This is a genomic window from Propioniciclava coleopterorum (genome assembly GCF_011393335.1).
GTDB lineage: Bacteria > Actinomycetota > Actinomycetes > Propionibacteriales > Propionibacteriaceae > Propioniciclava > Propioniciclava coleopterorum.
The window spans coordinates 2,773,142-2,829,910 of the sequence record NZ_CP049865.1; the positions used below are offsets into that span (position 1 = coordinate 2,773,142).

The 56,769-nt window shown below is 71.8% G+C and carries 54 protein-coding genes and 1 pseudogene (2 of these 55 only partly in view); 36 read left to right on the forward strand and 19 right to left on the reverse strand.

What is annotated here, in order from left to right; genetic code table 11:
* Positions 1-1,027: the 5' portion of an AMP-binding protein gene (locus tag G7070_RS13205; RefSeq protein WP_284690940.1), read on the reverse strand. 206 nt of this gene lie to the left of the window's left edge; the window shows 1,027 of its 1,233 coding nt (coding positions 1-1,027); it begins with the start codon at positions 1,025-1,027; its stop codon lies beyond the left edge, outside the window.
* Between the two features lie 102 nt (positions 1,028-1,129).
* On the opposite strand from G7070_RS13205, the gene dhaK reads away from it, so the two are divergent.
* From dhaK to G7070_RS13225, 4 genes are read left to right on the forward strand one after another with little or no spacing between them, the layout of a single operon-like run.
* On the forward strand, positions 1,130-2,131 hold the full coding sequence (gene dhaK / locus G7070_RS13210; protein ID WP_166234121.1) for a dihydroxyacetone kinase subunit DhaK: 1,002 nt from the start codon (positions 1,130-1,132) through the stop codon (positions 2,129-2,131).
* Positions 2,119-2,757 carry a dihydroxyacetone kinase subunit DhaL gene (gene dhaL / locus G7070_RS13215; protein ID WP_431977897.1) on the forward strand — a complete coding sequence of 213 codons (639 nt, stop codon included), beginning with the start codon at positions 2,119-2,121 and terminating at the stop codon, positions 2,755-2,757. Before dhaK ends, dhaL begins: the two co-directional genes overlap by 13 nt.
* Positions 2,754-3,233 carry a dihydroxyacetone kinase phosphoryl donor subunit DhaM gene (gene dhaM, locus G7070_RS13220; protein ID WP_166234123.1) on the forward strand — a complete coding sequence of 160 codons (480 nt, stop codon included), beginning with the start codon at positions 2,754-2,756 and terminating at the stop codon, positions 3,231-3,233. The genes dhaL and dhaM overlap by 4 nt, the downstream gene beginning before the upstream one ends.
* The gene (locus G7070_RS13225) at positions 3,230-4,192 is read left to right on the forward strand and encodes an HPr family phosphocarrier protein (RefSeq protein ID WP_166234124.1); all 963 of its coding nucleotides are present in this window, start codon (positions 3,230-3,232) and stop codon (positions 4,190-4,192) included. The genes dhaM and G7070_RS13225 overlap by 4 nt, the downstream gene beginning before the upstream one ends.
* A gap of 57 nt (positions 4,193-4,249) precedes the next feature.
* On the opposite strand, the gene G7070_RS13230 is transcribed toward G7070_RS13225, so the two are convergent.
* Complete coding sequence (locus tag G7070_RS13230) at positions 4,250-5,239, reverse strand: malate dehydrogenase (RefSeq protein ID WP_166234125.1); 990 nt, start codon at positions 5,237-5,239, stop codon at positions 4,250-4,252.
* A gap of 138 nt (positions 5,240-5,377) precedes the next feature.
* Here G7070_RS13230 and G7070_RS13235 point away from each other — a divergent pair, with 138 nt between their 5' ends.
* Both G7070_RS13235 and G7070_RS13240 read left to right on the forward strand, forming a co-directional pair.
* Positions 5,378-6,670: a histidine phosphatase family protein gene (locus tag G7070_RS13235; protein WP_166234126.1), complete on the forward strand. Its 1,293-nt coding sequence runs from the start codon at positions 5,378-5,380 to the stop codon at positions 6,668-6,670.
* A gap of 110 nt (positions 6,671-6,780) precedes the next feature.
* Entirely contained in the window at positions 6,781-7,413 is a 633-nt protein-coding gene (locus tag G7070_RS13240; RefSeq protein ID WP_166234127.1) for an ankyrin repeat domain-containing protein, read from the forward strand.
* Positions 7,414-7,568: 155 nt separating this feature from the next.
* On the opposite strand, the gene G7070_RS13245 is transcribed toward G7070_RS13240, so the two are convergent.
* From G7070_RS13245 to G7070_RS17980, 6 genes are all read right to left on the reverse strand, one after another.
* The gene (locus tag G7070_RS13245) at positions 7,569-7,907 is read right to left on the reverse strand and encodes a thiamine-binding protein (protein ID WP_166234128.1); all 339 of its coding nucleotides are present in this window, start codon (positions 7,905-7,907) and stop codon (positions 7,569-7,571) included.
* A 208-nt stretch (positions 7,908-8,115) separates the two neighbouring features.
* Positions 8,116-9,744, reverse strand: coding sequence for a solute symporter family protein (locus G7070_RS13250; protein ID WP_166234129.1), 1,629 nt, complete (start codon positions 9,742-9,744; stop codon positions 8,116-8,118).
* A complete protein-coding gene (locus tag G7070_RS13255) occupies positions 9,741-10,133 on the reverse strand; it encodes a DUF485 domain-containing protein (protein ID WP_166234130.1) in 393 nt (130 codons plus the stop codon). The genes G7070_RS13250 and G7070_RS13255 overlap by 4 nt, the downstream gene beginning before the upstream one ends.
* Before the next feature lie 203 nt (positions 10,134-10,336).
* Positions 10,337-11,188, reverse strand: a complete 852-nt coding sequence (gene purU / locus G7070_RS13260; RefSeq protein ID WP_166234131.1) for a formyltetrahydrofolate deformylase — start codon at positions 11,186-11,188, stop codon at positions 10,337-10,339.
* Positions 11,189-11,240: 52 nt separating this feature from the next.
* On the reverse strand, positions 11,241-11,966 hold the full coding sequence (locus G7070_RS13265) for a patatin-like phospholipase family protein (RefSeq protein ID WP_206079789.1): 726 nt from the start codon (positions 11,964-11,966) through the stop codon (positions 11,241-11,243).
* Positions 11,885-12,223: a patatin-like phospholipase family protein gene (locus G7070_RS17980; RefSeq protein ID WP_206079790.1), complete on the reverse strand. Its 339-nt coding sequence runs from the start codon at positions 12,221-12,223 to the stop codon at positions 11,885-11,887. The genes G7070_RS13265 and G7070_RS17980 overlap by 82 nt, the downstream gene beginning before the upstream one ends.
* 95 nt (positions 12,224-12,318) lie before the next feature.
* On the opposite strand from G7070_RS17980, the gene glf reads away from it, so the two are divergent.
* The 5 genes from glf to G7070_RS17985 all read left to right on the forward strand — a co-directional run bounded on the left by glf (position 12,319) and on the right by G7070_RS17985 (position 17,577).
* Positions 12,319-13,506, forward strand: coding sequence for a UDP-galactopyranose mutase (glf, locus tag G7070_RS13270; RefSeq protein ID WP_166234132.1), 1,188 nt, complete (start codon positions 12,319-12,321; stop codon positions 13,504-13,506).
* Positions 13,503-14,372 (forward strand): ABC transporter permease, encoded by an 870-nt coding sequence (locus G7070_RS13275; protein ID WP_166234133.1) that lies wholly within the window; start codon positions 13,503-13,505, stop codon positions 14,370-14,372. The genes glf and G7070_RS13275 overlap by 4 nt, the downstream gene beginning before the upstream one ends.
* A 1-nt stretch (position 14,373) precedes the next feature.
* Entirely contained in the window at positions 14,374-15,117 is a 744-nt protein-coding gene (locus G7070_RS13280; protein ID WP_166234134.1) for an ABC transporter ATP-binding protein, read from the forward strand.
* A gap of 70 nt (positions 15,118-15,187) precedes the next feature.
* Positions 15,188-16,264, forward strand: a complete 1,077-nt coding sequence (locus tag G7070_RS13285; protein ID WP_166234135.1) for a glycosyltransferase family 2 protein — start codon at positions 15,188-15,190, stop codon at positions 16,262-16,264.
* Entirely contained in the window at positions 16,264-17,577 is a 1,314-nt protein-coding gene (locus G7070_RS17985) for a glycosyltransferase family 2 protein (protein ID WP_206079791.1), read from the forward strand. The genes G7070_RS13285 and G7070_RS17985 overlap by 1 nt, the downstream gene beginning before the upstream one ends.
* A 58-nt stretch (positions 17,578-17,635) precedes the next feature.
* On the opposite strand, the gene G7070_RS13295 is transcribed toward G7070_RS17985, so the two are convergent.
* The 4 genes from G7070_RS13295 to G7070_RS13315 all read right to left on the reverse strand — a co-directional run bounded on the left by G7070_RS13295 (position 17,636) and on the right by G7070_RS13315 (position 21,530).
* Positions 17,636-18,175 (reverse strand): SGNH hydrolase domain-containing protein, encoded by a 540-nt coding sequence (locus tag G7070_RS13295; protein WP_246227114.1) that lies wholly within the window; start codon positions 18,173-18,175, stop codon positions 17,636-17,638.
* Positions 18,176-18,695: 520 nt separating this feature from the next.
* Positions 18,696-19,667 (reverse strand): acyltransferase family protein, encoded by a 972-nt coding sequence (locus tag G7070_RS13305; protein WP_166234138.1) that lies wholly within the window; start codon positions 19,665-19,667, stop codon positions 18,696-18,698.
* An 86-nt stretch (positions 19,668-19,753) separates the two neighbouring features.
* Positions 19,754-20,572: a glycosyltransferase gene (locus G7070_RS13310; protein WP_246227116.1), complete on the reverse strand. Its 819-nt coding sequence runs from the start codon at positions 20,570-20,572 to the stop codon at positions 19,754-19,756.
* The gene (locus tag G7070_RS13315) at positions 20,565-21,530 is read right to left on the reverse strand and encodes a glycosyltransferase (protein ID WP_166234139.1); all 966 of its coding nucleotides are present in this window, start codon (positions 21,528-21,530) and stop codon (positions 20,565-20,567) included. Before G7070_RS13315 ends, G7070_RS13310 begins: the two co-directional genes overlap by 8 nt.
* A gap of 90 nt (positions 21,531-21,620) precedes the next feature.
* Between G7070_RS13315 and G7070_RS13320 the strand changes: the two genes are divergently transcribed.
* From G7070_RS13320 to G7070_RS13350, 7 genes and pseudogenes are all read left to right on the forward strand, one after another.
* Positions 21,621-22,949, forward strand: a complete 1,329-nt coding sequence (locus G7070_RS13320; protein ID WP_166234140.1) for a hemolysin family protein — start codon at positions 21,621-21,623, stop codon at positions 22,947-22,949.
* A gap of 2 nt (positions 22,950-22,951) precedes the next feature.
* Positions 22,952-24,162: pseudogene (locus G7070_RS13325) on the forward strand (aminoglycoside phosphotransferase family protein).
* A 127-nt stretch (positions 24,163-24,289) separates the two neighbouring features.
* Positions 24,290-25,369: a BMP family ABC transporter substrate-binding protein gene (locus G7070_RS13330; protein WP_166234141.1), complete on the forward strand. Its 1,080-nt coding sequence runs from the start codon at positions 24,290-24,292 to the stop codon at positions 25,367-25,369.
* Positions 25,370-25,461: 92 nt separating this feature from the next.
* Entirely contained in the window at positions 25,462-27,021 is a 1,560-nt protein-coding gene (locus G7070_RS13335) for an ABC transporter ATP-binding protein (protein WP_206079792.1), read from the forward strand.
* Entirely contained in the window at positions 27,014-28,177 is a 1,164-nt protein-coding gene (locus tag G7070_RS13340; RefSeq protein ID WP_166234142.1) for an ABC transporter permease, read from the forward strand. Before G7070_RS13335 ends, G7070_RS13340 begins: the two co-directional genes overlap by 8 nt.
* Positions 28,174-29,472 carry an ABC transporter permease gene (locus G7070_RS13345; RefSeq protein WP_166234143.1) on the forward strand — a complete coding sequence of 433 codons (1,299 nt, stop codon included), beginning with the start codon at positions 28,174-28,176 and terminating at the stop codon, positions 29,470-29,472. The genes G7070_RS13340 and G7070_RS13345 overlap by 4 nt, the downstream gene beginning before the upstream one ends.
* A gap of 5 nt (positions 29,473-29,477) precedes the next feature.
* Positions 29,478-29,867 carry a cytidine deaminase gene (locus tag G7070_RS13350; protein WP_166234144.1) on the forward strand — a complete coding sequence of 130 codons (390 nt, stop codon included), beginning with the start codon at positions 29,478-29,480 and terminating at the stop codon, positions 29,865-29,867.
* 42 nt (positions 29,868-29,909) lie between these two features.
* On the opposite strand, the gene G7070_RS13355 is transcribed toward G7070_RS13350, so the two are convergent.
* Together G7070_RS13355 and G7070_RS13360 are read right to left on the reverse strand one after the other, a co-directional pair.
* Positions 29,910-30,128, reverse strand: coding sequence for a hypothetical protein (locus G7070_RS13355; protein ID WP_166234145.1), 219 nt, complete (start codon positions 30,126-30,128; stop codon positions 29,910-29,912).
* Positions 30,128-31,360 carry an inorganic phosphate transporter gene (locus G7070_RS13360; RefSeq protein WP_166234146.1) on the reverse strand — a complete coding sequence of 411 codons (1,233 nt, stop codon included), beginning with the start codon at positions 31,358-31,360 and terminating at the stop codon, positions 30,128-30,130. The genes G7070_RS13355 and G7070_RS13360 overlap by 1 nt, the downstream gene beginning before the upstream one ends.
* Before the next feature lie 109 nt (positions 31,361-31,469).
* Here G7070_RS13360 and metG point away from each other — a divergent pair, with 109 nt between their 5' ends.
* Positions 31,470-33,260: a methionine--tRNA ligase gene (gene metG, locus G7070_RS13365; protein WP_206079793.1), complete on the forward strand. Its 1,791-nt coding sequence runs from the start codon at positions 31,470-31,472 to the stop codon at positions 33,258-33,260.
* 96 nt (positions 33,261-33,356) lie between these two features.
* Here metG and G7070_RS13370 read toward each other — a convergent pair whose 3' ends face one another.
* Together G7070_RS13370 and G7070_RS13375 are read right to left on the reverse strand one after the other, a co-directional pair.
* Entirely contained in the window at positions 33,357-34,337 is a 981-nt protein-coding gene (locus G7070_RS13370) for a bile acid:sodium symporter family protein (RefSeq protein WP_166234147.1), read from the reverse strand.
* A gap of 9 nt (positions 34,338-34,346) precedes the next feature.
* On the reverse strand, positions 34,347-36,524 hold the full coding sequence (locus G7070_RS13375; RefSeq protein WP_166234148.1) for a DUF4185 domain-containing protein: 2,178 nt from the start codon (positions 36,522-36,524) through the stop codon (positions 34,347-34,349).
* 62 nt (positions 36,525-36,586) lie between these two features.
* Here G7070_RS13375 and G7070_RS13380 point away from each other — a divergent pair, with 62 nt between their 5' ends.
* From G7070_RS13380 to map, 3 genes are read left to right on the forward strand one after another with little or no spacing between them, the layout of a single operon-like run.
* On the forward strand, positions 36,587-37,351 hold the full coding sequence (locus tag G7070_RS13380) for a maleylpyruvate isomerase N-terminal domain-containing protein (protein ID WP_166234149.1): 765 nt from the start codon (positions 36,587-36,589) through the stop codon (positions 37,349-37,351).
* The gene (locus G7070_RS13385; RefSeq protein WP_166234150.1) at positions 37,351-38,148 is read left to right on the forward strand and encodes a TrmH family RNA methyltransferase; all 798 of its coding nucleotides are present in this window, start codon (positions 37,351-37,353) and stop codon (positions 38,146-38,148) included. Before G7070_RS13380 ends, G7070_RS13385 begins: the two co-directional genes overlap by 1 nt.
* Positions 38,149-38,188: 40 nt before the next feature.
* Positions 38,189-38,953, forward strand: coding sequence for a type I methionyl aminopeptidase (gene map, locus G7070_RS13390; protein WP_166234151.1), 765 nt, complete (start codon positions 38,189-38,191; stop codon positions 38,951-38,953).
* 20 nt (positions 38,954-38,973) lie between these two features.
* On the opposite strand, the gene def is transcribed toward map, so the two are convergent.
* Positions 38,974-39,564: a peptide deformylase gene (def, locus tag G7070_RS13395; RefSeq protein ID WP_166234152.1), complete on the reverse strand. Its 591-nt coding sequence runs from the start codon at positions 39,562-39,564 to the stop codon at positions 38,974-38,976.
* A 60-nt stretch (positions 39,565-39,624) separates the two neighbouring features.
* Between def and G7070_RS13400 the strand changes: the two genes are divergently transcribed.
* Together G7070_RS13400 and G7070_RS13405 are read left to right on the forward strand one after the other, a co-directional pair.
* Positions 39,625-40,662, forward strand: a complete 1,038-nt coding sequence (locus tag G7070_RS13400) for a tyrosine recombinase XerC (RefSeq protein ID WP_166234153.1) — start codon at positions 39,625-39,627, stop codon at positions 40,660-40,662.
* A gap of 147 nt (positions 40,663-40,809) precedes the next feature.
* Entirely contained in the window at positions 40,810-41,232 is a 423-nt protein-coding gene (locus tag G7070_RS13405; RefSeq protein WP_166234154.1) for a DUF1801 domain-containing protein, read from the forward strand.
* A gap of 1,034 nt (positions 41,233-42,266) precedes the next feature.
* On the opposite strand, the gene G7070_RS13415 is transcribed toward G7070_RS13405, so the two are convergent.
* Entirely contained in the window at positions 42,267-43,319 is a 1,053-nt protein-coding gene (locus G7070_RS13415) for a M23 family metallopeptidase (protein WP_166234156.1), read from the reverse strand.
* 1,308 nt (positions 43,320-44,627) lie between these two features.
* On the opposite strand from G7070_RS13415, the gene rpsB reads away from it, so the two are divergent.
* The 7 genes from rpsB to G7070_RS13450 all read left to right on the forward strand — a co-directional run bounded on the left by rpsB (position 44,628) and on the right by G7070_RS13450 (position 50,662).
* Positions 44,628-45,599, forward strand: a complete 972-nt coding sequence (rpsB, locus tag G7070_RS13420; protein WP_166234157.1) for a 30S ribosomal protein S2 — start codon at positions 44,628-44,630, stop codon at positions 45,597-45,599.
* A 33-nt stretch (positions 45,600-45,632) separates the two neighbouring features.
* Positions 45,633-46,445: a translation elongation factor Ts gene (tsf, locus tag G7070_RS13425; protein ID WP_166234158.1), complete on the forward strand. Its 813-nt coding sequence runs from the start codon at positions 45,633-45,635 to the stop codon at positions 46,443-46,445.
* A gap of 112 nt (positions 46,446-46,557) precedes the next feature.
* Positions 46,558-47,268, forward strand: a complete 711-nt coding sequence (pyrH, locus tag G7070_RS13430; protein WP_166234159.1) for a UMP kinase — start codon at positions 46,558-46,560, stop codon at positions 47,266-47,268.
* Positions 47,269-47,345: 77 nt separating this feature from the next.
* Positions 47,346-47,867, forward strand: coding sequence for a ribosome recycling factor (frr, locus tag G7070_RS13435; RefSeq protein ID WP_431977954.1), 522 nt, complete (start codon positions 47,346-47,348; stop codon positions 47,865-47,867).
* A complete protein-coding gene (locus G7070_RS13440; protein WP_166234160.1) occupies positions 47,867-48,745 on the forward strand; it encodes a phosphatidate cytidylyltransferase in 879 nt (292 codons plus the stop codon). Before frr ends, G7070_RS13440 begins: the two co-directional genes overlap by 1 nt.
* An 11-nt stretch (positions 48,746-48,756) precedes the next feature.
* Positions 48,757-49,929, forward strand: a complete 1,173-nt coding sequence (gene rlmN, locus G7070_RS13445; RefSeq protein ID WP_166234161.1) for a 23S rRNA (adenine(2503)-C(2))-methyltransferase RlmN — start codon at positions 48,757-48,759, stop codon at positions 49,927-49,929.
* Between the two features lie 4 nt (positions 49,930-49,933).
* Positions 49,934-50,662 (forward strand): YwaF family protein, encoded by a 729-nt coding sequence (locus G7070_RS13450; protein ID WP_166234162.1) that lies wholly within the window; start codon positions 49,934-49,936, stop codon positions 50,660-50,662.
* Here G7070_RS13450 and G7070_RS13455 read toward each other — a convergent pair.
* The gene (locus tag G7070_RS13455) at positions 50,659-51,735 is read right to left on the reverse strand and encodes an LOG family protein (RefSeq protein ID WP_166234163.1); all 1,077 of its coding nucleotides are present in this window, start codon (positions 51,733-51,735) and stop codon (positions 50,659-50,661) included. The two genes, G7070_RS13450 and G7070_RS13455, sit on opposite strands and share 4 nt — an antisense overlap.
* Before the next feature lie 17 nt (positions 51,736-51,752).
* Here G7070_RS13455 and dxr point away from each other — a divergent pair, with 17 nt between their 5' ends.
* The 5 genes from dxr to G7070_RS13480 form a co-directional block, all read left to right on the forward strand.
* Entirely contained in the window at positions 51,753-52,913 is a 1,161-nt protein-coding gene (dxr, locus tag G7070_RS13460; protein ID WP_166234164.1) for a 1-deoxy-D-xylulose-5-phosphate reductoisomerase, read from the forward strand.
* Positions 52,913-54,190, forward strand: coding sequence for a M50 family metallopeptidase (locus tag G7070_RS13465; protein ID WP_166234165.1), 1,278 nt, complete (start codon positions 52,913-52,915; stop codon positions 54,188-54,190). Before dxr ends, G7070_RS13465 begins: the two co-directional genes overlap by 1 nt.
* An 8-nt stretch (positions 54,191-54,198) precedes the next feature.
* Positions 54,199-55,344 carry a flavodoxin-dependent (E)-4-hydroxy-3-methylbut-2-enyl-diphosphate synthase gene (gene ispG, locus G7070_RS13470; RefSeq protein ID WP_166234166.1) on the forward strand — a complete coding sequence of 382 codons (1,146 nt, stop codon included), beginning with the start codon at positions 54,199-54,201 and terminating at the stop codon, positions 55,342-55,344.
* A 148-nt stretch (positions 55,345-55,492) separates the two neighbouring features.
* Positions 55,493-56,317 (forward strand): GNAT family N-acetyltransferase, encoded by an 825-nt coding sequence (locus G7070_RS13475; protein WP_166234167.1) that lies wholly within the window; start codon positions 55,493-55,495, stop codon positions 56,315-56,317.
* A 77-nt stretch (positions 56,318-56,394) separates the two neighbouring features.
* Positions 56,395-56,769, forward strand: the start of a protein-coding gene (locus tag G7070_RS13480) for a UxaA family hydrolase (protein WP_166234168.1). The gene runs 1,092 nt beyond the window's last position; only the first 375 of its 1,467 coding nucleotides appear in the window; its start codon is at positions 56,395-56,397; the stop codon falls past the right edge of the window.

A 56,769-nucleotide genomic window follows, 5' to 3' on the forward strand; every position in this document is an offset into this window, starting at 1 on the left:
TCCAGGCCGCCCGCACCTTGTTGATCACCTCGGGGTTGAGCGCCTCGCCGGCCCCCACGACCTCGCGCGGCGGCCGGGTGAGCTGGGTGAGGTCGGCCTGGATGAGCATGCGCCAGACCGTCGGCGGCGCGCAGAAGCTCGAGACCTGGTGGTGATCCATGATCTCGAGCAGGGCGCGGGCGTCGAAGCGCTCGTAGTTGACGATGAACACGGTGGCCTGGGCCAGGAACGGGGCGAAGAAGTTGCTCCACGCGTGCTTGCCCCACCCGGGCGAGGAGATGTTGAGGTGCACGTCGCCCGGCCGCACTCCGAGCCAGTACATGGTGGAGAGGTGTCCGATCGGGTAGCTCACCTGGGTGTGGCGGACGAGCTTGGGATGGGCGGTCGTCCCCGAGGTGAAGTAGAGCAGCGACGTGGCGTCGGCCGGGGTCGGCCCGTCGGGGACGAACGTGTCCGGGGCCGTCCGGCTGTCGTCCCACGGCGTCCAACCCTCGGGGAGATCGTCGCCGACGCCGATGACCCGGGTCTGCGGCCGCACGAGGGCGAACCGCTCGGCCAGCGCCGTGGGGGCGATCGCCCAGCGCGCGTCCACCGTGTCGATCCGCCAGGCCAGGTCGGTCTCGCTCAGCAGCGTGGAGGTGGGGATGGCGACGGCGCCCACCTTGAGCAGGCCCAGCAGGATCTCCCACAGGTCGATGGTGTTGTTCAGCATCACGATCATGAGGTCGCCCGGGCCGACCCCCAGCCCGCGCAGCCACGAGGCCACCTGGTCGGAGCGGCGCGCCAGCTCCCCGTACGTCCAGGAGGCGGGCTCGGCGCCGGGTTCGGCGATGGTCACGGCGGCCCGATCGGGGTGCTCGCCCGCGACGACGTCGAACCACTCCAGGGCGAAGTTGAAGGTCTCGGGGTGGGGCCAGCGGAACTCGGAGAAGGCCGTGGCGTAGTCGTGCGGGTGATCGAGCAGGAAGTCGCGCGCGGCCCGCACCGCGTCCGTCGCAGGGGTGGCCGGGCGTCCGGTGTGCGTCATGGCGTCACTGTACGCGTCCTGGCTACGGGATCGTAGGTACGGTCCGTGGACGCCCCGCCGCAACCGCTTCCGGTTCCCCGTCCACGGTGCTTACATTGAGCCATGAAGAAACTCATCAACGACCCTGGTCAGGTGGTCGTCGAGGCGCTCGAGGGACTTGCACTGGCGCATCCCGACAGCGTGCGTGTCGACCTGGAGAACCGGGTGGTGGTGCGGACCGACGCGCCACGCCCCGGCAAGGTGGGGGTGATCTCGGGCGGAGGTTCCGGCCACGAGCCCCTGCACTCGGGCTTCGTGGGCGTCGGCATGCTGGACGCCGCCGTCTGCGGTGAGGTGTTCACCTCGCCCGTGCCCGACCAACTGCTGGCGGCCACCCAGGCCGTGGACGGCGGCGCCGGGGTGCTGCACCTGGTGAAGAACTACACCGGCGACGTGATGAACTTCGAGATGGCGGCCGAACTCGCCGCCGAGATGCTCGGCACCCGCGTCGAGGCGGTCGTCATCGACGACGACGTGGCCGTGCAGGACTCGCTCTACACCGCCGGACGCCGCGGGGTGGGCGCCACGGTCTTCGTCGAGAAGATCGCCGGCGCGCTGGCCGAGTCGGGCGCCGACCTGGACGCCGTCGCCGCGATCGCGCGCAAGGTCGTCGCCGAGTCCCGCTCGATGGGCGTGGCGCTGACCTCGTGCACCGTGCCCGCCGCGGGCAAGCCCACGTTCGAGCTCGGCGAGGGCGAGATGGAGCTGGGCATCGGCATCCACGGCGAGCCCGGCCGGGAGCGGCTGCCGCTCGGCACCGCGGCCGAGGTCGCGGGCCGGCTGGTCGAGCCGATCCTCGCCGACCTCGACTTCACCGGTCGCGACGCCGTGGTCATGGTGAACGGCATGGGCGGCACGCCGCTCATCGAGCTGTACATCGTCTACCGCGAGGTCGCCCGCCTGCTCGAGGGCGCCGGCGTCCGGATCGCGCGCAGCCTGGTCGGCAACTACGTCACCAGCCTGGAGATGGCCGGGTGCTCGGTGTCGGTCCTCCGCGCCGACGACGAACTGCTGGCGCTGTGGGACGCGCCGGTCGACACGCTGTCGCTGCGGTGGGGCGCCTGATGGTGGGACGCGACGACGTCGCCCGCTGGCTGGCCGACTACGCCGCGGTCGTCCACGAGAACGCGGCCGAGCTCACCGAGCTCGACCGTGCCATCGGGGACGCCGACCACGGCTCGAACATGGACCGCGGGTTCGCCGCCGTCGCCGCCCTGGACCCGAGCGGGTTCGACGACGCCGCCGCGTACCTGAAGAAGGCCGGCATGACGCTGGTCAGCACCGTCGGCGGCGCGTCCGGCCCGCTGTTCGGGACGTTCTTCCTGCGGCTGGGCGGCGCCTGGCCCGCCGAGGACGGCGATGCCGCGGGGCTGGGCGCCGCGCTGCGCGCCGGGCTCGACGGGATCCTGGCGCGCGGCAAGGCGGAGGTCGGCGACAAGACGCTGGTCGACGCCCTGGCACCGGCCGTGGACGCCTTCGACGCTGCGGCCGGCGAGGGCCTCGGGGCGGCGCTGAGCGCGGCGGCCGCGGCGGGCGCCGCCGGCCGGGACGCCACCGTCCCGCTGGTCGCCCGCAAGGGGCGCGCGTCCTACCTGGGCGAGCGCAGCGCGGGCCACCAGGATCCCGGCGCGACGAGCATGGCGCTGCTCCTGGACTCGGCGGCGCGCGCGCTGCCCGGGAGCGGCGGATGATCGGACTCGTCGTCGTCTCCCATTCACCGGCGCTCGCGGACGCGGCGATCGCCCTGGCGCTCGAGATGGTCGGCCGGGGTGACCCGCCCGCCGTGATCGCGGCGGCGGGGACGCCCGACGGCGGGCTGGGCACCGACGCGGCCGCCATCGCCGAGGCGCTCGCCGCGGCCGACTCGGGTGACGGCGTCCTGGTGCTGCTCGACCTCGGCAGCGCCATCCTCTCGGCCGAGATGGCCCTGGAATTCGTCGACCCCGACCTCGCGGAGCGGGTCACCCTGTCGCCGGCCCCGCTGGTGGAGGGCCTGGTCGCCGCGGTGGTGACGGCCGCCGCGGGCGGCTCGGTCGCCGACTGCGCGGCCGAGGCCGAGCGGGGCCTGACGGCGAAGGTCCAGCACCTCGCCGTCGAGCCCGAGCCAGAACCCGACGCCGCACCCGCGTCGCACCAACCGGACGCCCCGAGGGGTCGGCCCCCGTGAACCAGCAGTGGGCCCGCGGGGACGCCGGCGGCGACGACACCCCGGGCGACGTGACGTTCGCGGCCGTCATCGACCTGCCGCACGGCCTGCACGCCCGGCCGGCGGCGGCGTTCACCACCGCGCTGGGCCCGTTCGACGTGGTCGGGCGGGCGCGCAACGCGTCCACGCACTCGCCGTGGGCGGACGCCCGGAGCGTGACCGGCCTGGCCGGGCTGGGGCTGGGACCCGGCGACGAGATCGAGGTCGCCCTCAGCGGCCCGGACGCCGACGCGGCCAGGGCGGCGCTCGAGGCGCTGATCGCGGACCACTTCGGGGAGGCCGTGACGCCGCCCGACGCCGAGGCGGGCGACAGCGGGCTCCCGATCGTCGGGCCCGTGCACCGGCTGGTGCCGCCCGACCTGAGCCGCTACGTCCCCGGCGAGGACGAGGAGTCCCGGCTGTCGGCGGCGGTCGACGTCGTGGGGGCGTTCTGGACGGCGCACGCGCGGGGCCCCTTCGACGCCATCGTGCGGGCGCAGCAGGCGCTGCTGCTCGACCGGCATTTCCTCGCGCCGGCCTACAACGCGGTCGCCGCGGGCGCGTCCGCCCCGGCCGGCGTCGCGCTGGCCGTCGGCCAGAACGCGCTGCGCTTCGAGCGGCTGCCCGCCTACCTGCGGGCCCGCGCCGAGGACGTCCGCGGCCTGGGCCGGCTGCTGGTGCTCGCGCTGCTGGAGGAGCCGCTGCGCCCCGCGCTGCCCACGACGCCGTACGTGCTCGTCGGCGCGGAGCTCGACATCGCGACCGCGCTGGGGCTGGACGCCGACCTGTGCGGCGGCGTCATCACGTGGATGGGCTCCAACCAGGGCCACGGCGCCCTGATGTGCGGCGAGCTCGGCATCCCGATCCGGACCCGCCAGATCGCCGCCCGCGACCTGGCCGAGGGCGAGCTGGTGGAACTGGCGGCCGACGCGACGCTGTGACACGGACGCGGAACGGCCCCGCCACCCATCCGGGTGGCGGGGCCGCTGCGTCGGGGCTCAGATGAGGCCGAGTTCCGTGACGGCCTGCTTCTCGTCGGCCAGCTCGGCGACGGAGGCGTCGATCTTGGCGCGGGAGAAGTCGTTGATCTCCAGGCCCTGCACGATCTCGTACTTCCCGTCCTTGACCACGCACGGGAACGAGGAGATGAGGCCCTCGGGGACGCCGTAGGAGCCGTCGGAGGGCACCGACATGGAGACCCAGTCGCCCTCGGGCGTGCCGAGCACCCAGTCGTGCATGTGGCCGATGGTGGCGTTCGCCGCCGACGCCGCCGAGGAGGAGCCGCGGGCCGCGATGATCGCCGCGCCGCGCTTGGCGACCGTCGGGATGAAGTCGTTCTCGATCCACCCCTGGTCGTTCACGGCCTCAGCCGCGTTGGCGCCGTTGACCTCGGCGTTGAACAGGTCGGGGTACTGCGTGGCGGAGTGGTTGCCCCAGATCGTCATCTTCTTGATCTCGGTGACCGGGACGCCCAGCCTGGCGGCCAGCTGCGAGATCGCGCGGTTGTGGTCCAGGCGGGTCAGCGCGTTGAAGCGCTCGGCGGGGATGTCGGGGGCGTTGCTCATCGCGATCAGCGCGTTGGTGTTGGCCGGGTTGCCGGTGACCAGGATCTTGACGTCGTCGGCGGCCACGTCGTTGAGCGCCTTGCCCTGGGCGGTGAAGATCGCGCCGTTGGCCGAGAGCAGGTCGCCGCGCTCCATGCCCGCGGTGCGCGGGCGGGCGCCGACGAGCATGGCCAGGTTCACGCCGTCGAACACCTTCGTGGCGTCGTCGCCGATGACGACCTTGCTCAGCAGCGGGAACGCGCAGTCGTCGAGCTCCATGACGACGCCCTCGAGCGCCTTCAGGGCCGGCGTGATCTCCAGCAGGTGCAGCTGGACCGGGGTGTCCGGGCCGAGCAGCTCGCCGCTGGCGATGCGGAAGAGAAGGCTGTAGCCGATCTGGCCGGCGGCGCCGGTGACAGCGACCTTGACGGGGGCTTGGGTCATGTTTCCTCCACTGTGAAGACGGCAGCGGGCATCCCGCCCGCACCCCTCGAACCTAGCACCGCGCGGCCCGCCCGAGGACGGACCGGATCACCTCGGGACACCCGACCGCGGGGTTTCCGAGCCGCCTAGGGTGGCGGCATGCGCTTGTTCCTCGTGCGGCACGGACGGACCTCCTCCAACGTCGATCGACTCCTCGACACCGCCTTCCCCGGCGCCGACCTGGACGCCGTCGGGCGCGCCCAGGCCGACACGCTGGTCGAGCGGCTCGCCGGCGTCGAGCTCGACGCCCTGTACGCCTCCGATCTGGTCCGGACGCAGCAGACCGCGGCGCCGCTGTCGCGGGAGCGCGGCCTCGAGCCCGCGATCCTGCCCGGGCTGCGGGAGATCGCCGCCGGCGACCAGGAGATGTGGCCGGTGTGGGACGCCTACGTCGGCGTCCTCACCTCCTGGGCGACCGGGGACCTGACCGCGAAGCGGCCCGGCGGGGAGTCGGGGGAGGAGTTCCTGGCGCGCTTCGACGGGGCGATCAGCGAGATCGCCGCGTCCGGCGCGAAGGCGGCCGCGCTGGTCAGCCACGGCGCCGCGCTGCGGATGTGGGTGGGCGGCCGCGTCTCCGGCATCGAGCCGGACGAGGTGGCGCACCGCTACCTCGGCAACACCGCGATCATCCAGGTCGAGGGCGACCCGGAGTCCGGGTGGCGCTTCGTCTCGTGGGACGAGGGCACCGAGATCCCGACCGCGGGCCCCGACGCGCCCGCCCCGCGCGGCGAGCCGGGTGCGTTCGTGCTCGGCCGCGCCGAGGCGTCCTCGGCGGCGCCAGGCTGGCGGCTCATCCTCGGTCGACTGCACCTGGTCACCCGGTGGCCCGACGCCGCGACGGCGCTGACGTTCGTGTCCCGCGTCGGGGAGATCGCGGTGGCGCTGGGTCACGACGTCGACCTCGACGTCCGGGGCGACCGCGTCGGCCTGGCGCTCAGCAGCGCGGACGCCGGCGGCGTCACGCACCGGGACACGGCGCTGGCCCACCAGATCACGACCCTGACCGAGGCGCTGGGCGGCGAGCCCGAGCCGACGCTCCCGGCCGCGTTCGAGCTGGGCATCGACACCGCCGACGCCGACGCGATCCGGCCGTTCTGGGCGGCGGTGCTCGCCGCGGTCGACACCGGCGACGAGGTCGTCGATCCGCTCGGGCGGGCGCCGCGGATCTGGTTCCAGGACATCGGGACGCCGCGGCCGCAGCGCAACCGGATCCACCTCGATGTCAACGTCGCCCACGACGCCGCGCCGGCCCGCATCGAGGCCGCTCTGGCGGCGGGCGGCAGGCTGCTCGACGACAGCGCCGCGCCCGCGTGGTGGGTGCTCGCCGACGCGGACGGCAACGAGGCCTGCGTCAGCACCTGGCAGGGCCGCGAGGATCCCGACGACCGGTGACGGCGCTCGCCGGGCCGACGCGCAGGCCGGTCGCGGCGGGGCGGATGCCCCCGCGCTCCGGTAGCTTGGCGGCCGGGGCGGCCGCCCCACCCCCGTTCTGAGAGGCCGCGATGCAAGCACTGTTCAAAGAGATCAAGGCCGGCGACATCGACGCCGTGCGCCGACGCCTGGAGAAGGACCCCGGTGCGGTGGCGCTGCGGGCCACCCCACCGCCCAAGACCCACGCCGGGCAGCAGCCGCTGATGGTGGCGCTCATGGTGGGCGAGTTCGAGATCGCCGACCTGCTGCTCGACTTCGGGGCGGACGCGAACGACGACGACTCCGCCGCCGGAGAGCCGCACTGGCGCCCCGTGCTGTTCGACGCCATCAGGGCGGCGGCGTACCGGACGCGGCCGCGTCACCCGACGATGCGCGGGCCGGTCGACACCGCGGCGCAGTCGCTGGCGGTGCTGCGCCGGATGCTCGACCTGGGCGCCGACCCCACGGCCGTGAGCTCCGGCGGCACGTCCGCCCTGATGAGCGCGGCGCTCGACGTGGAGCAGGTGCTGCCTCCCCGCCAACTGCGGAATCCAGACGCCGAACTCGACCCCGAGTTCGACGCCAACATCACCGCGCTGATGGACGCGCTGCTGGCCACCGATGTCGACCCGCACCGCATCGAGCCGATCTTCGACACCTCGGCCGCGGACTGGTTCAGCGGCCGACTGATGGGCCGCTACCTGCGCCTGCCGCGGGAGGCCTGACCGGCGGACGCGGCGGCCGCGGGTCGTCCCCGCGGTGGGCCGCCGTCACGCCGGTGGCCGGGCCTCGGCGAGCGCCAGGTCGGTGAGAGCCGCCGGGGGAGCCCTAGCCGGTCGCGAGGCATCGCGACCTCCGGGACGGGGTGGTCACGCGCGGCTCAGGCGGACGCGGCCCGGAGCGCGTCCTCGACGCGCTCCACCTTGCCGGTCAGTTCGCCAGTGTGACCCGGGCGGATGTCGGCCTTGAGGACGAGCGCGGTGCGCGAGCCGAAGCGTTCCATCGCCTCGCAGCAGCGCCGCACGACGTCCATGCACTCGTCCCAGCTGCCCTCCAGGGTGGTGAACATCGGCCCGGTCTCGTTGGGCAGCCCCGACGCGCGGACGATCCGGACGGCCTCGGCGACGGCCAGGTGGACCGACGCGTCGTCGCACGGCGTCCAGTCGTCGGCGGCGTCGGCGGGGCGTCCGGAGGGGGCGACGGAGAATGCGACCAGCATGGCGGTCTCCTTCCTGTGGTTGCCACCCACGGTAGCCCGGCGCGTCGGTCCGTCCTCCCTCGGTCCGGGGCGGCGGCGGTGTCGCGGTGGGGGTCGCGGGTGCGTGGTGATCCGGCGGACGCCGCCGCGTCGGACGCCCGCCGGCGGCTCGGGCGGAAACGACGGGGGCCCGCCCGACGCGTGGTCGAGCGGGCCCCCGGGGTGACGGTCAGTGCGCGAGCGCGCCCGCCGCCCCGGCGCCGGTCATGGAGCGGACCTCCATCTCGGCCGCCTTCTCCGGATCGGACTTCTCCTTGGACAGCACGGTCCCCAGCCAGCCGGCCAGGAAGCCGAGCGGAACCGAGATCAGCGCGGGGTTGTCGTAGGGGAACCAGGCGAAGCTGGCCCCCGGGAACATCGCGCTGGCCAGCGGCTTGGCCGCCCCGATCGGGGTCGAGACCGCGGGGGAGAAGATGATCAGCACCAGCGAGCTGATGAGGCCGGTGTAGATCGACCACAGCGAGCCCTGGGTGTTGAACCGCTTCCAGTAGAGCGAGAACAGGATGGAGGGCAGGTTCGCCGACGCCGCGACCGCGAAGGCCAGGGCGACGAGGAACGCGATGTTCATGCTCTTGGCGAAGATGCCGCCGAAGATCGCCAGCGCGCCGATGACCAGCACGGTGTTGCGGGCGATCTTGACCTCGACGGCCGGGTCGGCCTTGCCGTCCTTCATGACGTTGTTGTAGATGTCGTGCGCGAACGACGCCGAAGCGGTGATCGTCAGGCCCGCGACCACGGCGAGGATCGTGGCGAAGGCCACGCCCGCGATGATGGCGAGGAAGATCGTGCCGCCCGTCCCGCCGCCGGGCAGGAAGAACGCGAGCGCCGGGGCCGCCGCGTTCGCTTTGCCGGGCATGCCGTTGATCGCCTCTTGGCCGCCGGGGACCAGCGCGGCCGCGCCGTAGCCCAGCACCAGCGTGAACAGGTAGAACGCGCCGATGAGCGCGATCGCCCACGTCACCGACTGGCGGGCCGCCTTGGCGGTCGGCACGGTGTAGAAGCGCATCAGGACGTGGGGCAGGCCGGCGGTGCCCAGCACGAGGGCGATCGACAGCGAGATGAAGCCGATCGGGTCCTTGTACTTGTCGCCGGGCGCCAGCATCGCCGGGTGGTCGTTGGCCACGACGGCCTGGCCCATGAGGGCGTCGAAGTTGAAGCCGAACAGGGCCAGCACCCAGACCGTCATCAGGCCGGCGCCGGCGATCAGCAGGACGGCCTTGATCATCTGGACCCACGTGGTGCCCTTCATGCCGCCGATGAGGACGTACACGATCATCAGGACGCCGACGATCACGATGACGATGTTCTGGGCGAGCTCACCGCTGAGGCCCAGCAGCAGCGACACCAGGCCGCCGGCGCCGGCCATCTGGGCGAGCAGGTAGAAGAAGGAGATCGCCAGCGTGGACAGCGCGGCGGCGAGGCGGACGGGCTTCTGCCGCATCCGGAAGCTGAGGACGTCGGCCATCGTGTAGCGGCCGGTGTTGCGCAGCGGCTCGGCGACCAGCAGGAGCGCCACGAGCCAAGCCACGAGGAAGCCGATCGAGTAGAGCAGGCCGTCGTAGCCGTTGAACGCGATGGCGCCGGCGATGCCGAGGAACGACGCGGCGGACAGGTAGTCGCCCGCGATCGCGAAGCCGTTCTGCGTGCCCGAGAACTGGGCGCCGCCGGTGTAGAAGGAGCCGGCCGCCTTGGCCTGGTTCGACGTCACCTTGATGACGACCGTGAGGGTCGCCACCACGAAGACGGCGAAGATGACGATGTTGAGGATCGGGTTGCCGAGGGCTTCCAGGAGCATCATCGGGCGTCTCCTTCCAGCTTCTCGCGGATCTGAGTGGCGAGCGGATCGAGCCGCGTCTTGGCCTGGCGCAGGTACAGCCAGGTGATGAGGAACGTGGTGACGAACTGCAGCAGGCCCAGGAAATGGCCGACGTTGAAGTACTGCATCCCCAGGAACGACTGGGTCATGAAGTCCTTGGCGTAGACCGACATCAGGACGTAGGCGAAGTACCACACCAGGAATGCGGCGGTCATCGGGAATGCGAAGTTGCGGAACCGGCGCTGCAGTTCCTCGAACTCGGGGGACTGGGCCACCTCGACGAACGCGGCGGCGGGGATCTCCGAGGACGCTCCGTGCGCATCGGCGCGCTCGGGCGGATCCGTGGGCGGATTACTCGGGGGAGTCGACATGAAACCTCCATTGGTCATGTGGGAGCCAGCCTGACTGGCAGCCAGACCATAACCGCACCGCGCGCGTCGGCGGAAGGCGGGGAGGGCACCCCGGATGAATCGTTGTCGAATCGTGTTGTTAGCTCGACGTCGAGATTCTTTTTGGTCGGGACGTCACAAATAGAGGGACGTTGTTATTCCGTTCCCGCCCCGGGGTCGGCGACTCAGCCGAAGATGACCGTGCGGTGCCCGTCCAGGAAGACGCGGTGCTCGGCGTAGAGGCGGACGGCCTCGGCGAGGGTGCGGGTCTCCTGCTCCTGGCCGCGGGCGACGAGTTGCGGCACCTCCAGGTTGTGGTCGACGCGCGTGACGTTCTGCTCGATGATCGGGCCCTCGTCCAGGTCGGAGGTCACGAAGTGCGCGGTCGCCCCGATGAGCTTCACGCCCCGCTCGTGCGCCTGCCGGTACGGGTTGGCGCCCTTGAACCCGGGCAGGAAGGAGTGGTGGATGTTGATCGCGCGCCCGGCCAGCGCCTCGCACAGCTCCGGCGACAGGATCTGCATGTAGCGGGCGAGCACGACGAGCTCGATGTCCTCGGCCTCCACCCGGCGCAGCACCTCGGCCTCGAAGTCCGCCTTGGTGTGCGGCAGCACGACGTGGTCGGTGAACGGGACGCCGTAGAAGGTGGCCAGCGGGCGCAGGTCGGGGTGGTTGGCCATCACGCCGGCCACCTCGATCGGCAGCAGGCCCGACCGCTGCCGGAACAGCAGGTCGTTGAGGCAGTGCGCCGCGCGGCTCGCCAGGATCAGGGTGCGGCGGCGGCGTCCGACCTCGTCGAGGTGCCAGGCCGCCTGCAGGTAGGCCGCCAGCGGGCGCAGGGACTCCTCGAACGAGGACCGCTCGAAGCCGGACTGCACCTGGACGCGCATGAAGAACCGGCCCGTGTCGACCGAGGAGAACTGCTGCAGCTCGGTGACGTTGCCCTGCGCCGCGGCGACCGCTCCAGTGACGGCATGCACGATGCCGGGGCGGTCGGGGCACTCCAGGGTCAACACCCAGTGGGACGAATCGGTCACGCCGGCCGACTCTACTGCGCGGGGGCGCCGACGCGGGCGCGGTCCGCCGCCGCTACAGCCCGGCCGCGTCGAGCGCGTTCGCCGCGCGGTCGCGCCCGATGGCGATGAGTTCCGCCGCCCGGTGGAAGTCGAAGGTGGAGGCCATGTCCTGGCTGAACTCGATCAGCACGTCGGGTGGGCTGGCCGCGAGCCGGAACCGGGTGATCATCGACTCGGCGGTCTCCAGCGACAGCGACACCACGTCGCCGAGCTTGAGCCCCTTGGGGAGTTCGTCGAAGTCGAAGTCCCGGGGCTTGGTGGGCGCGTCGTGGGTGGAGGCCGCGTCGTCCTGTGTCGTCGGCTCGGCGGGGAAGAACCGCTCGGACCACCACTCCCGCCAGTTGCGCACCGGCTCGGCGTCCAGGACGCCGCGGCGCAGCCGGCCCGACAGTTCGCCGAGGAAGCCGTCGGTGCTGGCGACCTCGGTGACCGGGCGGGTGCTGAGCAGCCCCTTGCGGCGTCCGGACAGGCTGACGGCGATGGTGCGGTCCGCCGGGACGCCGTGCAGCGGGTCGACCGGGACCGGGTTGAGCAGCCCGCCGTCCGCCAGCAGCCGGCCGTCCACCATCACGGGGGTGAAGACGCTGGGGATGCCGATCGAGGCGCGCATCGCGGTGGCCAGCGAGCCCCGCTGGAACCACACCTCGCGGCTGTTGGTCAGGTCGGTGGCCACGGCGGTGAACGGGATGGGGAGGTCCTCGATCTGCGCGCCGCCCAGGATGTCGGCGACCCGCCCCATGACGCGCTGCCCCAGAACACGCCGGGTCCGGTGAAGGCCGGGTCGAGGAGCATGAGGACGTCGCGCTGGTTCAGGGTCGTGACCCACTCGGAGTAGGCGTCGAGCCGGCCCGCCGCCTCCAGGCCGCCCACGAGCGCGCCCATCGAGGTTCCCGCGATCGCCACGATCTCGTGGTCGCGCGCACGCAGTTCCTGGATGACCCCGATGTGGGCGTAGCCGCGCGCGCCGCCGGACCCGAGGGAGAGTGCGATCCGCATGTCAACCAGCCTACGGGGCGGACCCCGCTACAGTGGTGGAGGCCACAACGCCGTCAATACGGGTGACCATTTCGTCCAGCTAGGGGGCAGTTCAGGTGACAGCAGACCTCGTCGTCGTCGGCTCGGGGCTCTTCGGCCTCACGATCGCCGAGCGCGCAGCCAACGATCTCGGCCTGAGGGTGGCGCTGATCGACCGCCGCGACCACATCGGCGGCAACGCGTACTCGGAGAACGACCCCACCACCGGGATCGAGGTGCACAAGTACGGCGCGCACCTGTTCCACACGAGCAACGAGCGCGTCTGGGAGTACGTGAACCGGTTCACGACGTTCACCAACTACGTGCACAAGGTCTACACCAGCCACAAGGGCGAGGTGTACCCGATGCCGGTGAACCTCGGCACCATCAACCAGTTCTTCCGCTCGGCCTACAGCCCGACCGAGGCGCGCGCGCTGATCGCCGAGCAGGCCGCGGAGCTGGGCGACAAGGTGCCGGAGAACTTCGTCGAGAAGGGCATCAGCCTCATCGGCCGCCCGCTGTACGAGGCGTTCATCAAGCACTACACGGCCAAGCAGTGGCAGACGGACCCCGAGCAGCTCGAGGCGTCCATCATCAGCCGGCTCCCCGTCCGCTACACCTACGACAACCGCTACTTCAGCGACACGCACGAGGGCCTGCCGACCGACGGCTACGCCGCGTGGCTGGAGCGGATGGCCGACCACCCGCTCATCGACGTGCGGCTCGGCACCGACTTCTTCGACACGGGCCAGGAGATCAACCGCGAGAACGTCCGCGGCAGCGTCCCGGTCGTCTACACCGGTCCCGTGGACCGCTACTTCGACTACTCCGAGGGCGAGTTGGGGTGGCGCACCATCGATCTGGAGGCCGAGGTCCTGCCCATCGAGGACTTCCAGGGCACGTCGGTGATGAACTACCCCGACGAGGACGTCCCCTTCACCCGCATCCACGAGTTCCGCCACTTCCACCCGGAGCGGAACTACACCAAGGACGCGACCATCATCATGCGCGAGTACAGCCGCTTCGCCCACCGCGACGACGAGCCGTACTACCCGATCAACACCGACGCCGACCGCGACGGTCTGCTGAAGTACCGCGACCAGGCCAAGGCGGAGCCGAACGTGCTGTTCGGCGGACGCCTCGGCACGTACAAGTACCTCGACATGCACATGGCGATCGGTTCGGCGCTGTCCATGTTCGACAACAAGATCCGTCCGCACTTCGCCGAGGGCGCCGCGCTCGAAAGCGGTGGGGTCTCCGAGTGAGCGCATCACTCGTCCCCGGCGACGCGTTCGCCACCCCCGGCGGCGGGCACGGCCTGCTGGACGCGATCCGCAACCGCTACCTGCTGAAACTGCTCGTGCGCAAGGAACTGCGCGTGCGGTACCGCGGGTCGGTGCTGGGCATGGTGTGGTCCTACGTGAAGCCCGCGGTGCAGTTCGCCGTGTTCTACTTCGCGGTCGGCGTGTTCCTGCGGATGAACCAGACGGTCCCGAACTTCGCGCTCTACCTGTTCTCGGGCATCGTCGCGGTCAACTTCTTCACCGAGGCGTTCGGCAACGCCACCCGAGCCGTCGTGGGGAACGCCGCGCTGGTGAAGAAGATCTACATGCCGCGGCAGTTGTTCAGCGTGGCCTCGGTGTACGTGGCCGGCGTGCACTTCGTGCCGCAGTTGGTGGTCCTCGTCGCGGGCGCGCTGGTCGTCGGGTGGCGCCCGAACCCCATGCAGTTGCTGGCAGGCGTGGCCGGATTCGGCATCCTCGTCATCTTCTCGCTCGGACTCGGGCTCCTGTTCGGGGCCGTGAACGTCCTCGTCCGCGACGCCGAGAACATCGTCGACCTGATCTCGATGGTGGTCAGCTGGACGTCGCCGGTGCTCTACCACTGGGCGCAGGTGGCCGCGGTGCTGGGCACCGGCCCGGGGTGGGCGATCTACCAGCTCAACCCCATCACGCCCGCCGTCGAACTCTTCCACTACTGCTTCTGGGCGCCGACGAACGGCGTCGTCTACGAGGGGCCACCCGGCCTCGCCATGTGGACGGCGTTCGCCTTCCTGACCGCCTGCCTCACCCTGGCCGTGGGGGAGATCGTCTTCCGCCGCCTCGACGCCCGATTCGCCCAGGAGCTCTGACGTGGACGCGACCGACGACACCACGCGGGTCCGGGTCTCCGGCGTCTCCAAGGTGTTCAACATCCGCCACACCCACTCGCTCAAGGAGTGGATCGTGGCCAAGATCAAGGGACGCCGCGAGGCGACCATCGACCGGTTCCAGGCGCTGAAGGACGTGAGCTTCGACGTCAGGGACGGCGAGGCCGTGGCGCTGCTGGGCCTCAACGGGTCCGGCAAGTCGACGCTGCTGAAGCTGATCTCCGGCGTGCTGGTGCCCGACGGGGGAGAGATCGGCGTGCGCGGCAAGGTCGCGGGCCTGATCGAGGTCGGAGCGGGCTTCCACCCCGACCTCACCGGCCGGGAGAACGTCTACCTCAACGGCGCCATCCTCGGCATGGACGAGGACGAGATCGAGGCGCGGTTCGACGACATCGTGGGGTTCTCCGAGATCGGCGAGTTCATCGACACGGAGGTCAAGTTCTACTCCTCGGGCATGTTCCTGCGGCTGGCGTTCGCCGTCGCGGTGCACACCGACCCGGACATCTTCCTCGTCGACGAGATCCTGGCGGTCGGCGACGAACCCTTCCAGCACAAGTGCCTGGCCCGGATCCGCGAACTCAAGCAATCCGGTAAGGCACTCGTCATCGTGAGCCACGATCTGGATATGGTTGCTGGACTGTGCGATCGAGGGATCCTGCTGCAGCGCGGCGAGGTCGTCCTCGACGGTGACGTCAACGATGCCGTCGCCAAGTTGCGCGCGTACTGACCCGACCACCCCGGAAAGGAACATGAATCACATGGCTGCATCCCAGGAAGGTGCTCCCGCGGATCGGGGCGTGCCTGCGATCTCGGTCCTCGTTCCCATCTACAACGTGGAACGGTACCTGGAGGAGTGCCTCGCCAGCCTGGCCGCGCAGACGTTCACCGACTTCGAGGTGCTCTGCATCAACGACGGGTCCACCGACGGCTCGCGCGACATCATCCAGCGCTACCTGGACGCCGACCCGCGCTTCAGGGTGATCGACAAGCCCAACTCCGGCTACGGGGCGTCCATGAACCGCGGGCTCGCCGAGTCGCGCGGCGCGTACGTCGGGATCCTGGAGTCCGACGACTTCCTCGAGCCCAACGGGCTGGAGGCGCTGCACAGCGCCGCGGTGGCGTTCGACGTGGACGTCGTCAAGGCGAACTTCTGGCTGTACTGGTCGACGCCGACCGAGCGGAACGAGTTCCACGAGGCGTTCATCGTGCAGGACTGCTCCCGCGTCGTCGACCCGGCCGAGGAGACGAAGATCTTCCACGCCAAGCCGTCGATCTGGTCGGCCCTCTACCGGCGCAGCTTCCTCACCGAGAACGGGATCGACTTCCTGGAGACGCCGGGCGCCTCCTTCCAGGACCTGAGCTTCACGTTCAAGGTGTGGGCCTGCGCGCGTCGGGTCGTCTTCCTGTACAACTCCTACGTCCACTACCGCCAGGACAACGAGAACTCCTCGGTGAACTCGATGGGCAAGGTGGACGCGGTCTTCAACGAGTACGCCGAGATCGGCCGCTGGTTGGGCGAGCACCCCGAACTGGAGGACAAGTTCGCGACGGTCAAGGCCAAGATGATGTACGACTCCTGCATCTGGAACTACGAGCGCGTCGCCGAGAAGCACAAGGTCGAACTGCTGATCATGACCCGGGACGCGTTCCTGGCCGAACAGAAGGCCGGCCACCTGGACATCCGCGAGTTCGAGCCCTGGAAGCTGACGGCGCTGCAGACGATCATGTGGTCGCCCGCCGCCTACCACCAGGAGCGCGTGAAGGGCGAGTCCACCACGGCGAAGGTCGTCCGGGTGCTCACCCAGGGGAGCGCCCGCGACATCGCCGGCGCCGCCAAGCGCCAGGTCGCCAAGATCATCAACCGGAGCAAGTGATGCCTCGCCTCTCGATCGTCCTACCCGTCTACAACGTCGAACGGTATCTGGCCACCTGCCTGGACTCGCTCCGGTCGCAGACCCTGCGCGACATCGAAATCATCTGCGTGAACGATGGCTCCACCGACCGGTCGGCCACGATCCTGCAGATGGCCGCGGAGGTCGACGACCGGATCGTCGTGGTCACCAAGCCCAACGGCGGACTCTCCTCCGCGCGCAACGCGGGGCTGCACGCCTCCAACGGCGAGTTGGTCCTGTTCGTCGACTCCGACGATTACCTGCACAAGACGGCATGCCAGACCATCGTCAAGGCGTTCGACCGGACCGACGCGGAGATCGTCACGTTCGGCGCCTACATCCATCCCGTCGCGTCCGGGACGCGGTGGCTGCACCGCACGCTCAGCCCCCGGCGCGTGACCTACACCGGGTTCGACCCGGACCTGATGTTCAAGGAGGCCTCGCGTCCCTTCGTGTGGCGCAGCGCCTTCACCCGCGCCTTCCTGGATCGGGAGGCGCTCGAGTTCGATGAGACCGTGGCGTTCGGCGAGGACCAGGTCTTCTACTTCGAGGCCTACCCGGTGTCGCGCAAGACCGCGCTCATCCCCGACAAGCTGTACTACTACCGGGTCTCCCGGCCCGACTCGCTCATGGCCTCGCGGTTCGAGAACCGCGCAGCCATGATGAAGGAGCACCACCACATCACGCGCATCATCCTGGAGCACTGGCAGGAGCGCGGCTGGCTGGCCGATCACCGGCCCCGGATGCTGGAGTGGGTGCTCGACTTCCTCGCCGAGGACGCGGTGCGGAGCAAGGGCAAGAACGTGCTGCGCCTGCGCCGCTCGCTCGCCTCGCTGCTGCTCGAGTTCTTCCCGGACGGCCCCTGGCTCGAGCAGGCCTCGCCGACGGCCCGCCGGCTGTTGGACGCCCTGACCCAGAACGGTCGCGGGGCCGGCAACGCCGCGCTGTTCGCCGCGCATCTCGCGTGGCAGGTGACGGCCGAGCCCAAGTCGACGGCACGCCGGATCGCCAAGAGCGCGGTCCACAGTTGGCCCATGCAGAAGGCGCGGGGGGTGACGTCGCGGATCTTCCCCGCCAGCGGGCGGACGTCGTGGATCAGGCTGCGTGACCTGAGCGACGACATCACCGACGAGACCAAGCGCTCGGCTGCGCTCCAGATGCTGCAACTGGAGTGGGCGGCCGCCGTGGCGCAGGGGACGGGCGCCACCGAACCCACCGACGTCATCGAGTTCGCGGGCACCTCGGGACTGGCGGAGACGCTCGAAGTGGTGGAGGAACCCAGCCACACCTCCTGACCGCGCTGCACAGCCCGGCCCCCTCGCGCGGGCCGGGCTGACGCGTTCCCGGGCTCCGTCAGGGCAGTTCGAGCCGCCCGGCCAGCACGGGCGCCAGCGAACGGGCGAACGTGCCCGTGATGTGATCGGCGTCCCAGTAGACCGGGACGCCGCCCACCACGGGATGGCAGAGGTCCTCGTCGCAGTACAGGTCGCTCAGGTCGACCCGGGTCACGGAGGTGCCGGCGTCCGCGGCGGTGTCGAACGCGAGGTCGGGGGCGAGCGCCTGCGGGCGCGGGACGCTGCACGCGCGGTGGTTCCCCGGATTCTTGGCCAGGCATTCGGGGCCGTAGGCGCCCCCGGTGGTGGGGTAGTCGCGCACCACGACGACCGGTGCGAGGTCGGTGACCGCCGCCCAGGTCTCGCGGTAGCCCTCCGCGCCCGTGGCGGGGTCGCTCCAGGTCGAGCCGACGAAGGCGGCCGTGACGATCACGTCCGGCTGAAGCGCCCTGATGCGGCCCAGCACGTCGGCGCTCCAGCCCCCGCATTCGGCGGGCTCGCGCGGGGTGCCCTGCCAGACGTCGCGTCCCCGGAGGTTGAACGGGCAGGCGCCCTGCATGAAGAACGCCAGCCCGTACCCCGCGCCTCGGCCAACGGCAGCAGCGCGTGGTACAGCGTCTGAGCGTGGGAGTCGCCGACGACCACCATCACGCGATCGGGGCGCTCGCCGATCCAGCACTCGGGGTCGCAGGCGGGCATCTCCCAGGGCGAGTCGGCCTCGGTGACCGCGGCGCGCGGGGCGGGGTCGAACGGCGAACCGCACAGCCCCGGGTCGAGGGAGGCGGTCGCCCCCAGGCACGGATCTGCGGCCATCTCGGCCAGCCGATCCTGCAGGGCCGCCCGGCCCGAACGGTCCATCCAGGCGCCATAGCCGAACGCGGCGCCGGCGATGATCGCCATGGCGGTCAGCGTGCTCACGAGCGTGCGGAGCGGGGTCCCCACGAGGGACGGGAAGCCCTTGATGAAGGGCTGCTCGACGAAGGCGCGCGTCAGGTGCGCGAGCACCCCGGTGATGACGAGGATCGCCACCTTGTCGACCCACATCAGGTCGCGGCCGAGCACGAACGGTCCCAGCGCGATCAGGGGCCAGTGCCACAGGTAGACCGCATACGAGACGTCGCCGAGCCACTGCACCGGGCGCAGGTTCCCGACGCGGATGAGCGGGTCGGCGGCGAGCGCGTCACCGGCCAGGATGATCCCGGCGGTCCCCAGGACGGGCCACAGAGCCACCGCCCCGGGAAGGGGGTCGCCTGGCTGATCAGGAAGGAGGTGGCGACGATGGCGGCGAAACCGGCCCACCGCATGGTCGCCGCCACCGGGCCGCGCGGCGTCCACCTCAGAGCCACGAAGCTCGTCAGCGCGCCGATCCCGAACTCCCAGGCACGCGTCGTGGTGACGAAGTACGCGGCCGCGGGGTCGGCGTCCGTCAGGACGATGGAGTGGATGAGGGACGCCGCCGCGAGTAGCCCCAGGGCCACGGCTGCGGCCGCGCGCGGCGAGTGAGTCCCCCCGGCGCGCCGGGCGGCCCGTGCGGCGACCCAGACGGCGAACAGGATCAGCGCGGGCCACAGAGCGTAGAACTGCTCCTCGGTCGACAGCGACCAGTAGTGCTGCACCGGCGAGGCCGTGTCGTTGGACGCCGAGTAGGTGACCGCTTTGGAGGCCAGGAACAGGTTCTCGACGTAGAACGTGCCGGCGATCACCTCCCGCAGGGACGCCCGGGCGAGTTGCGCCGGCAGGATGACCGCGGCCGCGACGCCCGAGACGGCCAGCACGAGGAGGCTCGCGGGCAGGAGACGGCGGGCGCGCCGGGCGTAGAACGACCCGAGCCGGATGCTTCCCGTGCGGTCCAACTCCCGCAGCAGGTGGCTGGTGATGAGGTAGCCGGAGATGACGAAGAAGACGTCCACGCCGACGAACCCGCCCGGCATCTGGGTGGGCCACAGGTGGAAGAGGACCACGAGCCCGACCGCGACGGCGCGCAGCCCCTGGATCTCGGGCATGAAGCGCCGTTGGGTGCGGGGCGGGACGGTGGCCGTCGTGGTGTGCATGCGCCTGCGTTCGTGAAGAGTGCGGGCCATGGGCCCCGTCGGTCGGTACGACCCGGTGAAGGGTCAACGCATGGTAACCGAGCGGTTCACCATGGCGCGATACAGGACCTCCCGCACCCGGACGGGGATGTAGCGGTACAGCCCCCGCACCGCGACGTTGCGGAGGAACTGGGCCCAGGTGGTGAAGCCGGCGCGCAGGAAGCGGCGCTGCAGCCGCACCTCGCTGGCCAGCATGCCGTGGCCGCCGCGGCGTCCGTAGGCGCCGGCGCCGATCCGGTAACGGACCAGCACCTCGGGGAGTTCGCGACGGCCGCGCCGGCCGCGATCATCCGCGCGAACAGCCAGTAGTCCTCCATCTTGTCCAGGTGCTCGTAGCCGCCGGCAGCGCGCACCGCGGAGCGCCGGTACACCACCGACGGATGGTTGAACGGGTCGCGGAACCGGGCCATCTCCGCGATCTCGGCCTGGGAGACGGGCAGCGCCCGCACCATCTGGTCGGGCCCGTCCTCGGTCCCGAACTCCACGATGGCGCTGCCCACCAGGTCCAGACCGCCCTCGATGAGAGGCAGCTGCACCTCGAACCGGCGCGGCAGCGAGATGTCGTCGGCGTCCGCGCGGGCGACCACCTCGTGCGCGCAGGCGTCCAGCCCGGCCTCCAGGGCGCGGGCCAGCCCGACGTTCTCCGGCAGCGCCAGCACGCGGGTCGGGACGCCGCCGGTCAGCTCGCCGGCCTCGACGCGGCGCAGCACGTCCGCGATGGCGTCGGGGACGGGCCCGTCGACCACGATCACGAGCTCGTCGGGGCGGCGGGTCTGCTCGGCGGTGACCGAGGCCACCGCCCGCTCGAAGAACGGCGCCCGGTCGCCGCGGTACACCGGGAGCAGGACGCTGAAGGGCTCAGTCACGGCCGGCACCGCGCTCGATCCGGGCGACGTCGGCCGCCACGGGGGTGTCGCGCAGCACCTCGACGGTGCTGCGGGGCGCCGTGCGGCTGGCGGACAGGCCCGCGCGTCCGTGCCCGAGCAGTGCGGCGCGGTCGCCGGAGCGGGCCAGCATCCGGACCCAGCGCAGCGCCGTCGAGCCGGCGTACAGCGCGCGGTCGACCGGGCCCAGGGCGTCCGAGCGTCCGAACAGCCACGCCTTGTTGCGCACCTCGTTGACGAAGCGCGGCCCGGGGTCGGCGTCCGAGCCGCCGAACACCTTCGTCAGGTGGTAGACCCGCGACGCCGGCACGTACAGGCCGACGCCGTCGCGCAGCAGGCGCGCGGTGTACTCGAAGTCGTCGTTCCACAGGAAGTAGTCGGCCACCGGGAGCCCGTGCTCGCGGATCGCGTCGGCGTCCAGCAGGATCGAGACGAAGGACGCCGAGCGGATGGGCTTCGCGCCGACGAGCCGGGCCGCGTTCGCGGCGAGCCGGGAGACGCCGGGGCGGACCCGCGGGGTGTTCATGGGGTGCTCGCGGCCGTCGCGCCAGGCGGCGCGGGACGCCGCGACCGAGACCCGGCCGGGGTAGCGGATCCGGGCGGTCTGCAGTTCGGCCAGCGCGGTGGGGGTCGGGACGGTGTCGTCGTCCATGATCCAGACCGCCTGCGCGCCGTGGTGCGCGACCGCGCGGGCGATGCCGGCGGCGAAGCCGCCCGCCCCGCCGGTGTTGGTCGGCAGGGTGACCACCTCGGTGACGACCGGGTGCCGGCGCGCCAGGTCGGCGGAGTCGTCGGTGGAGGCGTTGTCGATCACCACCACCGCGTCGGGGCGGCGGGTCTGGGCGGCCAGGCCGTCCAGGTTCTGCGCCAGCAGGTCGCGCCTGTTCCACGCCACGACCACGGCCACGATGCGCTGCTCGGTCGTCGCGTCCACACCCATGCCGATCACCCTAGACCAGCGGCGCGCCGCGGTCGGCCCGGCGCACGGGGTACCGGCCGGGGCGCGTCCCCGCCCCGGTACGATGTTCCGGTGAACGCAACCGTCTCGAACGTGCTGCTGGTCTTCCTCTTCATCCTGATCGGCGGCGTGTTCGCCGCGGCGGAGATGGCGCTGGTGTCGCTGCGCGACAGCCAGGTCAAGTCCCTGGCCGGCCGCGGCAAGCGCGGGCAGACGGTGGCGCGGCTCGCGGCCGACCCCAACCTGTTCCTCTCGGCGGTCCAGATCGGCGTGACCCTGGCCGGCTTCCTGTCGGCGTCGTTCGGCGCGGCCAACCTCGCCCCGGAGCTCGCGCCGATCCTCGTCGGCTGGGGGCTGCCCGAGGCGGTCGCCGGCGGGCTGTCCCTGGTGCTCATCACCGTGGCGATCTCCTACTTCTCGATCGTGCTGGGCGAACTGGCGGCCAAGCGGCTCGCGATGCAGCGCGCCGAGGCGTTCGCGCTGACGCTGGGCCCGCTGGTCAACGTGATCGCCAAGATCGCCCGGCCGGTGATCTGGTTCCTCGGCGTCTCCACCAACCTCGTGGTCCGAGTGCTCGGCGGCGACCCCAAGGCGTCGCGGGAGGAGGTCACCGACGAGGAACTGCGCGCGATGGTGTCCAGTTCGGTGACGCTCGGCGACGAGGAGCGGCACATCGTGGACGAGGTGTTCGCGGCCGGGCAGGTGACGCTGCGCGAGGCGATGGTGCCCCGCACCGAGGTGGACTTCCTCGACGGCGACATGCCCGCGAGCAAGGCGATCCGGGTCGTCCGTGACGGCGCGCACTCCCGCTACCCGGTGGTGGGCCGCGACGTCGACGACGTCATCGGCTTCCTGCACGTCCGGGATCTGTTCGACCTCGACCCCGCCGCGCGGCAGGCGCCGATCAGCCAGCTCGTCCGCCCGATCCACTCGCTGCCCGGCACCGTCCGGATCCTGCACGCGCTGTCGGAGATGCAGGCCCAGGGCGACCACATGGTCATCGTCACCGACGAGTACGGCGGCACCGCCGGCATCGTCACCATCGAGGACCTGATCGAGGAGCTGATCGGCGACATCACCGACGAGTTCGACCGCGAGGAGCCGGCGCAGCACGCCACCGACCTGGACGGGCTCACCACGCTGGAGGAGTTCGCCGAGACCTACGGCCACCTCATCCCCGAGGGCCCCTACGACACGGTGGCCGGCTACGTGATGGCCGAGTTGGGCCAACTGCCCGACGAGGGCGACTCCGTCACGCGGCTGCTGTTCGCCGAACACGGCGGCGAGGAGGAGACCGGCCAGGAGTTCGCCTTCACCGTCACAGAGTTGGACGGCCGCCGGGTCGCCCGGCTGCGGCTCGACCGTCTCGGCGCCCTCCGACACGAGCCGGCGTCGGACTAGGCATGGCCAGCGACGACGGCTCCATGCTTCTCACCGGAGACCAGGTGGGCGGGCTGCTGGACGCCGCCGTGCGGCACGCCGGGGGTCGGCTGCTGCAGTGGGACCTCGACCACGTGGACGCCAACCCCGGCCAGTCCACGACCGCGACGTACGTCGCCCGCGTCGAGTGGCCCTACGGCGAGCGCGACGAACTGCTGGGGGTGAGCGCGCGGGTGGACGGCCTCAACGACACCGACGCCCGCGCCGAGATCTTCGCCGACGGCGACCGCGAGGTCGCGGTGTGGCTGTACCCCAACGACCCCGACCTGCCCGGGTTGGCCCGGGCCGCCTACCCCGAGCCGCTGTCGGGGATCCTGTCGTCCTACCGGGTGGTCGAGCCGGCGATCGGGGCCGCGGACCTGTCGCTGGAGATGGTGACCTACCGGCCGCGCCGCCGCGCCGTCGTGCGCGCGTCCCTGGCCGACGGCAGCGACTTCTACGTGAAGGTGCTGCGCGGGCGCGCCGTCGACGGGATCGCCGAGCGGCACCGCCTGCTGCTGGACGCCGGCGTGCCGGCACCGCCGGTGCTCGCCCGCACCCCGACCACCTGCTGGTGCTGGGGGAACTGCCCGGCCGGCCGTTGGCCCGGGCGCTGTTCGAGCCCGGCACCCCCTGCACAGCCGAGGGGCTGATCGGCGTCCTGGACGCCATGCCGAAGGCGGTCGCGGGCCTGGAGCGGCGCCCGCCGTGGAGCGACGCGGTGGACCACTACGCCGGCATGATCGCGGCCGCACTGCCCGCCGTCGCCGACCGCCTGGACTGGATCACCCGGGAGATCCACGAGGGCCTGGCCGGTGTGCCCCGGGGGACCGAGCCGACGCACGGCGACTTCCACGAGGGCCAGGTGCACGTCGCCGGCGGCAAGGTGGTGGGCGTCCTGGACATCGACACGATCGGGCCCGGCCGGCGCGCCGACGATCTGGCCTGCCTGATCGCGCACCTGAGCACGATCCAGGGCATGAACGCGGCCCAGGCCGAGCGGGTGCGGGGGCTGCTGCGGGCGTGGGTCCCGGTGTTCGACGAGCGGGTCGACCCGGTCGAACTGCGGCTCCGGGCCGCGGCGGTCATCGTGTCGCTCGCGACGGGGCCGTACCGCGTTCAGGCACCCACCTGGGAGACGGAGACGCGCGGGATGATCGACTCGGCGACCGCGCTGGTGCGCCAGGTCGCCTGAGCATCACAAAGCCGTATCAACTGTTACGACTGAGCCCCTGAGGGCTTCACGTGGCAACCGTGGCCGGTAGAATCGATCGCCGGGCCACCTCCTTCGGCCCGAAAAGTTCCGTGCCAAGGAGGCATTCGTGAAGAAGTCCCTGATTGGTTCCGGCTTGGCAGCAGCGGTGCTCCTTGCCGGGTGTGCCACTCCGCCCCCCGCCGCCACGCCGGGCGCCACGACCCCCGGAGGCGGCGCGACCGCGGCCGGGAGCAACTTCCTGGCGTGCATGGTCTCCGACGAGGGCGGCTTCGACGACAAGTCGTTCAACGAGACCTCCTACAAGGGTCTGAAGGACGCGGAGTCGAAGCTCGGCGTCAAGACCAAGGAACTGCAGAGCCAGACCACCTCCGACTACGCCAAGAACGTGCAGGCGATGGTCGATGCCAAGTGCGACATCATCGTCACGGTCGGCTTCGCGCTGGGCGACACCACGGCGGCGTCGGCCAAGGCGAACCCCGAGACCGACTACGCGATCGTCGACTTCGCCTACGACGCGCCCGAGAAGAACGTCAAGGGTCTGACGTTCAACACGGCCGAGCCGGCCTTCCTGGCGGGCTACCTGGCCGCGTCCATCACCAAGACCGGCACCGTCGGCACCTACGGCGGCGCGCCGTACCCGACCGTGACGATCTTCATGGACGGCTACCAGCAGGGCGTCGAGTACTACAACAAGGCCAAGGGCAAGTCGGTCAAGGTGGTCGGCTACGACCGCGCCACCAAGAACGGCACGTACATCCCGGGCAACAAATTCTCCGACGTCGCCGGCGGCAAGCAGCTCGCCACCAACCTGGTCGCCCAGGGCGCCGACGTGATCCTGCCCGTGGCCGGCCCGGCCTCCGAGGGTGGCCTGCAGGTCGCCCAGGAGTCCAACGGCAACGTCTCCTCGATGTGGGTCGACTCCGACGGCTTCACGGCGATGCCCAAGTACAAGGCCGTCATCCCGACGTCGGTCGCCAAGGCCATGGACCTGGCCGTGTTCACCGCCATCAAGGATTCGCTCGACAAGAAGTTCACGAACGAGGCCTACGTGGGCACGCTGAAGAACGACGGCGCCTACCTGGCTCCGTTCCACGACTGGGATTCGAAGATCTCCGCCGAGACCAAGGCCGAGATCGAGAAGCTGAAGGCCGACATCGAGTCGGGCACCATCAAGGTCGAGTCCTGATCTGACGCACACCCCGACGGGGAGGCGACCGCACGGTTGCCTCCCCGTTGCGGTACCGTCGGCGCAGCGAACCCGGAGGGGGAACAACGAACGTGGATGAGGATCTGGCCACCGGCCTGTCGCTCCGCGGCATCACCAAGCGTTTCGGCTCGTTCACGGCGGTCGATCAGGTCGACCTCGACGTCCGTCCCGGCGAGATCCACTGCCTCCTGGGCGAGAACGGCGCCGGCAAGTCGACCCTGATGAACGTCTTGTACGGGCTGCTCCCGCTCGACGGCGGCGAGATCGTCATCGACGGGACGCCGCGGACGTTCGGCAACCCGCGCGACGCCATGGCCGCCGGCATCGGCATGGTCCACCAGCACTTCATGCTGGTCAACGTCTTCAGCGTCACCGAGAACCTGATGCTGGGCCGCGAGGGCGGCCCGATCCTGGACGCCGCAGGCGCCAAGCGCCGCGTCCAGGAACTCTCCGAGCGCTACGGCATGCCCGTGGACCCCGACGCGCTCATCGAGGACCTGCCCGTCGGCGTCCAGCAGCGGGTCGAGATCCTCAAGGCTCTGGCCAACGACGCGCGCTTCCTGGTCTTCGACGAGCCCACCGCCGTCCTGACGCCGCAGGAGATCGACGACCTGATGCGCGTCATGCAGTCGCTGCGCGACGAGGGCAAGGGCATCGTCTTCATCACCCACAAGCTGCGCGAGGTCCGCGCCATCGCCGACCGGATCACGGTCATGCGCCGCGGCCGGATCGTCGGGCACGCCGAGCCGGGCAGTTCCGAGGCCGACCTCGCCGAGCTCATGGTGGGCCGGGCGGTGGACCTGCGCGTCGACAAGAAGCCCGCCCAGCCGACCGCGCCGCGCCTGCGCGTCCGCGACCTGCGGGTCGCCAACCCCGCCGGCGGCATCGTCGTCGACGGCATCGACTTCGACGTGGCGGGCGGCGAGATCCTGTGCGTCGCCGGCGTCCAGGGCAACGGGCAGTCCGAACTGGCCGACGCCCTGCTGGGCAACATGGTCCCGCTGTCGGGGACCATCGAGATGGACGGCGTCGACATCAGCCGCGCCAAGCCCCGGGCGACCATCGACGCGGGCATGGGCTTCGTCCCCGAGGACCGCGAGGTCGACGGGTTCGTCTCGAACTTCACCATCGCGGAGAACCTGGTGCTCAACCGCAGCAACCAGCCCCCCTTCGCGCACGGCATGGCCCTGGACTGGGGAGCGATCAACCGCAACGCCGAGGAGCGCAAGCAGGAGTTCGACATCCGCGCGCAGTCGGTCGGCGACCACATCTCGAGCCTGTCGGGCGGCAACAAGCAGAAGGTCATCCTGGCCCGCGAGCTGAGCCGGCCGCTGTCGGTGCTCGTGGCCAGCCAGCCCACCCGCGGCGTGGACGTGGGCGCCATCGAGTTCCTCCACAAGCGCATCGTGGAGGAGCGGGACCAAGGGACCGCCGTCCTGCTGGTCTCGACCGAACTCGAGGAGGTCGAGGCGCTGGCCGACCGGGTGCTGGTGATGTACCGCGGCAAGGTGGTGGGGATCGTCGGTTCCGACACCCCGCGCGACGTGATGGGCCTGATGATGGCGGGCGTCCCCTACGACGAGGCCGTCGCGGTCGCGCAGGACGCCCCGAAGGAGGAGACGCATGGCTGAGGGGGCCAAGGCGTCGGCGTGGCGGGAACGCGGCCGGACCTGGGCGATCACCGCCGGTTCGATCGTGCTCGCGCTGCTGGTCGGCGCCGTCCTGATGGTGGTGTCCGACCCCGACGTGATCGGGCTGTACGCCTACCTGTTCACCGCGCCGGCGTTGCCGCTCGGCGCGACCTGGGCGAAGGTGGCCGGGGCGTACTCCGCGCTCGTGGTGGGCGCCGTGGGCTCGCCGAACGCGCTGGCCGCGACCGCCTGGCAGGCGGCGCCGCTGATCTGCGCGGGCCTGGGCGTCGGCCTGGGCTTCCGGGCGGGCCTGTTCAACATCGGCGCGCAGGGCCAGGCGATCTGGGGGGCCATCGCGGCCGCCCACGTCGGCTTCGCGTTCCACCTGCCGCCCGTCATCCACCTGATCGTCGCCATCGTGTTCGGGCTGATCTCCGGCGCGATCTGGGGCGGCATCGTGGGCTTCCTCAAGGCCAAGACGGGCGCGCACGAGGTGATCGTGACGATCATGCTCAACTACGTGGCGCTGCTGTCGCTGACCTGGCTGCTGTCGACGCCCGCGTTCCTGCGTCCGGGCCGCATCGACCCGATCGCCCCCGTGATCGACGGCACCGCCGCGTTCCCGATCATCTACACCCAGCTCAACGTCGGCTTCCTCGTCGCCCTGCTGGCCGCGGCCGCCGTCTGGTGGCTGCTGGACCGCTCGACGCTCGGGTTCCAGATCCGCGCGGTCGGCTCGAACCCGACCGCCGCCGGCACCGCCGGCATGAACGTGCCGAACGTCACCATGATCACGATGGCGCTGTCGGGCATGCTCTGCGGGCTGGCCGGCATCCAGTACGCGCTCGGGCCCGGCCCCGACGGGGTCGCGACCCCGCTGTCGCTCGGCCTGGTCGGCACCGTCGGCTTCGACGCCATCACCGTGGCGCTGCTGGGCCGCAGCAAGCCACTGGGCATCGTCCTGGCGGGCCTGCTGTTCGGCGGCCTGCACTCCGGCGGGCTCGCGATGCAGAACTTCGCCGACACCCCGCTCACCCTGTCCACGGTGCTGCAGGCGCTCATCGTGCTGTTCGTGGCCGCCCCCGCCCTGGTCGGGGCGCTGCTGCCGAAGGTCAAGACGCCGCAGACCGCCAATCTCGTCGGAGGTGAGGCATGACCACCGTCGACCCGATGACGCTGATGGACGACGCGCCCATCCAGCTCACCACCACCGAGTCCGCCGCCGCCCGGCGCGCCCGCCTGTCCGCGGGCGGCCTGCTGGCGCTGCTGGGGCTGGTGCTGCTCGTCCTGGCGTTCCGCACCCAGGGGAACGCGCGCTACGCCCTGTCGGACGCCTTCGCGGCCGTCCAGTTGCCCACCATCTCCGTCCCGGGCATGCCCACCGTGCTGGTGTGCGCCCTGATCACCCTGGGCGTCGGCGTGGGCTTCCTGACGGGACGCCTGACCGGGAGCCTGCGCACCTGGCTGGCCGTCCTCGCCGGGTTCGCCCTGGTGCTGGGGTTCGTCTCGTGGGCCGGCGCCGGCAGCGAGTTCGCCTTCCCGGTGGCCAACCAGCTCTCGGGGTCGATCATGCTGGCCACGCCGCTGGTCTTCGGCGCGCTCGCCGGCGTCCTGTGCGAGAACTCGGGCGTCGTCAACGTCTCGATCGAGGGCGAGTTCCTCGTCGCGGCGTTCACGGCCGCCACGGTGGGCTCGATCACGCAGTCGCTGGTCGCGGCCCTCATCGCCGCGATGCTCGCCGGCATGGCGATGGCGGCCCTCCTGGCCCTGTTCGCCGTCCGGTACATCGTCGACCAGGTCGTGCTCGGCGTCGTGCTCAACCTGCTGGCCGCGGGCATCACGGGCTTCCTGTTCGACCAGCTGGTGCAGCCCAATAACGCGACGCTCAACGTCGCGCCGCAGCTGCCCAGGATCTCGATCCCCGGGCTGTCGGCGATCCCGCTGCTGGGGCCGGTGCTGTTCCAGCAGTCGATCCTGTTCTACCTCGCCGTCGCGTCGGTGATCTTCGTCGCGTTCCTGCTGTACCGCACCCGGTGGGGCCTGCGCGTCCGCTCGGTGGGCGAGCACCCCGAGGCCGCCGACACCGTCGGCATCAACGTCCGCTGGACGCGCTGGCAGGCCGTGCTCGTCGGCGGCCTGTTCGCCGGCCTGGGCGGCGCCTTCTTCACGGTCGGCTCCACCGGCGCGTTCATCAAGGACATCACCGTCGGCAACGGCTTCATCGCCCTGGCGGCCGTCATCATGGGGCGCTGGCACCCGGTGCGCGCGGCGCTGATGGCGCTGTTCTTCGGGTTCGTGACGCAGCTGGCCTCCCAATTGCAGACGCTGAACACCCCGATGCCGAGCCAGTTCCTGCTAATGCTGCCGTACCTGGCGACCATCGTCGCGGTGGCCGGCCTCATCGGCCGCTCGCGCGGGCCCGCCGCCGACGGCGTGCCGTTCACGAAGTAGCGGCTGTGCGCGTCGACTGGGACGGTCTTCGGGAGGCGGCCCGCGCCGCCAACGCCCGCGCGTACGCGTCCTACTCGGGCTACCGGGTGGGCGCGGCGGCGCTGGTGGACGACGGCCGCGTCGTCACCGGCTGCAACGTCGAGAACGCCGCCTACGGCGTCACGCTGTGCGCCGAGTGCGGGCTGATCAGCGACCTGATCAACGGGGGCGGCGGCCGCCTGCTCGCCTTCACCTGCTGCAACGCGGGCGGCGAGCGGATCATGCCGTGCGGACGCTGCCGCCAACTGCTGTGGGAGCACGGTGGCGCCGGGCTGCTGGTCGACACCCCCGAGGGCGTGTGGCCGATGGAACGGGTGCTGCCGCAGGCGTTCGGCGCCGTCGACCTGGAGCGCTGAGGTCGATCCGCCCCGACGGCCCGGGAACCCGGGCGCCGCGGCTCAGAAGAGCTTGAACCCCAGCCCGTGGGCGACGATGCCGGCGATCCCGCTCAGGACCGCGAGGCCGACGACGGCGTACGCGGCGTAGGCCCACGCGACGCGGCCCGAGGCCTGGGCGCGGACGCCGAGGCTGAACAGGGCGGGCAGGCCGGCGCCGAGCACGAGGCCGACGGCCGTCACCTTCCAGATCGCGTCGAGCGCGGCGAGCAGTTGTTCCATCACGAGGCCACCTTCGGCGTCGCGACAGCCCCCAGTTCGGCGGGGGAGTCCGGGACCTCCCAGTCGTCGTTGACGTTGTCGGGGCTGATCGGCTGCTTGCGGCTGTGCAGGAACATCCACAGCGCCAGGCCGACCATCACCGCGACGATGAAGAGCGGTCCGAGCCAGTCGCCGAGCAGGTGCCCGAACATCCACATGACCGCGCCGGCCGCGGCGGCGGCGGGGAGCGTGATGAGCCAGGCAAGCGCCATGCGGCCCGCCAGCGCCCAGCGGACGCCGGCGCCCTTGCGGCCCAACCCGGACCCGAGGATCGAGCCGGTGGCCACGTGCGTGGTGGACAGAGCGAAGCCGAGCTGCGAGGAGGAGAGGATGACCGCGGCGGAGGCGGCCTCGGCGGCCATGCCCTGCGGCGGGGAGATCTCGACCAGGCCCTTGCCCATCGTCCGGATGATGCGCCAGCCGCCGATCCAGGTGCCGGACGCGATGGCGACCGCGCAGGCCACCTTCACCCACAGCGGGATCTCGTGGGTGGACGTCCAGGCGCCCGAGGCGATCAGGGCGAGCGTGATGACGCCCATCGTCTTCTGGGCGTCGTTGGCGCCGTGCGCCAGCGAGACCAGCGAGGCGGTGCCGATCTGGCCCCAGCGGAAGCCCGAATCCATCCTGTTCTGGGCGACCCCCTGGGCGATGCGGAACACCAGCCAGGTGCCGACCGTCGCGACCAGCGCGGCGATCACGGGCGAGGCCAGCCCGGGGAGGATCACCTTGCCGACGACACCGTCGAGCTTCGAGCCGGTGCCGACCCACTTGACCGACTCCAGGCCCAGCCCGGCGATCGTGGAGCCGACCAGGCCGCCGAACATCGCGTGGGAGGAGCTCGACGGCAGCCCGCGCAGCCAGGTGAACAGGTTCCAGGCGATGGCGCCCGCCAGGCCCGCCAGCAGCACCAGCAGCAGCGAGCGGCCGCCGTCGGCCAGCAGGTCCGCGCGCGGGGTGCCGTCCGGGTTCTGGATGCGGACGATCGCGTTGGTCACGGTCAGGGCAACCTCGACCGACAGGAACGCGCCGATCAGGTTGAGAACGGCGCACAGGAGCACCGCCACCCTCGGCTTGAGCGCGCCCGTTGCGATGGAGGTGGCCATCGCATTGGCCGTGTCATGGAAGCCGTTGGTGAAGTCGAAAGCCAACGCCGTCCCCACCACGAGGATGAGGAGGACCAACTCAGGGGTCACGCTTCGATGGTAACCACATGGAGGGGTTCCGGTCACATGTGCGTCGCCTTCGTTTCATCCGATTGCCTCCGAGGGAGAACGCCGTCTCCAGTGGCTCTAGAATCCGGGCATGACTTCTCGGATCCTCACGTGTGCCGCATGGCCGTACGCGAACGGCCCGCGCCACATCGGGCACGTGTCCGGCTTCGCGGTTCCGGCCGACGTTTTCTCCCGCTACCAGCGCATGGCGGGCAAGGACGTCCTCATGGTCTCGGGGACCGACGAGCACGGCACCGCGATCCAGGTCAAGGCCGACGGCGAGGGCCTGACGGCCCGCGAGACCGCCGACAAGTACCACCGCATCATCGTCGAGGACCTCCAGGGCCTGGGGCTCTCCTACGACCTCTACACGCGCACGACCACGCTGAACCACGCCGAGGTGGTCCAGGAGCTCTTCCGGTCGCTGCACGACAACGGCTACGTCGTCGCCCACAAGCAGCTCGGCGCGATCTCGCCCTCGACCGGACGCACGCTGGCCGACCGCTACATCGAGGGCACCTGCCCGATCTGCGGTTACGACGGCGCCCGCGGCGACCAGTGCGACAACTGCGGGAACCAGCTCGACCCCATCGACCTCATCAACCCGCACAGCCGCATCAACGGCGAGGTCCCGAACTTCGTCGAGACCGAGCACTTCTTCCTCGACCTGCCCGCGCTGTCCGACGCGCTGCAGGAGTGGCTGGGGACGCGCACCGACTGGCGTCCGAACGTGATCCGGTTCTCCACCGAGTTCGCCAAGGACCTCAAGCCGCGCGCCGTGACCCGCGACCTCGACTGGGGCGTCCGGATCCCGATCGAGGGCTGGACCGACGCCGACATGAAGCGCATCTACGTGTGGTTCGACGCCGTCACCGGCTACCTGTCGGCGTCGGTGGAGTGGGCCCGCCGCGTGGGGCGTCCGGACGCCTGGAAGGACTGGTGGACGAACGCGGGCGCCGAGTCCTACTACTTCATGGGCAAGGACAACATCACCTTCCACACCGTCATCTGGCCCGGCATGCTGATCGGCGCCAACGGCGAGGGTTCCCGGGGCGGGACGCCGAGCGCGTTCGGCGTCCTGGACCTGCCGACCGAGATCGTGAGCTCGGAGTTCCTGACGATGTCGGGCTCGAAGTTCTCCTCCTCGCGCAACAAGGTGATCTACGTGCGCGACTTCCTCGCCGAGTTCGGCCCGGACGCCCTGCGCTACTACATCGCGGTCGCCGGCCCCGAGAACCAGGACACCGACTTCACCTGGTCGGAGTTCGTGCGCCGGGTGAACTTCGAGCTGGCCAACGAGTGGGGCAACCTGGTCAACCGCTCGGTGTCGATGGCGCACAAGAACGTCGGCGCGATCCCGACCGCGGGCGAGCTGACCGACGAGGACCGGGCGCTGCTGGCGGCGTCCAAGGAGGCGTTCACCACCGTCGGGGAACTGCTGGAGCGGGCCCGCTTCAAGCAGGCGATCGGCGAGGCGATGCGGGTGGTGTCGCTGGCGAACAAGTATCTGTCGGACTCGGAGCCGTGGAAGAAGAAGGACGACCCGGTCCGTCGCGACACCATCCTGCACGTCGCGCTGCAGGCGGTCGCCGACTGCAACACCCTGCTGACCCCGTTCATGCCGCACGCGGCCCAGAAGGTGCACGAGGCGCTGGGCGGGACCGGCGTGTGGGCCGCACAGCCCGAGCTGATCGAGGTCGAGGAGGAGGGCGCGCCGTCCTACCCGGTCCTCATGGGCGACTACGCCGCCGAGGCCGCGCGCTGGGCGTCGGTGCCGATCGTCGCCGGGACGCCGCTGGCCAAGCCGTCGCCTATCTTCGCCAAGCTCGACGAGAAGCTGGGGGAGACCGGCCCCGCGTGGTCGCCGGTCCTGACCGACTGATCCCGGCGCGGCCGCCTCGCCCGGAGCGGGCGGGGCGCGTCGGCGTAGGGGCGACGTGTCAGCCGCGGGGCGCCGTGCCGGCGTAGGGGCGGCGCGTCAGCCGACCGCGGGGGCGGCGTCCGCCTCGCGGGCGTACCGGGTGGCGAGCCACGAGCACGCCATCAGCTGCGCCTGGTGGAAGACCATCAGCGGCAGCATGATGAGCCCGATCGGCTGGCCGACGAACAGCACGGTCGCCATCGGCAGGCCGGTGGCCAGCGACTTCTTGGTGCCGCAGAACTGGATCGCGATGGCGTCCGCGCGGTTGAACTTCAGCCGCCGCGCCGCGAACCACGTCAGCCACAGCATGAACGCCAGCATCACCAGGCACACGACGATCAGCGCCACGATGTCGGGGACGCTGACCATGGTCCAGATGCCCTCCCGGACGCCCTCGGAGAACGCGGAGTAGACCACCAGCACGATCGAGGCCTGGTCGAACAGCTTGAGCTTCTTGTGGCGGGCCACGAAGTCGGCGGTCCAGCGCCGCGACAGCTGGCCCAGGATGAACGGCAGCAGGATCTGCAGCATCAGGTCACCGATGGCCCCGAACCCGACGTGGGCCTGCCCGGAGGTGTTCATCAGCGCGATCGCCAGCAGCGGCGTCACGAACACCCCCAGCAGGTTGGACGCCGACGCGCTCACGATCGCCCCCGCCACGTTGCCGTGCGCGATCGAGGTGAAGTTGATCGAGCTCTGCACCGTCGAGGGGCACAGCGTCACGTACAGCAGCCCGGGGATCAGCGCGGCCGAGATGACCGTGGCCGGGAGCTGGGCGATCGCCAGGCCCAACAGCGGGAACGCCACGAACGTGAAGGCCAGGATGGTCAGGTGCAGCCGCCAGTGCTTGAGGCCGGCCAGCGCCTCGCGAGGGTGCAGCCGGGCGCCGTAGAGGAAGAACAGGCAGAAGATCGCGACCTTCGTGGCCCACGACAGCGCCGTGGCCCCCACGCCGGAGGCGGGCAGGAACGAGGCCACGACCGCCGCCGCGATGATCGCGAGCAGGAAGTAGTCGACTTTGAATCTCCGGGTGGCCACCCGGCAACCCTAGCCCCGGGCGACGCCCAGCACCGCGAGGTCGTCGGGGGTGAGCCGGTGCTCCATCAGCACCACCTGGTAGGGGTTCCACGTCGACAGCGTGTACCGCAGCCGGACGCCGTCGGGCCGGGCTGCGGCGTCGTACAGGTAGGGCGCGTAGGCGCCGCCCGGGCGCCCGGCCTGCGCCCCGAAGATGTCGTCGCCGACCGGGTCGTCGGAGGCGAAGGCGCGGATGAACCGGCGGGTCGGGTCGCCGAACGAGAGGCCGTCCGCGATCCAGTCGAACAGCAGCAGCCGTTCGCTCCACGGTCCCCACGGCTGCGGGGCCGTGCGCAGCACGACGGCGCCACCCGCGGCATCCTCGGGGCCCGTCATGGTCAGCAGCGCGTACGACGCCAGCGCGGGCACCCAGCGCACCGTCACCTCGCCGTAGGAGCCGCGCACGATCGGGACGGCGTCGGCCTCGGCGTCCGACCAGCGCGGGACGCCGCCCTCCAGCCCGGCGAGGTACGCGATCGCCGGCCGGGAGAGGTCGCGGCCGGGGTCGAGCACCGCGAAGCGCAGGTCGTCGGCGCGGTAGGAGCCGGCGCCCCACAATCCGAGCAGCGGGCCCGCCCCGTCGGGGAACGGCGAGCCGGGCAGGTCGCGCCGCACCGGGGCGCACGAGATGTTGACGAAGAACAGGTCGGAGACCTGCGCGATCGTCTCGAACCGGAACGGCCGCCGGGACGCGCCGGCGATCGCGTCGGGGCCGTCGACCGCCCGCGCCAGCATCGAGCGGCCCATCACCTGGTGGCGCGCGAAGTGGTTCGACGAGGTGAACGCATACCAGTGCCGGCCGTGCGAGAAGGCGTCGAGCGGGACGTCGTACTCGGTCATGGTCGTGCCCAGGCCCGCGAACTTCAGCGGGCCGCCGTGGAACTCGAAGCCGGGGAGGTCGGCGTCCGGATCGGTGACGGCCGCGATCGAGTCCCGGGTCGCCCACCGCCTGCGGCCCCAGTGGGTGTCGCCGAACAGCATGAGCGTCCGGCCCTCGACGTCGATGCGGACGCCGAGGTCGGTGCCGCGGACGCCTGAGACCGTCTCGGAGCGGCTCAGGGTGGTGCGCGGGTCGCCGGGGGAGGGCTGGGTGTCGCGCTCGCCGCTGATCTGCGCGGTCTTCTCCGAGGCGCGGGCGGCGCGGTGGGTCGGCTCGGCGGTCAGCACCCGCAACCCGGCCGCGCGCACCCAATGGGCGTCGTGGACCCGCTGCTCGCGGTGCCACAGGTAGACCGAGTCGTCCTCGGCGACCAGCGCCTGCAGCCAGCCGGTGGGGCGTCCCACGGCCTGGAACGCGCCCCCGAGGTTGACCGCTCCCAGGCTCACCCGGGTGGCGTCGACACCGCCGCCGAGCGCGGTCGCGGCCAGGGCGAGCGCGTGCACGCGGGCGTGCGGCGCGAGGTCGGGGCGGGGGGCGTCCTCGCCGACCGCGCCGCGGTCGCCGAGCCGCCACCAGCGGACCCCGGCGGTCGGCTGCGGGGCGGCGAGCAGCAGGCCGCCGCCGGGGCGCGGGGCCAGCGCGGGCGCGCGGGTGCCGTCGTCGATCTCGCCGACGTCGCGCCAGGTGCCCCGCTCGCCGGCCAGCAGCGCGAGCCGGCCCGCGGCGGGCAGCGCGGCCGTGAGGCGTCCGCGATGCACGACCAGGCCGGGCGCGCCGTCGCACGGGCCGAGGTCGGCCCCCGCGACCCAGCCGCCCTCGGCGGGGCGGTGCCAGTGCCGGGCGCGGCCGGCGCTCACGACGACCGCGTGCAGCACCGGCCCGGACGCGACGAGCGCGACCTGTTCGCCCGGGCCCAGGTCTGCGGTGCGGGCCCAGTCCAGCGGCTCGCCGGCCGGGTCGTGGCGCCACTCGGCCACGCCGGAGTCGTCGGGGACGAGCGCGACCAGTTCCCCGCGCCGCCAGAAGGGCGAGTCGGGGAGTTGGGCCAGCGCGGCCGGCGCGGTGGAGGCCGCCGTCAGGGTGGCGCCGCGGTCCCAGCCGCGGTCGGGCCGGCCTTGGGTGCGGTGGTAGTGCTCCAGCCGGACGCCGTCGGCGTCCGCGCGGCGCACCAGGGCGTCCAGCCGCGGCGCGCGCAGCAGCGCCCGCCAGCGGCCGGTGTCGCCGGCGATGGTCGACTGGATCATGCTCGTGGAACCGATGGGCAGCACGCGGACAAGATAGCGAGGGACGCGGTCGAAGGCCCCACCCGCGAGGAACTAGGGTGACCGGCATGAGCGAGGTTCAAGACTTCCGGGCCATGGGCGAAGCCCTCGGGGACGCCGGCGCGATCCTGCGCGGCAACGCGGGCAGCGCCGGCCTGGACGCCCCCGTGCCGACCGCCCCGGGCTGGGCCGTCCGGGACCTGGTCGCGCATCAGGGCATGGTGCACCGCTGGGCGACGGGCTACCTGACGCGCGGGCCGCGCCGCGAGGCGGCCGACGTGCTCGCCGAGGCGGCGGCGTCGACGGACCTGCTCGACTGGTTCGACGACGGGCTGGTGGACCTGCTGAACGCGTTCGCGTCGCTCCCGGTCGACGCCGAACTGCGGTTCTTCCTGCCGGACGCGCCGCCGCCGCGCGACGCCTGGCTGCGGCGGCAGGTGCACGAGACGTCGGTGCACGCGATCGACGCGATGGCGGCCCGGCTGGGGCGCCTCCCCGCGGCGTCCGAGCTGTGGCTGGACCCGCGGCTGGCCGCCGACGGCGTGGATGAACTGCTGACCGGCTTCGTCGCGCGCGACGGGCTGCTGCGCGCCGACCCGCCCCGCCGCGTCCGGTTCGACGCCACCGACGTGGGCCGCTCCTGGCTGCTGGAGGCGCGTCCCGACGGGACCACCGTCACGCGGGTGGACGCCGGGGCGGACGCCGACGCGACCGTCGCGGGGACCGCCCGCGAGCTGTACCTGCGCGTCTGGAACCGCGGTGAGGGCGGCACCGCGTCCGACCCGGGGTTCTGGGACGCCTGGCGCGCCGCGGTCAAGGTCGCCTGGTCCTGATGCGGATCGACGTCACCGACCCGGCCGACCCGCGGCTGGGCGACTATGTCGCGCTGCGCGACACCTCGCTGCGCAAGTCGCTGGAGTCCGAGCGCGGGCTGTTCATCGCCGAGGGCGAGAAGGTGATCCGCCGCGCCCTGGAGGCCGGATTCACCCCGCGGTCGTTCCTGCTCGCCGAGCGCTGGCTGCCCGGGCTGGCCGACGTGCTGGCGCCGCACACCGACGTCCCGACCTACGTGGTGAGCGAGGACCTGGCCGAGGCCGTGACGGGCTTCCACGTGCACCGCGGGGCGCTCGCGTCGCTGCACCGGCGCCCGCCGACCCCCGTCGCCGACCTGCTGGGCGCCCGCCGGCTGGTCGTCGCCGAGGACATCGTCGATCACACCAACGTGGGGGCGATCCTCCGCAACGCGGCCGGGTTGGGCTGGGACGGCGTCCTGCTGGCGCCGCGGGCCGCGGACCCGCTGTACCGGCGGGCCATCAAGGTCAGCATGGGCACGGTGTTCTCGCTGCCCTGGGCCCGCCTGGAGGACTGGGGGACCGCGCTGCCGCTGCTGCGCGAGGCCGGCTTCACCGTGCTGGCGCTCGCGCTCACCCCGGACGCGCTGCCGCTGGACGAGGTCGTCGCGCGCGGCGTCCCGGACAAGCTGGCGATCGTGGTCGGCACCGAGGGCGAGGGGCTGTCGCAGCGCTGGATCGGGCAGGCGGACGCCGTCGTGTCGATCCCCATGCAGCACGGCGTCGACTCGCTCAACGTGGCCGCGGCCACCGCGGTTGCCTGCTGGGCGCTGCGCTGACGGGACGGCCCGCCGCCGCGGCGGCGCTACGGTGTGGGGCGTGATCGAGTTGAGAACCGCCGCCGAGATCGAGCAGATGCGGCCCGCGGGAGCGTTCGTGGCGAGCGTCCTGACCGCCCTGAGGGAGAAGGCCGCCGTCGGGGTGAACCTGCTGGAACTCGACGAGTTGGCGCACCGGATGATCCGGGACGCTGGGGCCACGTCCTGCTACATCGACTACCACCCCAGCTTCGGCGCGATGCCCTTCGGCAAGGTGCTGTGCACCTCGGTCAACGACGCCGTCCTGCACGGCCTGCCGTTCGACCACGTGCTGCGCGACGGCGACCTGCTGTCGGTCGACTTCGCGGCGTCCGTGGACGGCTGGGTCGCCGACTCCGCGCTCAGCGTCGTCGTCGGGACGCCCGCGCCGGAGGACCTGCGCCTCATCGAGGCCACCGAGGTCGCGCTCGAACGGGCCGTCGCGGCGGCCCGCGTGGGTGCCCGGCTGGGCGACATCGGCGCCGCGATCGGCGGCACCGCCCGCGAGTACGGGTTCCGGGTGAACACCCAGTTCGGCGGGCACGGCGTGGGACGCACCATGCACGGCGACCCGCACGTCCCCAACGACGCCCGCCCCGGCAAGGGGATGCGGCTGCGTCCGGGGTTGGTGATCGCGATCGAGCCCTGGTTCATGGCGGGCACGGACGCCCTGCGGACCGACGCCGACGGCTGGACGCTGCGCAGCGTCGACGGCTCGCGCGGCGCGCACTCCGAGCACACCGTCGCGGTCACCGCCGACGGCCCCGTGGTGCTGACCGCCCGCTGAGGGACGTCGGGGCGCCGCGGTCAGTCGTCCGCGGTGACCTTCTTGGGGTGCACGGGCCAGTCCGCGGGGTAGAGGTGGGCGAGGTCGTTCTTCTGCTGCTCGAGCTTGCGGTAGGTGCGCGTCGAGAGCCGATCGCCGAAGACGATGCCGTTGAGGTGGTCGGTCTCGTGCTGCAGGCAGCGGGCCAGCGTGCCGGTGCCCTCCACCGTCACGGGCTCGCCCCACGGGTCCTGGCCGGTGCAGGTGGCGCGGTCGGGCCGCGCCAGCGGCTGGTAGCCGCCCGGGAACGACAGGCAGCCCTCCTCGGTCGACTCCAGGCGGCGCGCCTTGCCGGTCGGCGTGGTGACCTCCGGGTTGCAGATCGCGCCGATCCGGATCCGCTCGTCGGCGTCGGGGCACTCGTACACGAACAGCGCGACGTCGCGTCCGACCTGGGTCGCGGCCAGTCCGACGCCGCTCGCGGCGCGCATGGTCGCGAACATGTCGCGGACCAGGGCGTGGAGGTCCTCGTCGAACTCGGTGACCGGCTTGGTCTGCTCGTGCATGACCGGCTCGCCCCATCGCGTGATGGGCAGCACGGTCCCGCCTGTCATCAGGTCGGTGATGGGCATCGAAGAACTCCTCGCGTGGCAACGTCTTGGGCAACCCTCACATTCTGGCACGCTGGCGCCATGGACCCCGCCCGACGCTCGCCCCACCCCGGGGACGCGCCGCGCCCCGGCGCGGCCGGCGCCGGCTCCGTCGCGTCCGGCTCGGGTGATCGCGGCGTGACTGCGCGTGGGGACGAGCCCGGGACCGGACTGCTGCGGGACCTGACCGCGTGGTCCGAGCACCTCCACTGGGAGCGCAATCTGTCCGCGCACACCCGGCGCGCCTACGGGGGCGACCTGGACGACCTCGCCGGCTGGCTGGCCCGCCACGGGGTCGGGGCCTGGGGGGAGGTCGACCACCGCCTGCTGCGCGCGTGGCTGGCCGACCTGCACCGCCGCGGCGCCGAGCGCACGACCATGGCGCGCCGGGCCACGGCCGCGCGCATGTTCTTCCGGTGGGCGGCGGCCCGGGGGCTGATCGCCGCCAACCCGGCGAGCGCGCTGGAGGCGCCGCGCGCCGCGCGGACGCTGCCGCCCACGCTGGACCGCGGCGTCGCCGACGGCCTGTTCGCCCACCTGGAGGCCGCGGTCGCCGAGGCGGAGGACCCGGCCGCCGACGCGCTGGCCCGCCGCGACCTGGCCATGATCGAGGTGCTCTACAGCGCCGGGCTGCGCGTGGCCGAATTGTGCTCGCTCACCCCCGCGGGCATCGACTGGGACCGCGGCCTGCTGCACGTGGTCGGGAAGGGGAACAAGGAGCGCAGCACGCCCCTGGGGCGCCCCGCCGAGAAGGCGCTGCGCGCCTGGATCGCAGCCCGCCCCCGGGTCGCGAAGCCGGACACCACCGAGGTGTTCGTCGGCGCGCGCGGCGCGGCCATCGACCCGCGGGTGGTCCGCAGGGTGGTGCACGCTGCCCTCGAGGCCGTGCCGGACGCCCCCGATCTGGGCCCGCACGGGCTTCGGCACGCGATGGCCACGCACCTGCTCGAGGGCGGGGCCGACCTGCGCAGCGTGCAGGAGATCCTCGGCCACTCGTCGCTGGCCACCACGCAGATCTACACCCACGTGACGAACGAGCGCCTCCGGGACGCCTTCCGCCAGGCACACCCGCGCGCCTGAAGCCCACCTCGACCGGCGCGGCCAGGCGTCACGCCCGGTGGGCCCGCGCCCGCATCCCTGAACCGGCGCTCGGTGCAGGAACGTCACCGCCCCCGGGTGGAACACCGACGTGAGCACAGCGCCGGCCACCTGAGCTAGCGTTCCGCCATGGCTTACGAGGTCAAGACCCTTCCGCGTGAGGGTGGGGTGGCGGAGTTCCTCGCCGGCGTGGAGCCGCCGCGCCGACGCGAGCAGGGGTTCGAGTTGCTGGCGATCTTCGGCGAGGTCACCGGCGCCCCCGCGGTCCTGTGGGGCCCGTCGATGGTCGGCTTCGGGGAGGTCACCTACCGGTACGAGAGCGGCCACAGCGGCCGCAGCTACAAGGTGGGCTTCAGTCCGCGCAAGGCCAACCTCGTGCTCTACGGGCTCGACTGGTACGGCAGCGCGTCCGACCTCCTCGACCGGTTGGGACCCCACAAGCGCGGCAAGAGCTGCGTGTACGTCACCAACCTCGACAAGGTCGACCACGAGGTGCTCAAAGCGCTGATCCGCCGCGCCTGGGGGTCCCCCTCGCCCCTTCCGGAGGCCTGAGCGGGGCGCTCCTGGGACCGAGGCCCGGCCTCGAGCGGTGCGGGCGGTGCACTCACCCGAGGCGCACGCCCGGATGGTGCCCGCCCCGAGGGTGCACGCCCCTGTCCGTCGGGCTCGGTAGAGGGGTCGGTGGCGCGTCCACGGTGGCCATGTGTTGGTTACGAGACTCGTCCTGAGCGCAACGCCTCTGTTGTGCGCTCCAGGGCCGGCGCCGCAGAGTAGGCTGACGCGGGTGTCCATCCGCAACGGCGCTGGGGCGCTCACTCTGATGATCCTCGCTGCCACGCTGCTCGTCGGGTGCGGTTCGGAGAAGGCCGGTCGCGCCCGTGAAGTATGTCTCGGTGCTGCGATGGCGCGAGGCGGAGGAGTCGGTAAAGCGATCATCCACTCTGTGAGAGGGGGGATCGTGCAGACGGGCCTGTCATCGTCGGCGGAGACTGGATCGTAACTGAACGCGAAGCCGGCATTGATTCGAACGGAATGGCGGTGGAATGGCGAGAGGGTTCCAAGTACCCGTGGGTGTGCACCGTCGACTCCGATGAATTGGCGGACTTCTCGTTCGCGCGGGGTCCTCAACGTGTGATGCAAACGTCGCCAGCGCAGCAGTCCGCGGCGCCTGAACCACCGAGGCGGTCCTCGGCCACGCAACTTTGCGCCATCAAGGGAAACATCTCAGTCAAGACCGGGGAACGGATTTATCACGTGCCAGGTCAGGAGTATTACGAGCAAACGGTCATCAATGAGGCGTATGGCGAACGTTGGTTCTGCACCGAGCGTGAGGCACGGGCCGCGGGCTGGCGGAAGTCTCGCGCGTAGCAGGAGACGTGGCGTGCCGAGAACTTGGGCGTTGCCGTATCCCACTCGGGATGCGAAGCGACGTCAGAATGCGACGATGCCTGTGGACCACGATGTTCACCCACCCCGGACGCTGATCCGTCAGAGCCAAGTGCTGGGTCGAGGCGCATGGATACCGCGCAGGGCAAGGAGACTTCGGATGTGCCGCTGTTCGTCCGGCCTCGACTGATCGGTACCCCCTACCCGATCCAAGGCAGCGGATCGACTTGACGACCATCGACCTTGGTCGAAAAGTGCAAGTGACAGCCGGTCGACCAGCCCGTGCTCCCCATGGTCCCCACCTGCTGGCCGCGGGTGACGCGGTCGCCGGCGCGCACCCGATAGCCCTGGGCGTGCAGGTACACCGTCTGGAGCCGGACGCCGGCGACCGGGCCGTGGTCGATGACCAGCCGCCAGCCGCCCGAGGCGTCGAAGCCCATGTGGCTGACCGTCCCGTCGCCGGCGGCGAACAGGGGCGTCCCGCAAGCGTTCGACAGGTCGACCCCGGCGTGCAGGCGCCACTGCTTGAAGATCGGGTGGAAACGCGGGCCGAAGCGCGATCCGAGCCGGGCGTCGGCGGGGTGGCTCAGGATGCCGCCGCCCGGCGGTGGGGCTCCCGAGGTGGCTCCCGGTGTCCCGGCCTCGGCCGCGGCTCGCGCCGCCTGGGCGCGCTGGGAGGCCCGTTCGGTCACGGCCGCCGCGGCGGTGTCGGGCAGCAGCAGGGGGACTCCGCCGCCCGTCGGCACGGGATCGAGGTAGTCTTCGCCCCGCTTCAGGCCCCAGTGCAGGCAGGCGGCCGCCGGGCACGGGTGGCCGGCGGCGAGCCTGCCCACCACGTCGCCCGCGGCCACGGCTCGCCCGGTCTCGATGCTCGCCTCGACGGGCTCAAGGGTGGTCCTGGTGCCGTCGTCGTGGGCGATGACCAGCACGGGCCGACCCGCCAGCGTGGCGGCGAAGCTCACCACCCCGGAACGCGGCGCCCGGACCTCCTCGCCGATCTCGCCGGCGAGATCCACACCGCGATGCCCGGCGCCCCAGGCCACCTCGGGCGGGTCGAAGCCACGCACGATGGCACCCGACACCGGCCAGCCCGCACCGGCCGCCGCCGTCGGCGGCGCGAACGCACCCCAGGCCAGGGCGACCAGGATCAGACACGCCGCCCGCCGCAGCCAGGCGCCGAGGGCGCGCTCGGCCCGGCTCCCGCGCGCTGGCGCCGCCCGCATCACGATGGTTCCCCGCTCCGCCGGCTGCACGATGGCCTCCTGGTCCGGTGGTTGCGCGCCGGTTGCTCGCTGTGCCAACCGCGCGTCGGGAACGCGCTGTGCTGACTGCACGTTGGTCTCTCGCTGTGCTGGCTGCACGATGGTCTCCGCTCCCGCTCGTCCAGGTCTCATGGGCACGTTAGGAACCCCGCGTCAGGGACCGGCGGTGTCCTCGGCACAGGCAAGCGACCCTTTCGGTCGGACCCCCGTGCCGCAGAGTGGGCGTCCGCGCTGCAGGGCTCGCCGCGGTCGCAAGGGTGGGACACGTGATTGGAGCGGACGCATGCCGGCCGTCCACGTCAGATGCCCATGCCGCGGATGGAGGTCGAGGGGGAGCGTCCGGCGTCAAGCGGGCGAGCGCGCGGGACACCGCGCGCCGGCCGACACCCGCCCAGCAGAGGTTGGTCGACTCCGAGGGAGGCCGCGAGAGTTCGAGGTGATCCCGCCCTCTGCACACCGTCGGGTGGCGGCATCGGCGTGCGCGACTGTCGCCAGACGCCCCCGTTTGCGCCAGTTGCCCCCACTGCAACGGGGGCAACAGAGCCGAGCGGGGGCGTCTCGTCTCAAACGGGGGCGAATGGGTCACGACCGGGGGCGGGTTGTCGCAAGCGGGGGCGTCCCGTCGTAAGCGGGGGTGCGGTGCTGGGAAGCAGAGGAAGTCGCCCCCGTTTGCGTCAGTTGCCCCCTCTGCAACGGGGGCAACTGGGCCGAGCGGGGGCGTCTCGTCACAAACGGGGGCGTCTCGTCGCAAGCGGGGGCGTTTGGTCGTGAGCGGGGGCGTTTGGTCGTGACTGGGGGCGTCTCGTCCCAAGCCGGGGCGTTTCGTCGGAAGCGGGGGCGTTTGGTCGCAGGCGGGGGCGGGTTGTCGGAAGCGGGGGCGTTTGGTCGCAGGCGGGGGCGGGTTGTCGTAAGCGGGGGCGTTTGGTCGCAAACGGGGGCGTCTGGTCGCGAGCGGGGGCAGTCGGCCTCGAACTGGCCGCGAGTGGGAGGCGGCCGCCAACTGCGGGGCCGCGACGGGGGCGTCGGTGCGGGTCGGCGGTCGCAGCAGCCCGGCGACGAACGAGGCCGAATCGGGCGCGCAACCCGGGATTGGTGCCCGGAAGCGTCCGGATCTAGGATGGGGGCAGCGACTCGGCTGCGCCGGGTCGACTTCGCGTGCAGAGAACCGGAGCCACACCACCAGGTCCCCAGCGATGGGGCGGTGCGGGCCCGCTGCACCAGGCAGGGTCGAAGGTCGGCCCTGGAAACCGGACTGGCGTCCGCGTGCCCGAGGGCCGGACGCCGCAGAAAGGAACGGCCATGGCCGTCGTGACCACGCGTCAGCTGCTCGAGAGCGGTGTCCACTTCGGGCACCAGACCCGCCGCTGGAACCCGAAGATGAAGCGGTTCATCTTCGGCGAGCGCAACGGCATCTACATCATCGACCTGCGCCAGTCGCTCACCTACATCGACCAGGCCTACGGCTTCGTCAAGGAGACCGTCGCCCGCGGCGGCCAGATCCTGTTCGTGGGCACCAAGAAGCAGGCCCAGGAGGCGATCGCCGAGCAGGCGACCCGCGTCGGGATGCCGTACGTGAACCAGCGCTGGCTGGGCGGCATGCTGACCAACTTCGCCACCATCTCCAAGCGGACCGCGAAGATGAAGGAGCTCGAGGCGCTCGACTTCACCAACGCCTCCGGCTCGGGCCTGACGAAGAAGGAGCTCCTGCAGGAGGAGCGCAAGAAGGACAAGCTCGAGAAGACCCTCGGCGGCATCCGCGACATGCACAAGCTGCCGCAGGCGCTGTGGGTCGTCGACACCAAGAAGGAGCACCTCGCGATCGACGAGGCGCGCAAGCTGCACATCCCGATCGTCGGCATCCTCGACACCAACTGCGATCCCGACGAGGTCGACTACGCGATCCCGGGCAACGACGATGCGATCCGCTCCGTCGCCCTGCTGACCCGCATCATCGCGGACGCCGCCGCCGAGGGCCTGCTGGCCCGCAGCCAGGGCGGGTCGACCGCCGGCACCACCGAGGCCGAGCCGATGGCCGAGTGGGAGCGCGAGCTCCTGGGCGCCGCGGCCGTCGAGCCGACCACCTCCGAGGCCGAGGCCGTCGAGGGCAGCGACAAGCAGGGTGACCAGCTCGTCGACGAGGTCGAGGGCGGCATCGCCCAGGCCGACGCCGTCGCCGAGACCGAGGCCGCCGAGGTCGCCGAGGCTGTCGAGACCGAGGCCGCCGTCGAGGCCGAGGCCGAGGCGACCGAGCCCGTCGCCGACGAGAAGTGACCCACCGAACCAACGAAAGCGAGTAACGACGTCATGGCGATCACTGCCGCTGATGTGAAGAAGCTCCGCGACGCCACCGGCGCGGGGATGATGGACGCCAAGAAGGCCCTCACCGAGGCCGACGGCGACTTCGAGGCCGCCACCGAGATCCTCCGCGTCACCGGCGCGGCCAAGGTGAGCAGCCGCGCCGACCGCGAGGCCAGCAACGGCCTCGTTGCCGCCGCGGGCACCACGCTGATCCAGCTGGGCGCCGAGACCGACTTCGTCGCCAAGAACGACGAGTTCGTCGCCCTGGCCGCGAGCGTCGTCGAGGCCGTCCAGGCCGCCGGCGCCGCCGACCTCGAGGCCGCCAAGGCCCTGCCGCTCGGCGACACGACGGTCGGGGAGGCGGTCGCCGCCCTGGCCGCGAAGATCGGCGAGAAGCTCGAGCTGGCGCAGGTCGCCACCTTCGAGGCGCCCGCCGCCGTCTACCTCCACCGCCGCAGCCAGGACCTGCCCCCGCAGGTCGGCGTGATGGTCGAGTACACCGGCACCGAGGACGACGAGTTCGTCCGCGGCATCGCGATGCAGATCGCGGCCATGAGCCCGCAGTGGCTCGACCGCGACTCGGTCCCGGCCGACGTCGTGGAGAAGGAGCGCCACGTCGCCGAGCTCACCGCCAAGGAGGAGGGCAAGCCCGAGAACATCATCGGGCGCATCGTCGAGGGCCGCCTCAACGGCTTCTACAAGGACGTCACCCTGCTCGAGCAGCAGTCCGTGTCGGACGACAAGAAGTCGGTCGGCCAGCTGCTCAAGGACAACGGCGTGACCGTCACGCGCTTCGTGCGCTTCGCCGTCGGCGCCTGACCAGGCACGATCCACTACAGTGGCGTGCGCCGTGGGAGAACCCCACGGCGCACGCCACCGCCACGTCCGGGCCCGTGCCCGCGGCGTCCACCCGCCCGATGAAGGAGTCCGAATGCCCGCGTACGACCGCATCCTGCTGAAGCTGTCCGGAGAGGCGTTCGGGGGCGGGTCGGTCGGTGTCGACCCCGACATCATCGCGGGCATCGCCGACGAGATCGCCGACATCGTCCGGGGCGGCACGCAGGTGGCGATCGTCACCGGCGGCGGCAACTTCTTCCGCGGGGCGCAGCTGCAGCAGCGCGGCATGGAGCGCCGCCGCGCCGACTACATGGGCATGCTCGGCACCGTCATGAACTGCCTGGCGCTGCAGGACTTCCTGGAGCAGTCCGGCGTCGAGACGCGCGTCCAGACCGCGATCACCATGGGGCAGGTCGCCGAGCCCTACATCCCGCTGCGCGCGGTGCGCCACCTGGAGAAGGGGCGCGTGGTGCTGTTCGGCGCCGGCTCGGGGATGCCGTTCTTCTCCACCGACACCGTCGCGGCCCAGCGGGCGCTCGAGGTCGGCGCCGACGTGCTGCTCATGAGCAAGAACGGCACCGACGGCGTCTACGACGACGACCCGCGCAGCAACCCCGACGCCCGCCGTTACGACGACCTCAGCTACACCGATTTCCTCTCCCAGGACCTCAAGGTGGCCGACGCCACCGCGATCAGCCTCGCCCGCGACAACGGGCTGCCGATGGTCTTCTTCGACCTCGGTGTCCGCGGCAACATCGCCCGGGTCGTGAATGGTGAGAAGATCGGTACGACGGTCCACGCCTGACCACCGCGCCGCACACGAAATCCTCACGAAGGGAACCTGACGTGATCTCCGAGATCCTCTCCAGTGCCGAGTCCAAGATGAAGGCCACGATCGAGCACGCCAAGGAGGAGTTCGCCGGCATCCGCACCGGGCGGGCGCACCCGGCGATGTTCAACAAGATCATGGTCGACTACTACGGCACCCCGACGCCGCTGCAGCAGCTGGCCACGTTCCAGGTCCCCGAGGCCCGCATCGTGCTGATCAGCCCGTTCGACCGCGGCTCCATGAACGACATCGAGAAGGCCATCCGCGACTCCGATCTGGGCGTCAACCCGGCCAACGACGGCCAGCACGTCCGCATCGTGCTGCCGCAGCTGACCGAGGAGCGCCGCAAGGAGTACGTGAAGCTCGCCAAGACCAAGGCCGAGGAGGGGCGCGTCGCGGTGCGCGGCAACCGCCGCAACGCCGTCGACGCGGTCAAGAAGCTGGAGAAGGACAAGGAGGTCGGGGAGGACGACGCCCGCAACGCCGAGAAGCAGCTCGACTCCCTCACCAAGAAGTACGAGGAGCAGATCAACGAGCTGCTCAAGGCCAAGGAAGCGGAACTGATCGAGGTCTGATGACGGACGCGTCAGCGCCCGCACCGGCGCCCAGGAAGCGATCGGCCGGGCGGGATCTCCCGGCCGCGATCGCCGTCGGCGTGGGCCTGATCCTGCTCGTCATCGTCACCCTGGCGTTCTGGCACTGGGGCTTCATCCTGCTCGTGGCGGCCATGCTCGCCCTCGGGGCGACCGAGGTGAACAACGCCATGCGGCGGCTCGGCATGCGCGCCGAGATCGTGCCGATCGTGATCGGCACGATCGCCATGGTGGTCGGCACCTACGCCGCCGCGACCGGGGTCGGCTTCCACCTGATGCCGTGGCACTCGGTGCTGCTGACCTGCCTGGGCGCCACGGTGCTCGCCGTGCTGATCGTGCGGTTCCCCAAGGGGCACGAGAACTTCGTCCGGGACGCCTCCGCGTCGGTGTTCATCATCGGCTACATCACCCTGCTGGGCTCGTTCACGGCGCTCATCCTCGCCGGCGAGCACGGCGCGGCCCGGATGGTGACGTTCCTGCTCTGCGTGGTCGCCAACGACACCGGCGGCTACGCGGTCGGCGTCCTGTTCGGCCGGACGCCGCTGGCGCCGGCCATCAGCCCGAAGAAGACCTGGGAGGGGCTGGCCGGCTCGGTCGGCTTCGCGGTGCTCACCGGCAGCCTGATGGTGCACTTCGTGCTGGGCAGCCCGTGGTGGATCGGCGCGATCCTCGGCGCGGTCTGCGCGTTCTTCGCCACCTGCGGCGACCTGATCGAGAGCGCGATCAAGCGTGACGTCGGCATCAAGGACATGGGCTCGTTCCTGCCCGGCCACGGCGGGGTGATGGACCGGCTCGACTCGATGCTGGTCGCCGCCGCCCCGGCCTGGCTGGTGATGTACCTGCTCATCCCGGGCGGGTAACCTTCACCGCGATGACTCAAGGACTGACCCCGGCCGAGAAGGCCCGCGCCGACGAACTGGACGCCCACGCGCGCGCGGGCCGCGTGCTGCCGCTCGTGTTCGACGCCCCCCGGCGCGGCAAGCCGCCGCGCCACTGGGGCGACCTCGAACCCGACGAGCGCCGCGGCGCCGTGACGACCGCCGGGCTGCCGGGCTTCCGGGCCTCGCAGTTCGACCAGCACTACTACGGCAGGGCCAGCGCCGACCCGGACACCTGGACCGACCTGCCCGCCGCGCAGCGCGAGGTCATCAAGGCCACGTTCTTCCCGGACCTGCTGCACGAGGTGCGCACCCAGACCGCCGACGAGGGCACCACCGTGAAGACGCTGTGGCGCCTCCACGACGGCAACCTGGTCGAGAGCGTGCTGATGGAGTACGGCGTCCCCGGCAAGCCGAGCAGCGGCACCGGCCGCCACCGCGCGACGCTGTGCATCTCGTCGCAGGCCGGCTGCGGGATGGCGTGCCCGTTCTGCGCGACCGGGCAGGGCGGCCTGGAGCGCAACCTGTCCACCGCCGAGATCGTCGCGCAGGTCGTGGCCGCTTCGGCCCGCGTGCGGCTCAACAACGTGGTGTTCATGGGCATGGGCGAGCCGATGGCCAACTTCAAGGCGATCACCGGCGCCATCCGCCGCATGGTCGGCGACCTGGGGATGTCGGCGCGCGGCATCACCGTGTCCACCGTCGGCCTGGTCCCGCGCATCAGGCAGCTCTCCGAGATGGGGCTGCCGCTCACGCTGGCCGTCAGCCTGCACGCCCCCGACGATGAACTGCGCGACACGCTGGTGCCGATCAACACGCGCCACTCCGTCGACGAGGTCGTCCGCACCGCCCACGACTACTTCACCGCGACCGGCCGCCGCGTCTCGATCGAGTACGCGCTGATCCGCGACGTCAACGACCAGGCGTGGCGCGCCGACGCGCTGGCCGACCTGCTCAGCGCCGAGGGGCGCGGCACCGGCTGGGTGCACGTCAACCCGATCCCGCTCAACCCGACGCCCGGATCGAAGTGGACCGCCTCCCGCAAGCACGACGAGCGCGAGTTCGTCCGCCGCCTCACCGACGCGGGCATCGCGGCCACCATCCGCGACACCCGCGGCCAGGAGATCGACGGCGCCTGCGGCCAGTTGGCCGCCAAGGAGCGCTGAGGCGGTGGACCTGGCGGGCGCCTTCGCCGTCCGCTCCGAGGGGGACGGGTTCGAACTGTTCGGCGGGCAGCACCTCGCCGCCCTGGCCGTCACCTCGGCGTCTCTGGCGGCGCTGATCGCGGGCGGCCGCCGGCTGGGCCCGGTCGGACGCCGCCGCGCGCGCCGCGTCCTGGCGGCGGCGCTCGCGGGCCAGGAACTCGGCTACCACGCGTGGCGGCGCGCCGGGGGCACCTGGAACGTCCAGGAGATGCTGCCGCTGCACCTGTGCTCGGTCCTGGTGTGGGGCGGATCGGCGAACCTGCTGCGTCCGACGGGGCTCGGCGACGACGTCACCTGGTACTGGGGCGTGGCCGGCGTCCCGCAGGCGCTCCTCACCCCGGACGTCGGCGAGTACGGCTTCCCGCACTACCGGTTCTTCCAGTTCTTCGTCAGCCACGGCCTGGTGTTGGCGGTGCCGCTGTGGCAGGTGTTCGTCGAGGGCCGCCGCCCCACCGCCGCGGGGGCACGCCGGGCGTACGCGGCGCTGCTCGGGCACGCGGCCGTGGTCGGGGCCATCAACCACTGCCTCGGCAGCAACTACCTCTACGTCAACCGCAAGCCCGCCACCGCCAGCATCCTGGACCGGCTGCCGGCGTGGCCGGGCTACATCCCGATCCTGGCCGGCGTCGCGGCGGGCGCGTTCGCCCTGGCGTACGCCCCCTTCGCGCGCCGCCGCCCGGGCACGAAGGGCTAGGCGAGCACTTCCAGCACCTCGTCCACGGTGTCGACCAGGTGGATCGAGGATTCCATCAGCCGGCCCCGGGCGAGCGAGGCCAGCAGCGGCCAGGCCGGCACCTCGTGCGTCCAGTACTCGACCCCCAGCAGCACCATGGGGCGGATCTGGCCGCTCTCGAGCGCGTAGTAGTTGCGCGTCAGCGCCTGGAAGATCTCCTGGGTGGTGCCCGCGCGCCCCGGCACGTACACGAGCCCCGCCCCGCACAGCCGCAGCAGGATGTCCTCGCGGATCGCGTTGTCGAAGTACTTCGCGATCAGGGTGGGGAACACGTTGGGCGGCTCGTGGCCGTAGAACCACGTCGGGACGCCGACGTTGAGCCGGGTGCAGTCGAAGCGCTCCTTCACCGCGAACCCCTGCGCGGCCCAGGCGCCGGGGTCGGGGGTGAAGCTCGGCACCTCGGCCAGCACGGCGCACGCCCGCGTCAGGTCCTCGGGGGAGCCGCGGAACGACGCGCCCAGGTTGGCGGCCTCCATCGCGCCCGGCCCGCCGCCCGTCATCACGAGGTTGCCCGCATCGGCCAGGCCGCGGCCCAGCCGCGCCGCCTGCTCGTACTCGGGCGTGCCGCGGCCGACGCTGTGCCCGCCCATGATCCCGACGCCCGCCCCGGGACTCGTGACGACCTCGAGCAGCGCGTCGCTCACGAAGTGGTCGTGGAGCGACTGGGCCAGGGACGCGTCCAGCAGCCTCGAGCGGCCCCGCAGCGTCCAGGCGTAGACCCGGGCGTCCGTCGTGGCCGGATAGCCGTCGGCGACGTCGCTGTACAACTCCAGCGGCGTGTAGAGGGTCGGCCGGTAGGCGTCGAAGGGGACCTGCGGCAGCCGCGGGAACACGGCGGCGCCGCGGGCGGCCAGGTCGACGGCGCTGCGGTGCTTGAGCCGGCACCCCAGGAAGAAGGCGTTCTGGACGGCGACCTTCTCCAGCACGTCGGCGCGCCCGCGCAGGTCGAGCGCCTGCAGCAGGCAGCCCACCAGCGATCGCTCGGCCCGGACGTGAGCGTCGAACTCTTCCAGAGTCTCGATCTCGCGGCGCATGGTGAGAGACTAGCGGGGTGCGTGATGTGGTGATCCTCGGCAGTACCGGCTCCATCGGAACCCAGGCGCTGGAGGTCATCGCCGCGCGACCCGACCGCTTCCGGGTGGTCGCCCTCACCGCCGGCGGCGGCAATCTGGCGCTGCTGGCCGAGCAGGTGCGCGCCTTCGCGCCCCGCTTCGTCGCCGTCCCCACCCAGGACGCGGCGGCCCGGCTGCGGGGGCTGCTGGGGGACGCCGACGTCGAGATCGCCGCCGACGGCAACGAGACCGCCGCCCGGATGGCCGCCGACGTGGTCCTCAACGCCATCACCGGCGCCGCCGGGCTGCCGGCCACCCTTGCGACCCTGGCGCAGGGGACCACTCTGGCGCTGGCCAACAAGGAGAGCCTCGTGATCGGCGGCCGGCTCGTCACCGACGCCGCGGCGCCCGGTCAGCTGGTCGCCGTCGACTCCGAGCACTCCGCGTTCGCCCAGGCGCTGCGTGCCGGACGCGGCGACGAGGTGCGCCGCCTGATCCTGACGGCGTCCGGGGGGCCGTTCCGGGGGCGGTCCCGCGCCGACCTCGCCGCGGTCACGCCCGAGCAGGCGATGGCCCACCCCACCTGGAACATGGGCCGCGTCATCACCATCAACTCCGCCACGCTGGTCAACAAGGGCCTCGAGCTGATCGAGGCCGCCCTGCTCTACGGCGTCGACTACGACGACATCACCGTGGTGGTGCACCCCACCAGCGACGTGCACTCGATGGTCGAGTACGTCGACGGGGCCACCATCGCCCAGGCCAGCCCGCCCGACATGAAGCTCCCCATCGCTTTGGGCCTGGCGTGGCCGGACCGCGTCCCGGACGCCGCCGCGACCTACGACTGGTCCGCGCCGCGCGCCTGGAGCTTCGAGCCGCTCGACGACGCCACCTTCCCGGCGGTCGAGCTGGCCCGGCGCGCCGGCCGTGCGGGCGGCACCGCGCCGGCCGTGTACAACGCCGCCAACGAGGTCTGCGTGGACGCCTTCTGTGCCGGCCGGATCGGGTTCTTGGACATCGTGGATACCGTGGATGCCGTGGTGGGGGAGCATCTGGCCGACGGACACGTCGGCGATGACGGGTTGAGCGTCGACGCCGTGCTGGCGGCCGACGCCTGGGCGCGCGCCCGCGCCGGCGCGATCTGCGGGGCGGGCTCCTGATGGACCTGTTCTGGACCGTGGCCTTCGGGCTGCTGTTCTTCGTGCTGCTGATGGCCTCGGTGGCGCTGCACGAGATCGGGCACATGCTGCCCGCCAAGCTGTTCGGCGTCCGGGTGCCCCAGTACTTCGTCGGCTTCGGCAAGACGCTGTGGTCGACGCGCCGCGGCGAGACCGAGTACGGCCTCAAACTGTTCCCGCTCGGCGGCTTCGTGCAACTGCTCGGCATGTACCCGCCCGAGAACCCCCACGCCAAGCAGACGCGCCTGCAGATGTTCGCCGACGACGTCCGCAGCTACGAGTGGGAGAGCATCACCCCCGCCGACGACGGCCGGCTGTTCTACCAGCAGAAGATCTGGAAGAAGCTCGTCATCATGGCCGGCGGCATCGCCATGAACCTGCTCCTGGCCTTCGTCCTCCTGTGGGGCGTCTACGGCCTGCACGGCACCTACCGCGACGTCCCGGTGGTGGCGAGCGTCCAGCCCTGCTACCACACCGAGCAGCGCGCGGACCCGACCTGCCTGCCCACCGACCCGGCGACCCCGGCCGCGCAGGCGGGGATGCTGCCGGGGGACCGCATCGTCTCCTTCAACGGGACGCCGATCGCCGACTGGCCGCAGCTCGCGGCGCTCGTGCAGGGCAACGCGGACGGCCCTGCGGCCATGGTCGTCGAGCGCGGCGGCGAGCGGGTGACCCTGCCGACGGTGCGCACCATCAAGGTCGCCGTGCCGGCGGCCTCGGGCGACGGCACCGTGTCGGTCGGCTACCTCGGCTTCGTCAAGGACCGCCAGCTCGTCCGCGGCGGACCCGTGGAGGTCGTCCGGGACATGGCCGACCTCACGCGACAGTCGCTGGTGGCGCTGGCCCAGTTCCCGGTCAAGGTCTGGAACGTGGCGGTCGACGTCGCGACCGGCCAGCCCCGCAGCGTCGAGGACCCCATCAGCATCGTCGGCGCCAGCGCGACCGCCGGCCAGGCCGCGACGCTGGACGTCCCGGTCGCCGACCGGGTCGCGATGTTCGCCTCCATCCTCGCGTCGGTGAACCTGTTCCTGGCGCTGTTCAATCTCGTGCCGCTGCCGCCGCTGGACGGCGGGCACATCGTCGGGGCCCTGTGGGAGGGGCTGCGGCGCACGTTCGCGAAACTGACCGGACGCCCCGACCCGGGCCCCGTCGACACGGCCAAGATGGTGCCGGTGTCCTACGCGGTGGGAGGATTCCTCCTGCTGTGCGGCATCGTGCTGATCGTGGCCGATATCGTCAGCCCGGTGAAGATCTTCTAAGGAGAATCATGACCGTCAACCTCGGAATGCCCACCGCGCCCGCGCCCGTCCTGGCGCCGCGCCGGCCCACCCGCCGCATCCAGGTGGGCAAGGTGGCCGTGGGCGGGGGCGCCCCCATCTCCGTGCAGTCGATGACCACCACCAAGACCACCGACATCAACGGCACGCTGCAGCAGATCGCCGAGCTCACCGCGTCCGGCTGCGACATCGTGCGCGTGGCCGTCCCCAGCCAGGACGACGCCGACGTGCTGCACATCATCGCCAAGAAGTCCCAGATCCCGGTGATCGCCGACATCCACTTCCAGCCCAAGTACGTCTTCGCGGCCATCGACGCCGGCTGCGCGGCCGTCCGGGTCAACCCCGGCAACATCCGGCAGTTCGACGACAAGGTGGGCGAGATCGCCAAGGCCGCCGCGGACGCGGGGGTGTCGCTGCGGATCGGCGTCAACGCCGGCTCGCTGGACAAGCGGCTGCTCGCCAAGCACGGCGGCCCCACCCCGGACGCCCTGGTGGAGTCGGCGCTCTGGGAGGCCTCGCTGTTCGAGGAGCACGGGTTCCGCGACTTCAAGATCTCGGTCAAGCACAACGACCCGATCGTGATGGTGCAGGCCTACCGCAAGCTGTCCGCGGAGTGCGAATACCCGCTGCACCTGGGCGTCACCGAGGCCGGCCCCGCCTTCCAGGGCACCATCAAGAGCTCCACCGCGTTCGGCATCCTGCTGGCCGAGGGCATCGGCGACACCATCCGGGTCTCGCTGTCGGCCCCGCCCGTGGAGGAGGTCAAGGTCGGCAACAAGATCCTTGAAAGCCTGAACCTGCGCCCCCGCAAGCTCGAGATCGTCTCCTGCCCGTCCTGCGGCCGCGCCCAGGTGGACGTCTACACGCTCGCCGAGCAGGTCACCGAGGGCCTGGAGGGCCTGACCGTGCCCCTGCGCGTCGCCGTGATGGGCTGTGTCGTCAACGGCCCGGGCGAGGCCCGCGAGGCCGACCTGGGCGTCGCCTCCGGCAACGGCAAGGGCCAGATCTTCGTCAAGGGCGAGGTCATCAAGACCGTGCCGGAGGACGAGATCGTCGCCACGCTCATCGCCGAGGCCAACCGGATCGCCGCCGAGATGGAGCACACCGGCGAGGCCCCGCAGGTCAGCGTCGGCTGACGACCGCACCGATCTCGCGAACGCCCGGGGGACCACCCCGGGCGTTCGCGCGTCCGGCGGCGGGAACGCGCGCGACAAGGCCGGGCGCGGCGCGGCGGGAGGCGTGCCGGCGCCAGCGGCGCGGCGGCGACCCCGCTAACGTGTCCGCATGCATGCGCGGGTGCTCGACGAGGGGGATCGCGCCCTCGTGGCGGAACTGCTCGCGCGCGACCCCGTGGGCAACTGCTTCGTGGCGTCCCGGGTGGACGCGGGCATCCTCAGCCTGGGCCCCGGCGAACTCTGGGGCTACCCGGCCCACGCCCCGCGCGCCCTGCTGCACGTCGGCGCGAACATCGTCGCGGTCAACCCCGACGACGAGGCGCTGGATGCCTTCACCGAGGACCTGGGGCGCTGGCGCCGGTTCGTGGCCATCGTCGGGCCCACCCCCGTCGCGCTGGGGCTATGGCGCCGCCTCACGCGCCGCTACGGCCGCCCGTACGCCGAGCCCCGGCTGGTCCGCGAGCGCCAGTTCCTCATGGCCCGCAGCGCCCCCAGCCCCGCCGCGCCCGACCCGCGGGTGAGGCGTGCGCGGGCGTCCGACTACGACAGCTACCTCGCCGGCGCCGTCGCCATGTACCGCGAGGAACTCGACGAGGACCCGCTGGCCACGAACTTCGCCGGGTACCGCCGCTACGTCCGCTCGCTGATCGACGCCCGGCGAGCCTTCGCGATCACCGACGACGGCGAGGTCGTGTTCAAGGCCGACCTCGGCGCGGTGTCGCCCGCGGTCGCCCAGGTGCAGGGCGTCTGGGTGGCGCCGCGGCTGCGCGGCCAGGGGCTGTCCGTGCCGGCGATGGCGGCGGTGACGAACGCGATCGTCGAGGACGGCCGGATCGCGTCGCTGTACGTCAACGACTTCAACACCCCCGCGGTCTCCTGCTACCGCAGCTGCGGCTACGCGATCGTGGACGAACTGGCGTCCGTGCTCTACTGAGCCGGCCGGTGCCGCCTCGGGGCCGGTCCGTGGCAACCGCGGCGGGGCGGGGGAGACCCGCCGCTAGATTGAATCGTATGAACGTGACAGCGTCCGATGACGTCGAGGTCGTGACCAGCGAGGGCGGGGCCGTCCCCGCCGGCCACAAGGTCGCCGTCCGGCCCGTGCGCGCCGGGTCGCCGGTCCGCAAGTTCGGCCACGTGATCGGGTACGCGACCGCCGACATCGCGGTGGGCGAGCACGTGCACTCCCACAACCTCGCCTTCGGCGACCACACCGGCGAGCCCGCCGCGGCCGACGCGGCCCCCGCCTGGACCGACGGCCTGCCCACCGGGGTGCCGACCACGTTCCGCGGCATCCGGCGCCCCGACGGCCGCGTGGCGACCCGCAACGTCATCGCGGTGGCGTCCACCGTGAACTGCTCGGCGACGGTCTGCCAGCGCATCGCCTCG

Excerpts from the sequence above, each read along its gene's own strand:
- G7070_RS13240 (WP_166234127.1), top strand. The coding sequence starts at position 6,781 with ATGCAAGCACTGTTCAAAGAGATCAAGGCCGGCGACATCGACGCCGTG.
- G7070_RS13380 (WP_166234149.1), top strand. The coding sequence starts at position 36,587 with ATGAGCGAGGTTCAAGACTTCCGGGCCATGGGCGAAGCCCTCGGGGAC.
- G7070_RS13475 (WP_166234167.1), top strand. The coding sequence starts at position 55,493 with ATGCATGCGCGGGTGCTCGACGAGGGGGATCGCGCCCTCGTGGCGGAA.
- frr (WP_431977954.1), top strand. The coding sequence starts at position 47,346 with ATGAAGGCCACGATCGAGCACGCCAAGGAGGAGTTCGCCGGCATCCGC.
- G7070_RS13315 (WP_166234139.1), bottom strand. The coding sequence starts at position 21,530 with ATGGGTGTGGACGCGACGACCGAGCAGCGCATCGTGGCCGTGGTCGTG.
- ispG (WP_166234166.1), top strand. The coding sequence starts at position 54,199 with ATGACCGTCAACCTCGGAATGCCCACCGCGCCCGCGCCCGTCCTGGCG.
- G7070_RS13440 (WP_166234160.1), top strand. The coding sequence starts at position 47,867 with ATGACGGACGCGTCAGCGCCCGCACCGGCGCCCAGGAAGCGATCGGCC.
- G7070_RS13340 (WP_166234142.1), top strand. The coding sequence starts at position 27,014 with ATGGCTGAGGGGGCCAAGGCGTCGGCGTGGCGGGAACGCGGCCGGACC.
- tsf (WP_166234158.1), top strand. The coding sequence starts at position 45,633 with ATGGCGATCACTGCCGCTGATGTGAAGAAGCTCCGCGACGCCACCGGC.
- G7070_RS13245 (WP_166234128.1), bottom strand. The coding sequence starts at position 7,907 with ATGCTGGTCGCATTCTCCGTCGCCCCCTCCGGACGCCCCGCCGACGCC.
- G7070_RS13265 (WP_206079789.1), bottom strand. The coding sequence starts at position 11,966 with ATGGGGCGGGTCGCCGACATCCTGGGCGGCGCGCAGATCGAGGACCTC.
- metG (WP_206079793.1), top strand. The coding sequence starts at position 31,470 with ATGACTTCTCGGATCCTCACGTGTGCCGCATGGCCGTACGCGAACGGC.
- G7070_RS13235 (WP_166234126.1), top strand. The coding sequence starts at position 5,378 with ATGCGCTTGTTCCTCGTGCGGCACGGACGGACCTCCTCCAACGTCGAT.
- G7070_RS13250 (WP_166234129.1), bottom strand. The coding sequence starts at position 9,744 with ATGATGCTCCTGGAAGCCCTCGGCAACCCGATCCTCAACATCGTCATC.
- dhaM (WP_166234123.1), top strand. The coding sequence starts at position 2,754 with ATGATCGGACTCGTCGTCGTCTCCCATTCACCGGCGCTCGCGGACGCG.
- rpsB (WP_166234157.1), top strand. The coding sequence starts at position 44,628 with ATGGCCGTCGTGACCACGCGTCAGCTGCTCGAGAGCGGTGTCCACTTC.
- G7070_RS13405 (WP_166234154.1), top strand. The coding sequence starts at position 40,810 with ATGGCTTACGAGGTCAAGACCCTTCCGCGTGAGGGTGGGGTGGCGGAG.
- G7070_RS13255 (WP_166234130.1), bottom strand. The coding sequence starts at position 10,133 with ATGTCGACTCCCCCGAGTAATCCGCCCACGGATCCGCCCGAGCGCGCC.
- def (WP_166234152.1), bottom strand. The coding sequence starts at position 39,564 with ATGCCCATCACCGACCTGATGACAGGCGGGACCGTGCTGCCCATCACG.
- G7070_RS13230 (WP_166234125.1), bottom strand. The coding sequence starts at position 5,239 with ATGACCCAAGCCCCCGTCAAGGTCGCTGTCACCGGCGCCGCCGGCCAG.
- G7070_RS17980 (WP_206079790.1), bottom strand. The coding sequence starts at position 12,223 with ATGCGGATCGCACTCTCCCTCGGGTCCGGCGGCGCGCGCGGCTACGCC.
- pyrH (WP_166234159.1), top strand. The coding sequence starts at position 46,558 with ATGCCCGCGTACGACCGCATCCTGCTGAAGCTGTCCGGAGAGGCGTTC.
- rlmN (WP_166234161.1), top strand. The coding sequence starts at position 48,757 with ATGACTCAAGGACTGACCCCGGCCGAGAAGGCCCGCGCCGACGAACTG.
- G7070_RS13385 (WP_166234150.1), top strand. The coding sequence starts at position 37,351 with ATGCGGATCGACGTCACCGACCCGGCCGACCCGCGGCTGGGCGACTAT.
- G7070_RS13355 (WP_166234145.1), bottom strand. The coding sequence starts at position 30,128 with ATGGAACAACTGCTCGCCGCGCTCGACGCGATCTGGAAGGTGACGGCC.
- G7070_RS13455 (WP_166234163.1), bottom strand. The coding sequence starts at position 51,735 with ATGCGCCGCGAGATCGAGACTCTGGAAGAGTTCGACGCTCACGTCCGG.
- G7070_RS13400 (WP_166234153.1), top strand. The coding sequence starts at position 39,625 with ATGGACCCCGCCCGACGCTCGCCCCACCCCGGGGACGCGCCGCGCCCC.
- G7070_RS13295 (WP_246227114.1), bottom strand. The coding sequence starts at position 18,175 with ATGCAGGGCGCCTGCCCGTTCAACCTCCGGGGACGCGACGTCTGGCAG.
- G7070_RS17985 (WP_206079791.1), top strand. The coding sequence starts at position 16,264 with ATGCCTCGCCTCTCGATCGTCCTACCCGTCTACAACGTCGAACGGTAT.
- G7070_RS13345 (WP_166234143.1), top strand. The coding sequence starts at position 28,174 with ATGACCACCGTCGACCCGATGACGCTGATGGACGACGCGCCCATCCAG.
- dhaK (WP_166234121.1), top strand. The coding sequence starts at position 1,130 with ATGAAGAAACTCATCAACGACCCTGGTCAGGTGGTCGTCGAGGCGCTC.
- G7070_RS13465 (WP_166234165.1), top strand. The coding sequence starts at position 52,913 with ATGGACCTGTTCTGGACCGTGGCCTTCGGGCTGCTGTTCTTCGTGCTG.
- G7070_RS13305 (WP_166234138.1), bottom strand. The coding sequence starts at position 19,667 with ATGCACACCACGACGGCCACCGTCCCGCCCCGCACCCAACGGCGCTTC.